Origin of the sequence: Mesorhizobium sp. M0217, assembly GCF_040321955.1 — a bacterium.
In the GTDB taxonomy this organism is placed as follows: Bacteria; Pseudomonadota; Alphaproteobacteria; order Rhizobiales; family Rhizobiaceae; genus Mesorhizobium.
The window spans coordinates 54,826-101,960 of record NZ_JAMYSN010000019.1; the positions used below are offsets into that span (position 1 = coordinate 54,826).

The window sequence follows — 47,135 nt, forward strand, 5'->3', positions numbered from 1 at the left end:
CACCCGCTCCCACAGCGCCTTCTGCGCGGCAATGATGGCGTCGTCGGTGACCAGGATGGAGCGCTCGACAAAAGCCTCGGCGATCGGGAACATCATCTCGCCGACGCGCTTGGGCGCCAGCGAATCGGCGGCGACGCCTTCGGCCGGCGCATCGACGGGGTGGCCGGCTTCGAAGGCGTGATGCAGCGTCGGCGCGCCTTCGGGCTCGATGGCGATGATCCTGATGCGGCCGGCAAACCAGGCGGCGATGCCGCCGATCAGGCCGCCGCCGCCGACAGCGACCAGCAGCGTGTCGATGTCGGGCAGATCGTTTTCGATTTCGAGGCCGAGCGTGCCTTGGCCGACCAATGTTTCCTCCTGGTTGAAGGCATGGATCTGCAGCGCGCCGGTCTTTTCAGCAAAAGCCTCGCTGGCGGCCAGCGCCTCGGCATAGCGGGCGCCGCCGACGATCAGTTCGGCGCCGTAGCCGCGGATGCGCTGCAGCTTGGCCGGTGGGCTGACTTCGGGAACGAAGATCGTCGCCTTGTGGCCAAGCCGCATGGCGGCATAGGCGACCGCGGCGCCATGATTGCCGCCCGATGCGGCGACGACGCCGGCCGCAGGCACCGGCCGTTCGAGCAGATTGGTGAAGGCGCCGCGCGCTTTGAACGAACCGGAATGCTGCAGGCATTCGAGCTTGAGGTCGACCGCCAGCGGCGGCCGGTCGAAATCGGCCATGTCGACGCGCAGCACCGGCGTGTGCCTGATATAGCGGCGGATGCGCGGTTCCATCGCGGCAATGCGTTCGCGCGTGACGGTGTTGCCGTTCGTCATGACCATCTCCTTGGGATTGACAGCAATTAGTAACTTGGCAAAATGGCTAAATGCAAGAGGTTGATGTCTTCAAGGCGATCGCCAACGAACGCAGGCTGCAGATCCTCGACTGGCTGAAGGATCCGCAGGCGCATTTCCCGGCCCAGGCAGACGGCGATCTGGTCGAGGACGGCGTTTGCGCGCTGCTGATCGCGGAGAAGCTCGGCATTACGCAGGCGACGCTCTCCGAACATATGCGCGTGCTTACCCAGGCCGGCCTGCTGCGCCCCAAGCGCATCAAGCAATGGACGTTCTACCGCCGCGACGAGGACAGGATCGCCGACACAAGGATGCTCATCCAGAACCGGCTGTAGCGCAGCCGGCGCTGCGGCTTCTATTTCAGCCAGTCGGGCACCGAATCCAGGCCGATCAGCTCGTCATAGGTCTGGCGCCGGCGCACGACGTGGAAACGGTCGCCGTCGACCAGAACCTCAGGCACAAGTAGGCGGGTGTTGTAGGTGCCGGATTGCACCGCGCCATAGGCGCCGGCGGTGGTGACGGCAATTAGGTCGCCAGACTTGAGCCGGGGCAGGTCACGGTCGAGGCCGAGATAGTCGCCTGTCTCGCAGACCGGGCCGACGACATCGACCGCCATGCGCGGCGTGTCGGCCGGCGGCTGCACCACCGGCTTGATGTCGTGGAAGGCATCGTAGAGCGTCGGCCGGATCAGATCGTTCATGGCGGCGTCGACGACGAGGAAGTTCTTGGCGTCGCCTTCCTTCACGAAGATCACTTCCGAGACCAGGATGCCGGCATTGCCGACGATCAGCCGGCCCGGCTCGAACATCACCTTCACTCCAAGCTTTGTCAGATGCTTCCTGACGATCTCGGCATAGGCATCGGGCAAAGGCGGCGGGCTGTTGTCGGTGCGGTAGGGGATGCCGAGGCCGCCGCCGAGATCGACATGCTCGACGGCATGGCCATCGGCGCGCAGCGCGCCGACCAGTTCCGCCAGAAGCGCGAAAGCATCGTCAAAGGGCTGCAACTCGGTGATCTGGCTGCCGATATGGGTATCGATGCCGATGGGCTTGGTGCCCGGCAGCCCGGCCGCGCGGGCATAGACCTGGCGCGCCCGTTGCCAGGGAATGCCGAACTTGTTCTCGGCCTTGCCGGTGGAGATCTTCCTGTGCGTCCTGGCGTCGACATCCGGGTTGATGCGCAGCGAGACCGGCGCCACCTTGCCGAGCGCGGTGGCGCGGGCCGACAGCAATTCAAGCTCCGGCTCGGATTCGACATTGAAGCAGAGAATGCCGGCCTCGAGCGCAAAATCCATCTCGCGCGCGGTCTTGCCGACGCCCGAGAATACGATCTTGCTGGCCGGGATGCCGGCGGCGAGCGCGCGGCGCATTTCGCCTTCCGAGACGGTGTCGGCGCCGGCGCCGAGCTTTGCCAGCGTTCGCAGCACCGCCTGGTTGGAATTCGCCTTCAAGGCGTAACAGACCAGCGTGTCGAGCCCGGCAAAGGCCCCGGCGAACACCCGGTAGTGCCTGGTCAAGGTTGCCGTCGAATAACAATAGAACGGCGTGCCGACGCTTGCGGCGATGTCTGGTATCGCCACGTCCTCGGCATGGAGCACGCCGTCGCGGTAATCGAAATGGTTCACGAGAGTGTTTCCGGAAGTTGGAGCACGAGACCTGGTTAGCACGAGACCTGGTCAGAAAGACCAAGCCGGTCTCATCGGCTCTAGATCAGCGGGTCGAGGATGAACTTCTTGTCCACGACCGGTTTTTCCGGCTCCGGCGGCACCGGCTGTTTGGCGCGCTCGGCGTCCTTGCGGGCCTGGACGGCCGCTTCATAGGGCGTGTCGAGACCGGCCTTACGGCCGCAAGCGGTCACGGCAGCCATCGCCGTCAGCAGCGTCAGCGTCACCAAAATCCTGCTTGCGGTCATCGATCCATCCGTCCGAAACTTTATGTGCTGCGCTTTTAACCGAGTTTTAGGCGCATTGCACCCCGGCATCATGCCTTGGCGATGCGCTTTTTCCAGCTGCGGATCTGCTTCCTGACTTCCGACGGCGCGGTGCCGCCGAAGCTGGTGCGGCTCTTGACCGAATTCTGCACGGCCAGAACCGAGAAGATGTCCTGGGTGATGCCGGGATTGATCGACTGCAGATCCTCCAGCGCCAGCTTTTCAAGGCTCACCTTCTTCTCTTCGGCCAACGCCACCGCGCGGCCTGTGACATGGTGTGCCTCACGGAAGGGCAGGCCCAGCGTGCGCACCAGCCAGTCGGCGAGGTCGGTCGCGGTCGCGTGGCCCGAGCCGGCGGCTTTTTTCATGGCGGCGGCATTGACCGTCATGTCGCGCACCATGCCGGTCATCGCCGCCAGCATCAGATCGAGCGTCTCGGCGGCGTCGAAGACCGATTCCTTGTCTTCCTGCATGTCCTTGCCGTAGGTCAGCGGCATGCCCTTCATCACCGTCAAAAGGCCGACCAGATGGCCGGTGACGCGGCCGGTCTTGCCGCGCACCAGTTCGGCGGCGTCCGGGTTCTTCTTCTGCGGCATGATCGAGGAGCCGGTGGAGAAGGAATCCGACAGCCTGACAAAGCCGAATTGCGGCGTCGACCAGATGATGATTTCTTCGGCGAGCCGTGACAGATGCGTGGCGCAGATCGCGGCCAGGCTCAAGAACTCCAGCGCGAAATCGCGGTCGGAGACGCTGTCGAGCGAATTGCGCATCGGCTCGCGAAAGCCGAGCGCCTTCGCGGTCTTGTGGCGGTCGATCGGAAAACTGGTGCCGGCAAGCGCTGCCGCGCCGAGCGGGCTTTCATCCATCCGCTCGATGGCATCGTGGGTCCGCGACAGGTCGCGCGAAAACATCTCGACATAGGCCATGCAATGATGGCCGAAGGTCACCGGCTGCGCCGCCTGCATGTGGGTGAAGCCGGGCATCACGGTCGCCGCATGCTCCTCGGCGCGGTCGAGCAAGGCTGAGATCAGCCCCTTCAGCGCCTCGGCGACGCGAAAGCACTCGTCCTTGACCCAGAGCCGGAGATCCACCGCCACCTGGTCGTTGCGTGACCGCGCCGTGTGCAGGCGGCCGGCGGCCGGGCCGATCAGATCGGCAAGGCGGGCCTCGATGTTCATGTGAATGTCTTCCAGCCGGGTCGAGAACTCGAACGTGCCGGCCTCGATCTCTTTCAGGATCGTGTTCAGGCCTTGAGCGATTTTGTCTTGATCGGCCGCCGAAATAATGCCCGTTTCAGCCAACATTTCGCTGTGGGCGACCGAACCTCTTATGTCTTGCGCATAAAGTTTGCGGTCGAACGAGATCGACGCGTTGATCGCTTCCATGATCGCGGCCGGACCCGAGGCAAAACGTCCGCCCCACATCTGGTTGCTGGCCTTCTTGTCGCTCATCGCTATAACCCGTGCTCCGGAGCAGTCTTAGAAAATGGCAGACGGTAACAGATACTTCCCGGCCCCGCGCCTGATCCTCGCCGCTTTGCTGGCGGGCGTGCTGGCCGGCGCGGTCGCGGTATATGTCAGCGAGAGCGGGTCTGGCAACAACGCAGCCACCGGCAGCGCACCTGCGGCCGGCGCGGGCAACAGCAAGGACGATGTCGCCTGCGCCGCCAAGAGCGACCGCGCCAAAAAGGTTGCCGCCGCGGCTACCGGCCAGGTTGCGGCATTGCTGCCCGCGGATCCGCCGCAATCGCTGAAAAGTCTCGCCTTCAACGGTCCCGACGGCAAGCCGATGACGATCGCCGATCATGCCGGCAAGACCGTGCTGCTCAATTTGTGGGCAACGTGGTGCGCGCCCTGCCGCGCCGAAATGCCGGCGCTGGACGCCTTGCAGAAGGAAAAGGGCAGCGATGCCTTCGAAGTGGTCGCGGTCAATGTCGATGCCGGCGACGATGTGAAGCCGAAGAAGTTCCTCGCCGATATCGGCATCGGGTCGCTCGGCTACTACCGCGATTCGACGCTGGCGCTGTTCAACGACGTCAAGACGCGTGGCTTGGCGCTAGGCCTCCCCGTCACCATGCTGATCGATGGCGAAGGCTGCCTGGTCGCGCATATGAACGGACCGGCCGAATGGTCGGGACCGGATGCCAAGCGCCTGGTCGAGGCCGCACTCGCCCCTTAGAGCGGTTCACCGTTTCGTCGAAACGGCTACCCGCGCTAACTTTTTTGTTTCGACGCAATTTCGGACGGAAAACCGTTTCACACTTTTCCTGAAATTGCTCTAGGCTGAGCGTAGGGCCGCCGCCGGCGGCAGCATCAAGATGCTGCCGCCGCATTGTTTGACGCTGGCGTCGTCTTGTGCCGCCGGCGCCGCGACGCCGGTCAGTTCGCTGAACGCCTCGATCGGGCTCGGCCGGCCTAGATAGTAGCCCTGGCCGATCTCGCAGGCCTCGGCGCCGAGGAATTTCAGCTCGCCCAGCGTCTCGACGCCCTCGGCCAGAACCGGCAGGCCGAGACCGCGGCCAAGCCCCAGAACGGCGCGCACGATGGCTGCCACCTGGCCGTTGCTGTCGACTGATTTGATGAATGAGCCGTCGATCTTGATCTTGTCGAAGGGGAAGGCGCGGAGATTGGACAGCGAGGAGTAGCCGGTGCCGAAATCGTCCATCGCCACACGCACGCCAAGCGCCTTCACCTGGCGCAAGGTCGCCAGCGCGCGCGGCATGTCCTTGACCAGCGCCGTTTCGGTGATCTCGAGTTCGAGCCTGCCGGGCGTCAGGCCGGAGCCGAGCAGGACTTCATGCACCTTGCGGCTGAAATTCGGATTGTGGAGCTGCACCGCCGAGACATTGACCGCGACGGTGAGAGGGTTCTTCCAGCGCGCTGCCTCGGCGCAGGCCGTCGCCAGCACCCATTCGCCGATCTGGATGATGACGCCGCTGTCTTCGGCCACCGGGATGAAGGTCGCCGGCGACACGTCGCCGCGCTGCGGATGGCGCCAGCGGATCAGCGCTTCGAACCCAACCATCCGCCCGCTGCTGATCTCCTTTTGTGGCTGGTAGACGAGGCGAAACTCATCGCGCGCCATGGCCTGGCGCAGTTCGTGCTCCATCACGCGCCGGTCTCGCGCCTCGGCGCCCATCGAGGCCTCGAAGTAACGGTAAGTGTCCTTGCCCTCGGCCTTGGCGCGGTAGAGCGCGGTGTCGGCGTGGCTGACCAGGAGTGTCGGCTCATCGGCGTCGAGCGGATAAAGTGCAATGCCGATGCTGGCCGACACCAGCCCGCCACCGACCGACAGCCGGTTTTCCTCGCGCATGGCCGCCAGCACCGCCTCGGCGATGCGGCCGGCCGCCTGCGGATCGGGAAGGTTTGGAGCGATGATGGCGAACTCGTCGCCGCCGAGACGCGCCAGCATCTGTCCGTGGCGGAGCACGGCGGAGGCGCATAGCGCCACCTTCTGCAGCATGGCATCGCCGGCGCCATGCCCGAACAGGTCGTTCACTTCCTTGAAGCGGTCGAGGTCGAGCAGCAGCAGCGCAAGATGCCCGCCCTTGCCGCCGCGGTCCATTGCGGCAATTTCGGCCTCGAGCCGGCCGGAGAAACTGCGGCGGTTGGGGAGCCCGGTCAGCGGGTCGAAATGGGCGAGGCGCAGTATCTCCTGCTCGGCCTTCCTGCGTTCGCGGATGTCGCGCACGGCGACCACGCTGTGCCGCTTGCCGCAATAGTCGATGCTCCTGGCGATAAGTTCGACGGGGATGGTGGCGCCGTCATGGGCTCTGAGCTCCGCTTCCTGTGCCTGTCCGCTGCAGTCGGACATGCCGGCCGCGGTGCGTTCGCCGAAGAGGTCGCCAAGCAGCATCGCGTTCAGCACTTCCGGCGCAATGCCGGTTAGCGCGGCGATGCTGTCATTGGCGCTGACGATGCGGGCGCCGTCGCATACGATCAGGCCCTCGACGGCGGCGTTGGCGAGGCCGTGCATGCGCTCGGCCTCGATCTTGTGACGACGGAAGCGCAGGTCGATCCACAATGCTGCGGCTGAAAGCACCAGGATAGCCAGGCTGACAGCAGCGGCGGCGAAGGCCTGCGACATCGGTTCGACCGTGAACTGCGATATCTCGATGGAGGAGTCCGGGAAGATCGACACCGCGCCCATCGCGATGAAGTGCAGGCTGCAGATCGCCAGCGTCAACAGGATGGCGGCGGCGATTGTGGCCTGCATGGACGGCCGTCGCAACACGACCAGCAGCGCCAGCGCGGCGAGGGTGACGCCTGTCAGCACCGAGACGCCGACCAGCAGCGGGTTCCAGACGATGCGCCCTTCGACCTCGAAGGCGGCCATGCCGATATAGTGCATGGCGGCGATACCGGCGCCGAGGACGGCGCCGCCGACCAGAGGGTAGTCGATGCCCCGGCGCAAGGTGGCGATCCACATGCCCGCGGCGGTCAGGGCGACGGAACCGGCGAGCGAAAGCGCCGACATTTCCGCATTGTAGGCGTTGGGGATTCCGGGAGAAAAGGCAAGCATTGCGATGAAATGCGTCGCCCAGATACCGAAGCCGGTGGAAGTGGCTGCTATCATCAGCCAGGTATAGCGGTTGCGCTCGCTCGAGCGGTCGACATGGCGAAGCAGGTTGACCGCCGAGAAGGAAGAAATACCGCAAATGAGCGCTGCCAGTGCGACCAGTCTCAGATCGTGCTCATGCACGATACAATTATAGACCGTCAGCATCTCGCCCCACCTGCTCTCCCACAGCAATCAAGCCGTCCACTTGATTAGTATGTCGCGCTTGACGAAGAATCGGTTATGCGAACTACAACTACAGCGGGTTTTTCGGGTTGTACCTTGCGGCGATCCTGTCTCATTCCTGACAGGGTCACAGCAGCGCTTGGCGCGATGCCGCTCTACCGATCTCGATCTGGCCGAGCGCCGGTATGGCGGCCGCATGGTACAGGTGCGTGGCGCTGTCACGGGGGCCCTTCATGCATCGCCGGCGGTCGGCGATCGTCGCAGGCCCACCGCGCCCATGTATCGCTGAGCCGGCTTGGCATTTCTCTCTGTCCTCGTTGCAGAGCGAGGGGGCGCGAAGTTAGCCGGGTATGAAATTCACGAAACAGCAACAAATCCGTTGTCCGATTGTCATCAGCGACACATATTGCCTTTGCGGGAGTGCCCCTTTCGCCAATGACAAACGGGAGATGAAACATGAAGTTGTTCGGCTTTGCGGCCGGTGTTGCCGCCACCTTGACCCTGCTTTCCACCACCTCCGCCTTCGCCGCCACCCAGATCAGTTGGTGGCATGCAATGACCGGCGCCAATGCCGAGGTGGTCGACAAGATCGCCAACGATTTCAATGCCAGCCAGAGCGACTATGAAATTCTCCCTGTTTTCAAGGGCACCTATCCCGAAACGCTGAATGCCGGCATCGCTGCCTTTCGTGCGGGGCAAGCGCCCGATATCATCCAGGTGTTCGACGTGGGTACCGGCGTCATGATGGCCGCCGAAGGTGCGATCAAGCCGGTGGCCGATGTGCTGACCAGCGCCGGCGTGACCTTCGACAAGAGCCAGTATTTGCCCGGCATCGTCGGCTACTATTCGAAGCCGGACGGGACCATGCTGTCCTTCCCCTATAATTCCTCGTCGCCCATCCTCTACTACAACAAGGATATCTTCCAGAAGGCCGGGCTTGATGTGAACAATCCGCCAAAGACCTGGAACGAGGTGTGGGAAGCCGCCAAGAAGATCAAGGCGAGCGGCGCCGCTTCCTGCGGCTATACCTCGACCTGGTTGACCTGGATCCACCTTGAGGCCTTCGCTGCCTGGAACGACGTTTCCTATGGCACCAACCAGAACGGACTTGCCGGAACCGACGTCGAGCTCAAGATCAATGCGCCGATCTTCGTCAATCATTTCCAGGCCCTCGCCGACCTGGCCAAGGACGGCACCTTCAAATATGGCGGCCGTACATCCGAAGCCAAGCAGATCTTCCTTGCCGGAGAATGCGGCATCTTCACCGAATCGTCGGGGGGTCTCGGTGACATCGTCAAGTCGGGCATGAACTACGGCATCGGCCAGCTTCCCTATGATAGTGACGCCAAGGGCGCGCCCCAGAACACCACGCCGGGCGGCGCCAGCCTGTGGGTGTTCGGCAACAAATCGGACGAGGAATACAAGGGCGTCGCGGCGTTCTTCTCCTACCTGTCCAAGACCGAAGTGCAGGAGTATCTGCACCAGAAGTCGGGTTATCTGCCGGTGACGCTCGCTGCCTATGAGGCGACCAAGAAGTCCGGCTTCTATGACAAGAATCCGGGCCGTGAGACGCCGATCCTGCAGATGCTGGGCAAGGCGCCGACCGAGAACTCGAAGGGCGTGCGCCTCGTCAACCTGCCGCAGGTGCGCGACATCGAGAACGAGGAGTTCGAGAAGATGCTGGCCGGCCAGCAGACTGCGCAGCAGGCGCTCGACAACGCGGTCGCACGCGGCAACAAGGCGATTCAGGAAGCGATCGGAAATTGAAGCGATTTGTCAGTTGAACCTCGTCCACGCGGACCCGCGTGGACGACTTCCTGAACAGCGAGGGAACCACACTGTCTCCACGCGTCGTCTTTCCCAACAAGACCCTGCCTTACCTGCTGGTGGCGCCGCAACTCGCCATTACGCTGATCTTTTTCTACTGGCCGACGGGGCAGGCGCTCTACCAGTCGATGCTTAGGGAAGACCCGTTCGGGCTGAAGAGCAAGTTCGTCGGGCTCGCCAATTTTCGCAAGGTGCTGGCCGACCCGGCCTACCTCAACTCGATCAAAGTTACGCTGGTGTTCTCTCTGGCGACCGCGATGGTCGCCATGGGTGTGGCCCTGTTGCTTGCCGTCATGGCCGAGAGGGTGGTGCGCGGCAAAGGCCTTTATCGCACGCTGCTGATCTGGCCGTATGCGGTGGCGCCGGCGATTGCCGGCATGTTGTGGCTGTTTCTGTTCAACCCCTCGATCGGTTCGCTGGCCTACGCCTTGAGAGGTCTCGGCATCGCCTGGGATCCCTTGCTTAACGGAAACCAAGCCATGATCCTGCTGGTGTCTGCGGCTGCCTGGAAGCAGATCAGCTACAATTTCCTGTTCTTCGTCGCCGGGCTGCAGGCGGTGCCGAAGACGTTGATAGAGGCGGCGGCCATGGACGGCGCCGGGGAGACGAAGCGCTTCTGGACCATCGTCTTCCCGCTGCTCGCACCGACGACCTTCTTCCTGCTGGTCGTCAACACTGTCTATGCGCTGTTCGACACTTTCGGTATCGTTCATGCCGTCACCGGCGGCGGGCCAGGCAAGGCCACCGAGACGCTGGTCTACAAGGTCTACAATGACGGTTTCGTCAATTTGATCCTCGGCGATTCGGCCGCGCAGTCGGTCATCCTGATGGTCATCGTCATCTCACTCACGGCCATCCAGTTCCGCTATGTGGAACGCAAAGTCCACTACGGTTGAGCGCGAGCGATGATTGGTCAGTCCCCGCTTCGCGCCCTCATCGCCCACGCCGTGCTCATCCTGGGCATCCTGATCGTCGCTTTCCCGATCTACTACACCTTCGTTGCCTCCACGCAGACGCTGCAGACCATCCTCAAGCCGCCATTGCCTCTTTTGCCCGGCGACCAGGTCTGGAACAATTACAGCGAGGCGCTGTTCGGCGGTGTCGGCCGCATCGGCGGCGTCAGTGTCGGCCGATTGCTGCTCAACACCACGATCATGGCGCTCGGCATCGCGGTGGGGAAGATTTTCATCTCGATCCTTTCGGCCTATGCGATCGTGTTCTTCCGTTTTCCGCTTCGGATGGTCTTCTTCTGGCTGATCTTCATCACGCTGATGCTTCCCGTCGAGGTGCGCATCCTGCCGACCTACAAGGTGATGGTCGATCTCGGCATGATCGACACCTATGCCGGCCTGATCATTCCGCTGATCGCCTCGGCCACCGCCACGCTTCTGTTTCGCCAGTTCTTCATGACCATCCCAGGTGAGTTGGTGGAAGCGGCGCGTGTCGACGGCGCCGGACCATGGCGCTTCTTTTTCGACATCCTGCTGCCGCTGTCGCGCACCAACATCGCGGCGCTGTTCGTCATCCTCTTCATTTATGGCTGGACGCAGTACCTGTGGCCGCTGCTCGTCACCAACAGCAATGACATGAACACCATCGTCATCGCACTTAGAAAGATGGTCTCCTTCGCCGATGCCGATACCCAATGGCATCTGGTCATGGTCACCGCGATGCTGGCCATCCTGCCGCCGATCCTGATCGTGGTGCTGATGCAACGCTGGTTCGTGCGCGGACTGGTCGATACCGAAAAGTGAGAAGCTGATGGCGACCGTCGATCTGAAGGATGTGAAGAAAGTCTATCCCGGCGGCGTCGAGGCGGTGAGGGGTGTCTCGATCGCCATTCCCGACAAGGAGCTTTGCGTTCTGGTTGGGCCGTCCGGCTGCGGCAAGTCCACGCTGCTGCGGATGATCGCCGGGCTTGAGACCATTTCTTCCGGCATCGTCGCCATCGACGGCAAGATCGTCAACACGATCGGTCCGACCGAGCGCGACATCGCCATGGTGTTCCAGAACTATGCGCTCTATCCACATATGAAGGTCTACGACAACATGGCCTACGGGTTGCGCAACCGGGGTACTCCCAAGGACGAGATCGACAGCAGGGTTCGCTCGACCGCCAAGGTGCTGGAGCTCACGGCGCTGCTCGACCGGCGCCCGCGCGAGCTTTCCGGCGGCCAGCGCCAGCGCGTGGCCATGGGTCGCGCAATCGTGCGCAATCCGAAAGTCTTCCTGTTCGACGAGCCGCTTTCCAACCTCGACGCCAAACTGCGCGGCCAGATGCGGGTCGAAATCAAGAATTTGCAGCGCTCGCTCGGTGTCACCTCGGTCTACGTCACCCACGATCAGCTTGAGGCGATGACGCTGGCAGATATTCTCGTCGTCATGAATGGCGGATTGGTCGAGCAGACGGGCGCGCCGCTCGACATCTACGAGAAGCCAGCCTCGACCTTCGTCGCCTCCTTCATCGGAGCGCCGCCGATGAACCTTCTGCCTCTTTCGCAAGGACCGGCTGGTCCGGCGCTGACCGACGGCAAGACGGTTGACTTCGCGCCTACGAACGCCGCCACGCTTGGCTTCCGCCCTGAGGATGCCGACGTCACCTTCAGTGCCGAGGCATCATCCGGTGCGCTTATTCTGCCTGCGGCGGTCGAGGCGGTCGAACCTGTGGGAGCCGAAAGCTTTCTTCACTGTGCCGCCGGCGGCAACCGCATCGTCGTGCGTGTGGCCGGCCGCGCCACGGCCAAACCCGGCGATCAACTGCGCGTCGTGGCCAGGGCCGAGAAGCTGCATTGGTTCGACAATGCTGGGAAACGAGTCGATTGACGCAGCCGCTCGCGCCAATCCGACGCATCGGCAGTTCAGGCGAAGACATGCGCCTTGCCGGAAACTGTCAGACGCACGATCTCGCCGACGGCAGGTGCGTCGATTCCCGGCTTGCGTAAGGTCAGCGGCGTGTTGCCGATGGCCGCGGCGTCGGGCGGGTCGGGGTTGTTCAACAGCCGCACCGCAATCGTGCACATCGATCCGGCGAACTCCGACTCAGTCACCTCGGCGAAGATCGTGCCCGGTGGGCCCGACATGCCTTCGCGCGACGTGCGCTTCACCTGCACCTGCTCCGGTCGCAGCATGATGCGGGCGATGTCGCGCCGCTCCTTCGAGTCGACGGCTATGCGACCAAGCGAGGAGGTGGCGAAGCCGCCTGAAATCTTTGCCGGCAAGATGATGGCGTCGCCAAGAAACTCGGCAACCATGCGGTCTTTCGGCTGCAGATAGAGTTCTCGCGGTGTGCCGATCTGAGAGAACTTTCCGTCGCGCATGACCGCCACCTGGCTGGCGAAGGACAGCGCCTCGGCCTGGTCGTGGGTGACCAGGATGGTGGTGATGCCGGCGGCTTCGAGTAGTTCGGCGACCGCCTTGCGCATCGAGGCGCGCAGACCGGTGTCGAGCGCCGAGAACGGTTCGTCGAGAAGCATCAGCCTGGGCTTCATCGCCATGGCGCGGGCCAGCGCCACGCGCTGCTGCTGGCCGCCGGAGAGCTGGTGCGGGCGGCGCTTGAGGATCGCCTTGTCCAGCCCGACGGTATAGGCGAGCTCGGCGATGCGCTCGGCGCGCTGGTCCTCGCCGCGGGCCATGCCAAAGCCGATATTGTCGCCGATGCTGAGATGCGGGAACAGGGCGCCGTCCTGCGCCACCAGGCCGATGCCGCGGCGGTGCGCCGGCACCGCATGGCCGCCATTGGCCAGCACCTCGCCGTCGAGCACGACGCGGCCCTGGTCGGGCGCCTCGAAGCCGGCGATCAGCCGCAGCAACGTCGTCTTGCCGCAGCCGGACGGGCCGACGATCGCGGTGCGACTGCCGCTTGCGGCGCTGAGCTCGATGCCGGCAAGGGCTGCGACCGGGCCGTAGTGCTTGGTGAGGCCACTGATTTCGAGAAAGCTCATCGCCCGGCCATCCGTTTCGACTGGACATAGAGCAGCCAGGTCAGCGGCAGCGACATCGCCACCATGATGAAGGCGTAAGGGGCGGCGGAGGCATAGTCGATCTCGCCGCTATAGGACCAGAACGCCATGGCCAGCGTGCGCGTGCCGTTGGGCGCCAGCATCTGGGTGGCGGTCAGCTCGTTCATGATGCCGAGCGCGACCAGCGCCATGCCGGCCGCAGCCCCCGGCGCCGACAGGCGAATCGTTGTCGACCAAAGCGCCTTCAGCGGCGGCCGGCCAAGGCTGGCGGCGGCGCGTTCGAGCTCGACCGGCGCCTGTGCGATCGAGGCTCTGAGGCTGATCAAGGCGCGCGGCAGGAACATCAGGGCATAGGCGACCAGGATTGTGAACAGCGTCTGATAGAGCGGCATGGCGATGCGCACGGTAATGGTGACCAACGCCAGCGCGATGACCACGCCGGGCAGCGAACCGACAATGTAGTTGCAGCCTTCGAGCAGCCGCTGCAGCGGTCCCGGCGCGCGGATCGAGATCCAGGCCATCGGCATGGCGGCGATGGTCGCAAGCAAGGCGCCGGCCAGCGCCAGGAACAGCGTCTGGCCAAGCGCCAGGCCGATCTCGTCCAAACGCCAGACATCGGCGCCGCCGGCGACCAGCCAGCGGCCGATGGTGACGAAGGGCACGCCGATGGCGAGAAGCGTGGCGATGGCAGGCAGAGCCAGGCAGGGCAGGGTGGCGCGACCGAGCCTGGTGCGCTGCTGGCGGCGCGCGGCACCCGAGCCTACGCGGGCATAGCGTTCCTCGCCGCGCACCAGCACCTCCAGCGCGAGCAGCATGAAGCAGCAAGTCACCAGGACGCCGGCCAGCATGTTGGCGGCGGGACCGTTGAAGGTCGACTGGAACTGGTCGACGATCGCCGTGGTGAAAGTGTCGAAGCGGATGAAGACGTAGAGGCCGTATTCGGCCAGCAGATGCAGGCCGACCAGCAGCGCGCCGCCGCAAATGGCCAGTCTCAGCTGCGGCAGCACGACACGCCAAAACACCCGCCATGATCCAAGGCCGAGTGCTGCGGCTGCGTCCTCCAAAGCAGGATCGAGCCGGCGCAGAGCCGCCGCCAGCGGCAGATAGAGGAACGGGAAATAGGCGAGAACCGAGACCAGCACGCCGGCCCACAGGCCGTGCAAGGTCGGCACCATGGTGATCCAGGCGTAGGAATGCACGAAGGCGGGGATGGCGAGCGGCGCCACCGACAGCCAAGCCCACAGGCGGGCGCCGGGCAGGTCGCTGCGCTCGGTCAGCCATGCTAGCGTCACCGACAGCACGGTGGCGATCGGCACGGTGAGCGCCACCAGAAGCACGGTGTTGACCAGAAGTTCGCCGACGCGCGGCCGGAAGACCAGGGCCGAAGCAGTGTCCCAGCCGATCTGCACACCGATCCAGATGATGAACGCCAGCGGCAGCAGCGACAGCAGCGAGACAATTATGGCGGCAAGCGCGATCCAGGACATGGGCTTCCGGCGGGACCGCCCGACTGTCTGGCCTGAACGTGCGAGATCGACCGCAGTTTGCATCAGCTCGACCGCGCCACTGCCGCCGGGGCGGGGGCGCCGCAGGCGCGGCCGGAAACGCAATGTGTTGTCATGGACAATGCCATCTCGAAAACAGAGCGCTCCTGCGGAAAGTCCGGCAGGAGCGCAATCGTTGCCCTTTTAGGACGAACCCAGCCTAAAGCAAGCCGGCTGCCGTCATCAGGTCCGTCACCTTTTTCGAGTTCAGTGTCGCCGGATCGACCTTCGGTGCCTGCAGGTCGGCCAGCGGCACCAGCTTGGGATTGGACTGCGCGTCCTTGCCGATAGCGTATTCGAAGGACGTGCCGGTCTTCAGCACGTCCTGGCCGCCTTTCCCGGTCACCCATTTGAGGAACGCCTGGGCTTCCTTCGGGTGTTTGCTCGAGGCGAGCACGCCGCCGCCGGAGATCGAGACGAAAGCGCCGGGATCCTGGTTCTTGAAATAATGCAGTTCGACGTTCTTGCTGTTTTCGCCGGTCTTTGCCTGATCGCCGAAATAGTAATAGTGGTAGATGATTCCGCCTTCGATCTCGCCGGCATTGACCGCCTTCATCACCGTGCCGTTGCCCTTGTAGGCGGTGAAATTCTCCTTCATGGCCTTCAGCCAGTCGGCGGTTGCGGCTTCGCCCTTGAGCTCGAGCAACGCGCTGACGATGGCCTGAAAATCGGCGCCGGAAGGCGAGGCTGCCCAGCGGCCTTTCCAGCTCGGATCGGCGAGATCGAGCATCGATTTGGGCAGCTTTTCGGCCGTGAGCTTGGTTTTGTTGTAGGCAAAGACGGTGCTGCGCGCCGCGACACCCACCCATCTGCCGCTGCTCGGCTGGAATTCGGCCGGGACTTGCGCCAGCGTGTCGGCGTCGACCGGCGCGAAAAGGCCCGCCGCTTCGACCAGGGTCATCGCCGGCGAGTTTTCGGTCAGGAACACGTCGGCCGGCGAAGAAGCGCCCTCGGCGACGATCTGGTTGGAGAAATCGCTGTCGCCGCCATTGCGCAGCGTGACCTTGATGCCGGTTTCCTTGGTGAAACCTTCGACCCATTCCTTGGCCAGGCTCTCATGCTGGGCGTTGTAGACGATGATGCCGGCATCCGCGGCCATCGCCGGCCCGGCGATCATGCTCACGGCCAGCGCTGTGGCCCCCGCTAGGGTGGAGAGCGTGTATCTCATGGCGTCATCCTCAATCTCGGTGGTTCTGGTTTCGCAGGCTGCACCTATCGATACCTGACAGCAGTAGTCAACATTGCTCGGCTGCTTCAATCGGTCGCCGCTCCCGCAAACTTTCGTGATTTTGCGGCACTTTGGCTTGGACATCATTTCGCCGGACACGTAACAAATCGGTGCCGAGGCGCGAAGATCGGGGAGTGAACTCTTGTGAGCGGCAAGGATGAGGCCGAGCTTTCCCGGCTGATGCGGGCCGCGATCGCGGGAGATGAAAGGGCCTACGCCGACTTTTTGCACCGGATCGCCGCGCTGGTTCGCGGCTTTGCGAGGCGCAAGATCGTACAGGGCGGGGTCGATCCCGAGGATGTCGTGCAGGAAACCTTGCTGGCCATTCATGTGAAACGGCATACCTGGCGCCAGGACGCGCCGGTGTTGCCATGGATCTATGCGATAGCCCGCTTCAAGCTGATCGATGCTTTCCGGCGGCGCGGACGGCGCATCGAAATCGAGATCGACGAGATCGCCGAGACCTTTGCCGAGCCGGAAACCGAGACCGTCAGCGAACGCGACATCAACCGGGCGCTGGACGGACTGCCGGCTGCCCAGCGTTCCGTCGTTTCTTCGATCTCGGTCGACGGCCGCTCCATCGGCGAGACGGCGGCCACGCTCGGCGTCAGCGAGACGGCGGTGCGGGTGTCGCTGCATCGCGGGCTTGCCGCGATCGCCAAGCGATTTGGGCAGGGGCGCTTCGGGCGGCAGTGACATGAGGACGGAGGATCTCATCAGGGCACTCGACGCCGACACAAGCAGCAAGGCGATGCCGCTGCGCTCGGCCTGGTTGATGGCGGCGGCAGCCGCGGCGGTGATCGCGGCTCTGGTCTTCTTTCTCACCATCGGCCCGCGTCCCGACATCATGACCGCCATGCACACGATGCGGTTCCTGGCGAAGTTCGTGTTCACCATCGTGCTCGCCGTCACCGCCTTTGGCCTGGTCCGGGCGTTGTCGACGCCGGGCGCTTCGACGGCAAGAGCCGCGGCCTGGATGCTGGCGGCGCCGCTGCTGGTGGCCGTGGCGGTGGCTCTCGAACTGTTCATGGTGCCGGAGCCGATGTGGAGCACGCGCATGGTCGGCTCCAACATGATGATCTGCATGGGCTTCATCCCGCTGATCGGAATCGGCCCGCTTGCCGTCTTCCTGTGGATGCTGCGCTATGGCGCGCCGACGCGGCCGGTGTTGGCCGGGGCGGTCGCGGGACTGCTCGCCGGCGGGCTGGCGGCGACCTTCTACGCCGCGCACTGCTTCGACGATTCGCCGCTTTTCGTCGCCACCTGGTACACGCTCGCCATCGCCGTCCTCGCCGGTCTGGGCGCGCTCGGGGGACGGTTCTTCGTGCGCTGGTGACCGGGCCGTTCAAGATCGCCCAATAATCACCGATCCTTAATCATGCCGGCAATTGTTTGCGGGTTCACCGTGTTGCCGGTGGCTCCGGCGCAACCTTTCCTTAAAATCGATCATCCAGTGTTTTTTGCAGAAATGTGTTGCGCATGGGGTGGCATGCACAGTGATGCGGCGAGAGCGAAAAAGCCTGCGGGCTGACAGTCACGTGGCTTTGGTGCTTGCGGCCGGAGGGCTTTGCGCTGCCGTGGTCGCGCTCCTGCTGTCGCGGCTCGATGTCAGCGCCGAAGTGCTGAAGCTATGCCTGCAGATATCGGTGCCGGTCGCCGCCGTGGCGCTGATTCTCGCCGCCCTGTTCATTTACCGGATACTGGACGATCGCCGGCAGATCGCCGAAAGCGAGCAGCGTTTCCGCCGTGCCATGGAGGATTCGGCGATCGGCATCGCCATTGTCGGCCTCGACGGCCGCATCCATGAAACCAACCCGGCCTTCGCCGCCATGCTCGGCTACAGCAAGCAGGAGATCGAGGCGCTGACCTTCTTTCAGATCACCCATCCCGACGATGTGCAGATCGGCCGTGAGACGATGGACGGCATGCGGGCGGGCACCGTCAACGCCTTCCACTTCGAAAAGCGCTACCTCAGGAAGGACGGCACGCCGGTATGGGCCCATCTTGCCGGTTCCGTCATTCGCGACGAGAAGAGCGGGAGCCCGCTCTACCTGGTCTCCCAGATCGAGGATATCGATGCGCGCAAGCAATCCGAGGCGCGCATAGCCGAAGCCGAAACGCGCTGGAATTTTGCCCTGGCCAGCGCCGGACAAGGCGTCTGGGATCTTGATATGCGGAAGGGCGGCACCACCTACTCCGCCACCTGGGTGAAGATGCTGGGCTATGCCGATGGCGAACTGGACGGCGACCCCGACCGCTGGCTGGCGATGATCCACCCCGACGATCGCGAAAACGTCGCCGAAGCCGATCGTGCCCATCTGGAGGGCAGGACACCGTTCTTCGAAGCCGAGTTCCGGATGCGCCACAAGGATGGCCACTGGGTCTGGATCCTCGACCGCGGCAAGACGCTCGAACGCGACAAGGACGGACGGCTGGTCAGGGCCATCGGCAGCCTGACCGATATCACCCAGCGCAAGCAAACCGAGGAAAGCCTCATCGTATCGGCGGCAATGCTGGCCGACGAGAAGGAGCGGCTGAGGGTGACGCTGCAGTCGATCGGCGACGCCGTCATCTGCACCGATGCCGCCAACCGCATCACCTTCATGAACCCGGTCGCCGAAAAGCTCACCGGCGTTGTTGGCGCGGAGGCGCTCGGCAAGACGCTTGGCCATGTCTACTGGGCGGTGGACGAAGAAACCGGGCAAAGGATCGGCATGACGCGGCCGGCGCTCGGCAGCGCCAGCCCTGCCGACCAGAACAGTCGCGCCGTCCTCATCCGTCGCGACGACACACGCTGCAGCATCCGCCAGGTGGTGTCGCCGATCATGAACGACCGCCAGGAGTTCTGCGGTCTTGTCATCGTCTTCCAGGACTTCACCGATGCGCGCGCCTTGCAGCGCCAGCTCGCCTATGCCGCCGCGCATGATGCGCTGACCGGCCTTGCCAACCGTTCGAGCTTTATCCGCACCATGGAGGAACTGGTCGACCGGAGCCGCAAGGCCGGCACAGCCAGGTCGGCGGGCGAACATCATTTCATGTTCATCGATCTGGACCATTTCAAGCTGGTCAACGACACTGGCGGGCACGCCGCCGGCGACGCCTTGCTGAAGCGGGTTGCCGAGGCCATTCGCGGTGCGCTTGGGCCGGAGGATATCGTGGCCCGCCTCGGCGGCGACGAATTCGCGGTCATCCTGAAAGCCGGGCCGAGCGCCGGCGCCAGGATTGCCGCACGCTCTGTCATCGACGCCATCCGCGGCCTGCAGTTCAGCTGGGACGGCCGGCCGCATGCGATCGATGCCAGCATCGGGCTGGCGCCAATCCACAGCAACAGCGGTGAAGTCGACGAGATCATCGCCCGGGCCGATGCTGCCTGCTATGCGGCCAAGGCCGCCGGCCGCGGCTGTGTTTCCGTGGCGCCTGACGATACCGGGTCAAGAGGCCAAGCAGAGCCGCCGCTTGCAGCGGCGTCCTGAGGGAGCACGGAACTTTCGTTCTGGTGGTTAGCGCGTCGGAACCGGATGCTCGCCGCGATAGTCGTAGAAGCCGCGCCCGGTCTTGCGGCCGAGCCAGCCGGCCTCGACATATTTCACCAGCAGCGGGCAGGGGCGATATTTCGAATCCGACAGGCCGTCATGCAGCACCTGCATAATCGACAGGCAGGTGTCGAGGCCGATGAAATCGGCGAGCTGCAGCGGTCCCATCGGATGGTTGGCGCCGAGCCGCATGGCGGTGTCGATGGCATCGACCGAGCCGACCCCCTCATAGAGCGTGTAGATCGCCTCGTTGATCATCGGCAACAGAATGCGGTTGACGATGAAGGCCGGAAAATCTTCAGAGACGGTGATGGTCTTGTCGAGCTGTTTCACATAGGCCTTGGCCGCCTCGAAGGTCTGATCCTCGGTAGCGATGCCGCGCACCAGTTCGACCAGCTTCATCAGCGGCACGGGGTTCATGAAATGTATGCCGATGAAACGCTCAGGACGGTCGGTCTGCGCGGCAAGCCGGGTGATCGAAATTGACGAGGTGTTGGTCGCCAGAATGGCTTCCGGGTTGAGCTGGGGACAGAGCTGCGCGTAAATCTTGCGCTTGACCGTCTCGTCCTCGGTCGCCGCCTCGATAACCAGATCGGCACCGGCGAGATCAGCCATGGTGGGGGCTGCGGAAATGCGCGCCATCGCTTCGTTACGCAGCTTTTCCTCAAGCTTGCCGGAGCCGACCTGGCGGGCCATGTTGCCGCTGACCGTGGCAATGCCCTTCTCGATACGGTCGGGCGAGACGTCGTAGATCAGCACCTTGAAACCCGAAAGTGCTGATACATGCGCGATGCCGCCGCCCATCTGGCCGGCGCCGATGATGCCGATCGTCTCGATCTTGGCCATTTGCAGCGATCCCGTCGAAAAGGCCTTTGCGGCCTGCTTTTTGTGCAGTGCAAACTAAAAGGGTGGGGCAGCTTCGTCTACCCCACCCTTTCACAATTTAATACGCTTTGGCAGAAAGCGTCAAAGCGCCTTTTGCAGTTCCGGCAGGATGACGAACAGGTCGCCGACCAGGCCGTAATCGGCAACCTGGAAGATCGGCGCCTCTTCGTCCTTGTTGATGGCGACGATGACCTTCGAATCCTTCATGCCGGCAAGGTGCTGGATGGCGCCGGAAATGCCGACGGCAATATAGAGGTCAGGCGCCACGACCTTGCCCGTCTGGCCGACCTGCCAGTCGTTCGGGGCGTAGCCGGCGTCGACGGCAGCGCGCGAGGCGCCGACGGCTGCACCGAGCTTGTCGGCGACCGGCAGAATGACCTCCCGGAACTTTTCCGAGGAACCGAGCGCGCGACCGCCCGAAATGATGATCTTGGCCGAGGTCAGCTCCGGACGGTCCGTCTCCGACAGCCTGTTCTCGACGAAGGTGGACAGGCCCGGATTGGACGCTGCCTGGATCGTCTCGACCGCGGCCGAACCGCCTTCGGGCGCGCCCTGGAAGGAAGCGGTCCGCACGGTGATCACCTTCTTGGCGTCGCTCGACTGCACCGTCTGGATGGCGTTGCCGGCATAGATCGGACGCTTGAAGGTATCGGGCGAAATCACTTCGATGATTTCCGACACCTGCGCGACATCGAGCAGGGCCGCCACGCGCGGCGCGACGTTCTTGCCCGACGAGGTCGCCGGCCCGATTATGGTGTCGTAGGCGCCGGCCAGCGAGACAACGAGTGCGGCGAGCGGTTCGGCGAGGCGCTCGGCCAGTTCGTCGGCCTCGGCCAGCAGCACCTTGCTCACGCCCTTGAGCTTGGCGGCGGCGTCGGCAGCGCCTTTGGCGCCTTTGCCGGCCACCAGCACATGCACGTCCGAACCGATCTGCAGCGCCGCCGAGAGCGCTTTGGCGGTCTGGTCGGAAAGAGTTGCGTTGTCGTGTTCTGCGATGAGGAGAATGGTCATTTTATCTGTTCCTTCCAGTCTCAGAGCACGCCGGCTTCGTTCTTGAGCTTGTCGACCAGTTCGGCGACACTGTTGACCTTCACGCCCGCCTTGCGGCCGCTGGGCTCCTCGGTCTTGAGCACCTTCAGGCGCGGCTTGACGTCGGCGCCGTAATCGGCCGGGCTCTTTTCGTCGAGCGGCTTCTTCTTGGCCTTCATGATGTTGGGCAGCGAGGCATAGCGCGGCTGGTTGAGGCGAAGATCGGCGGTGATGATCGCCGGCATCTTCAGTTCCACCGTCTGCAGGCCGCCGTCGACTTCGCGCGTCACCTTGGCCTTGTCGCCGTCGATCACGACCTTGGAGGCGAAAGTGCCCTGTGCCCAGCCGAGCAGGGCGGCCAGCATCTGGCCGGTCTGGTTCGAGTCATCATCGATCGCTTGCTTGCCGAGGATGACGAGCCCGGGCTGTTCGGCGTCAACGACGCCCTTCAGCACCTTGGCGACGCCGAGCGGCTCGGTCTGCTCGTCGGTCTTGACCAGGATGGCGCGGTCGGCGCCCATGGCGAGCGCGGTGCGGAGCGTTTCCTGCGCCTGCTGCGGGCCGATCGAAACGACGATGATCTCTTCGGCCTTGCCGGCTTCCTTCAGCCGGAGCGCCTCTTCCACCGCGATCTCGTCGAACGGGTTCATCGCCATCTTGACGTTGGCGAGTTCCACCGCCGAACCATCGGCCTTGACGCGAACCTTGACGTTCGCATCCACAACCCGCTTCACGGGCACAAGGATCTTCATTGTCTGTCACCTCTCCTGAGATATCCGGGCGCGCTATAGCAGCGTGCGCCTCCGCAGAGTTGTCGAAAGCCGACATTCCTGACTGAATTCCGGCCAAACGGAATTCTGGCCGGACGGAATTCTTGTCTTCTGCCGCCTAGCGGTGGCGCTCTCCGTAGTTGTGGCGACGCAACACGTCAATATGCCACGGCAGCGGCCAAACCGCTCAAATCGGTTCAGTTGTGACCGGAAGCGCCACCCCGGCCCCAACGCGTCTCAGGTTGCACGGGAGCGGGACCGGCTGGCGCCGGCCCAGTAGAAGCGGCTGGCTGATCGTCGGGTTCCGGCTCGCCGTCGCCACCGGCGAGCAGCGGCACGCCGCGGCTGCGCATAATGAGCACCAGCACGCCACCGGCAATGATGCCGCCAATATGGCAGGCCCAGGATATCTGGTTTTCGCCTCCGGCGGCAAACATCACCACCTGGAAGCCTATCCACAGGATCAGCGGGATGAAGGCCGGGATACGCAGCGGAATCCGGGCAAAGACCAGCACCCACACTTTCACCCGGGGGTAGAGGACCAGATAGGCGGCGACGACGCCGGCAATGGCGCCGGAGGCGCCGATCAGCGGAACCTCCGAACTCCAGGCGACGAGCCCCTGGAAGAAGGCGCCGGCGATGGCGCAAAGCAGGTAGAAGATGAGGTAGCGGATGTGGCCGAGTGCGTCCTCGACATTATCGCCGAACACCCACAGGAACAGCATGTTGCCGCCGAGATGAAAGATATCGGCATGCAGGAAGGCATAGGTAAGGTAACTCAGGCTCTCGGGAATGACGACGAATTGGGGCGAGAGTTCTGCCGTGTCGTGGACAACCGAAGGAATGAAGCCGAAGCCGAGCACGGCTGCGTTGTTGAAATTTTCGCCGCCGATCGTCGTGATGAGAAAGACCAACACGTTGGCCGCGATCAGGCCGATCGTCACATATTGCAGCCGGATGTGGCGCAACCTGTTGGAGTCGTAAAGCGGGATGAACATGCCCCAAGCCCTTTCCCGCCTTCGAAAATTCAGCGGTTCTTGCCGGGCACCCATAACACGTCGGCATTTCCGTTGTCATTGACCGCACGAGCGGCGACGAACAGAAAGTCCGAGACGCGGTTTATGTATTTCAGCCCCTCGCGATTGACATGTTCGGCCGGGTCCTGCGCCAGTGCCACCATGATCCGCTCGGCCCGTCGCGCCACGGTGCGGGCAAGATGAAGTGCTGCCGCCGCCGGCGTGCCGCCATTGAGCACGAAGGATTTGAGCGGCTGCAGATTCTTGTTGAGAAGGTCGATATCCTTTTCGACGCGGTCGGTCTGCGAGGCGATGATGCGCAGCGGCTCGTAGCCGAGCGGCTTGCCGTCGTCGGGCACGGCGAGATCGGCGCCGAGGTCGAACAAATCGTTCTGGATGCGGGACAGCATGGCGTCGATGGCGGGATAACTTGCCGCTGTGTGCAGGCGGGCGATGCCGATGCAGGCATTGGCTTCATCGACGGTGCCGTAGGCATCGACGCGCAGGTCGGATTTCAGCCTGCGTTCACCGGTGCCGAGGCCAGTGGTGCCGTCATCGCCCGTGCGGGTGTAGATCTTGTTGAGCTTGACCACGTCGCCTCCCGAACGGCCGTCACTTGCGGGTGAAATACACCACCAGCAGGATCAGTGCCAACGCCAGCGCCTGCAGCAGCACGCGTGCCTGCATCAGCTTGTTCGAGCTCACACCGGAGCCGCCGCGCATCATGTTGATGAGGCCGCGGACAAGCACGATCACCACGGCGACCATGACGAGGACGAGGAGGACTTTGATGACGGTTGCCATGATCTGTTCCCAGTTCTGTTGCGATCAGGCGCGTCCGGCCAGAACGCGGTAGAGCATCGATGCCGGCAGGATGCGCTTGAGCATCACGCCAATCCTGGCCGGCACTGTTACCACATAGTGCGGGCGCGGGCGCCGCGACAGAAGTGCATGGCGCAAGGCCGCATAGACCACCTCCGGCCCCTTTTTCAGCCGTGATGAGCTGCCGCCGGCCCGAAGCCGCGCCAGCTGCGCGGCATAGGCGACGTGGTGGACGGAATTCTCGTGGTCGATGTTTTTCAGGAACCAGAACAGCCCGTTGCTGGCGATTTTCGAGGTCACCGGCCCCGGTTCGATCAGCGAGACATGGATGCCGCTGCCCCTGAGTTCCTGCTGCATGCACAGCATCAGGCCTTCGAGCGCGTGCTTGGAGGCTGAGTAGGCGCCGCGAAAAGGGACCGGCGCTAGCCCAAGGATCGAGGAACAATGAACGAGGCGGCCATGTCCCTGGCGACGCATTACCGGTACGATGCGTCGGGTGAGGTCGTGCCAGCCGAAGAAATTGGCCTCGAACTGCTCGCGCAATGCCGCAACCGGCAGGTCTTCCACGGCGCCGGGCTGTGCATGGGCGCCGTTGTTGAACAGGGCGTCGAGGCGTCCGCCTGTCCGCTCCAGCACCGATGCCGCAAGTGCTGCGATGGAATCCGGCTCACGGTAGTCGAGATAAAAGGCCTCGATGCCGTCGGCTTCAAGTGCGGCTATGTCATCCGGCTTGCGCGCCGTTGCAAACACGCGCCAGCCATCCGCCTTCAGTGCACGGGCGCAGTGGGCGCCTATCCCGGACGAGGCGCCGGTGACGATGATGGTGCGCAACTCTTTGGCAGGCGGCATCGTGGTTTGAGCAAGGGTTGCCATTTGCCACAATCCCTTCCCATATTCGCGGCGTCGAGACAATCGAAGGGAACGCGGCTCTTGATGCGGAATATCGTCGTGCTGCGCCGCGTGCTCTATGACGCGCTTGGCCATTTCAACACCGATGACGGCTGGGCCATGGCCAGCCATCTGGCGATCACTTCGCTCATGGCGCTGTTCCCGTTCCTGATCTTCGCCACCACGCTGGCGAGCTTCCTCGGCGCGCAGGCGTTCGCCGATACTGCCGTGCACCTGGTCTTCGACACCTGGCCCGAACAGATCGCCAAGCCTATCGCGCGCGAGGTGCTCAACGTGCTGACCGTGCGGCGCACCGATCTTTTGACCTACGGCGTGCTTCTGGCGGCCTATTTCGCCTCCAACGGCATCGAGGCGCTGCGCACCTCGCTCAACCGCGCCTACCGCGTCGCCGAAACGCGCGGCATCATCTACCGCCGGGTGCAGAGCATTTTCTTCGTGGTGATCGCGACGGCCGGTTTCCTGGCGATCAGCGTGCTCCTGGTCTTTGCGCCTTTGCTGGCGCGGCTGGCGGAAGCTCATTTCGAGTGGATCAAACCCTATACGGGCACGATCACGCTATGGCGTTACGTCATCGCCTCAACCGTCATCATTGGTGGCTTGTTTGCCGTCCACTATTGGCTGCCGGCGGGCAAGCGCCGCTTTGTCTCGCTGGTGCCTGGCATCATCTTCACTCTGGCTGCGTGGCTTGTCGGCTCGACGATGTTCGCGACCTACCTCGACCATTTCTCGTCCTATGTGACGACCTATGCCGGCCTCGCGTCGATCATGATCGCCGTCGTTTTCCTCTATATGCTGTCGGCGATCTTCATCCTCGGCGGCGAACTCAATGCGGCGATCAGCCGCTTTCTCGAAGCGCGCGCGCGTGTCGGCAGCTAGGTTTTGGCTGGCCGAGCCGTGGCCAGCCCGACGCCGAGCGTCGCGATTGCCATGCCGACGATCTGCACGAGGCTGAGCCGTTCGCCGAACAGCGCCCAGGCGATGACAGCGGTGACGGCCGGCACCAGGTAGAACAGCGACGCGACCTTCGACATCTCGCCGTCGCGGATCATCACCATCAGCAAGAAGATGGCGCCGATCGACAGCACCAGGACCAGCCAGGCCATGGCGAAGATCAGTTCGCCGTTGATGATCACCGTGTGGGTCTCAAGGGCCAGCGAAGCCAGGATCATCAGCGAGCCGCCGCCGATATATTGCCACATCGTCGCCGCCACCAGGTCGCCACCCGAGGCATAGCGCTTCTGCCAGATGGTCCCGGCGCTCATGCCCAGCACCGAGACCAGCGACGCCGTCAGGGTTTCGGGCGTAACGCCGCCGCCGAGAGCGCCGAGCTTCGGCCACAGCACGATGATCACTCCCACAAGGCCGACGGCAAGGCCGGCCCAATGGCGCGGCAGGATGTCCTCGCCGAGGAACCGGCCGGCAAGCACGGCGGTGATCAGCGGTTGCAGGCCGACGATCAGCGCCGAAAGCCCGGCGGGCATGCCCCTGTGGATCGCCCAGAACACGGCGCCGAGATAGATGCCATGCATGAGGATGCCGGCGACCGTGGCGTGAAGCGCTTCTGCCCTTGTGGCTCGCTTCGAGCCAAGCACGAGCATCAGCCCGGCAAGCAGCAAGGCGGCGATGACAAAGCGGGCTGCCAGAAAGGTGAAGGGCTCCGCCCAGGGCATGGCGTAGCGCGCGCCGATGAAACCTGTCGCCCACAGGACGACAAACGAGGCGGGGATGAACCGCTTGAGACTGTGCATTTTCGGGGAAGCCGTTTCCGGTGGAGAGGTCCGATTCGGTGAAGAGACAAATACGGCAATTGCTCTAATGCGGTTCAATCCGGCAAGCAAAGCGAAACAATTGGTACATAAGCTCATCCTGATGTAGGAGGTGGCCGAATTCAAAGGGCGGCGTCAGGGCAATCGACTTCTGTCGATGGATCCGGCGACATGGCGTTTTGGCTTCGACAGGGAGCGCGCATGCTGTTGCATCTCGACACAAGCTGGCTTTTGATGACGGTGGCCAGTGTGGCCGTGTTTGGCTTCTTCTTCGGTTCAGCGCTCGACGCCATCATGCAGGAGGACGGTTTTGGGTCGACCGGCAACACATTGCTGTTCACGCTCGGCTTTTTCGTCGCGGTCATGGCCGCGAACGAACATGGCATCGTCCTGAGAGATCTGAAGCTCGCGGTTGCCTGGGGACTGGGCGGCGCCTTCGCGTTTATCGGCGCGTTGGCGCTGCTCAAGGCGGGGCTGGCCCGGCTTTAGTCATAGCCCGACCAGCCGCCTGACATCGTCCGGCGACATGCCTGCCTGCCTCAGCGCGGCAAGGCCGGTATCAGCAAAACTCTTCGACAGTTTGCGCCCATCCGGTCCGAGTATGAGACGGTGGTGGAAATACTGCGGCTGGCCGAGGCCGAGCAATTCCTGCAGCAGGCGCTGGATGCCAGTCGCGGAATAGAGGTCGCGGCCACGCACGACATGGCTCACACCTTGCAGGGCGTCGTCGACGACGACGGCCAGGTGATAGCTGGTCGGTATGTCGCGGCGCGCCAGAATGACGTCGCCCCAGTCCTGCGGACGCGCCTCGACGCGCTGCGTCGCCGAAAGCGTCTCGTTGGTGAATTCGCGCCAGGACAAATCCGTGCCGACGCGCGCCAGCGCCGCCTTAACGTCGAGGCGCCAGGCGAAGGGCGCATTTTCGGCGATGCGGCGGTTGCGTTCGCTGATCGGCAGCGCCTTGTCGGCGCCGGGATAAAGCGGCACGCCGTCCGGGTCGCGCGGCCAGTCGCGGCCGCGCTTTTCGCTGTCGGCGATGAAGGCCCTGATCTCGCCACGGCTCATGAAGGCAGGGTAGACGAGTTCTTCGCGGACCAGCCGGTCGAGCACGGCCTGATAGTCGGTGAAATGCTCGGCCTGGCGCCGCACCGGCTGTTCCCATTCGAGACCTAACCATTCGAGGTCGCGAAAGATGCCGGCCTCGAATTCAGGCGTGCAGCGGATCGTGTCGATGTCCTCGATGCGCAGCAGCAGGCGGCCGCCGGCCGCACGCGCCAGTTGCTGGTTGAGCAGTGCCGAATAGGCATGGCCGAGATGCAGTTCGCCATTCGGGCTCGGCGCGAAGCGGAATGTCAGGAGCATCATCTCACAAGCGGCAATCGGGTTGTGCAGCGGTTTTGCCAATTGCTACCGTGCGGTCGGTTCAGGAACAAGAAACATGCAACGCATCGCGACACTGGACGATATTGCGCGCGGGCTGGATGCGCTTTGCGCAATCGATCCGCGCCTGGAAAAGGTGCGCGGCATGGCCGGAGAGGTGCCGCTGCGGCTGTCGGAGCCCGGCTTTCGAAGCCTGGCCTCCATTATCGTTTCGCAACAAGTATCCCGTGCGAGCGCCGATGCGATTTTCGGCCGGCTGGTGAAACTGGTCGATCCGCTGACGCCGCAGGCGATCCTTGCCGCCGGCGAGGACATGTTTCGCGAGGCCGGGCTGTCGCGGCCGAAGCAGCGCGGTCTGATCGCGGTTGCGCAGGCCGTGGTTGACGGGCTCGACCTGCATCACCTCTGTTCGCTCGACGCCGAAGAGGCGATCGCGGCTATGATCGCGGTGCCGGGCATCGGCCCGTGGACGGCGGAAGTCTATCTCCTGTTTGCCGCCGGCCACCCCGATATTTTCCCCGCGCGCGACGTCGCGCTGCAGAGCGCGGTTGGCCACGCGCTCGGCATAGAGCCGCGTCCGCCGGAGAAAACACTGATCGCTCTGGCCGAATCATGGAGCCCGTGGCGAGGTGTCGCATCGCGGCTTTTCTGGTCCTATTATCGCGAAACCAGGGGCAGGGACGCAGCACCCCCGGCCTGAATCGGCAAAAAAGCGTTAAAATCCTGCATTTTTGCCGCTTTTGACGAGTGACAATCCGCTTCACATCCCTGTCATGTCGGGCTTACAGTATCCGCGCCGATCGGTTCTAGAACGAGGAGGTCAACAAGTGACGGTTGCCGTATCTCCGGATGGGCTTCCTGCGCTGGTGCTGAATGCGGATTACCGTCCGCTCAGCTATTACCCCTTGTCGCTCTGGTCCTGGCAGGACGCCATCAAGGCGGTGTTCCTCGACCGGGTCAACATCGTCGCCGAATACGAGCATGCGGTGTCTTCGCCGACCTTTTCGATGAAGCTGCCCAGCGTCGTCAGCCTGAAGGCCTATGTGAAGCCGTCGAGGCACCCGGCATTCACCCGCTTCAACGTGTTCCTGCGCGACCGCTTCCAGTGCCAGTATTGCGGCACGCCCGAGGATCTGACCTTCGACCACGTCATCCCGCGCCACCGCGGCGGGGCGACGACGTGGGAGAATGTCGTGGCCGCCTGTTCACCCTGCAATCTGAGGAAGGGCGGCATGATGCCGGCGCACGCCAAGATGTGGCCGCTGCAGAAGCCCTACCAGCCGACCGTGCACGACCTGCACAACAATGGCCGGCTGTTCCCGCCCAACCATCTGCATGAAAGCTGGATGGATTATCTCTACTGGGATGTGGAGTTGGAGCCGTAGGGATTGGCCCGATCGGCCTTGCCAGGGCAATCGCCGATGTCAGGTGCTGCCCCTCATCCGGCTGCCGCCACCTTCTCCCCGTATAGTGACGGGGAGAAGGGAATTGGCTGCAAATTTGGCGCCCTTCTTTCAGCGTTCGGGATTGGCGAAACCATTGATGACTGCGTCTTTCTCCCCGTCACTATACGGGGAGAAATGCCCGGCAGGGCAATGAGGGGCGGTGCCAACATTTAGAGACTGGCCGCATGGCGCGACCTCGCACTTGATTAATCGCGGGCCAGCGCGCCGCGAAAGGCGACGGCGGCGAGGATGAAGCTGGCGATGGCGTTCCAGCCGGCCAGCGACAGGCCGAGGATACGAAGGGCTGCCTTGTCGCAGGATGGCGGCACGAATTTGTCGAGCGCGTCGAGCACGCCTTTGCCGCCGGTATCGACCGGGCCGGCGCCGGCCGTGCAATCGGCCGGACCCTGCCACCAGGCCCATTCGACGCCCGAATGATAGACGCCGAGATAGAGCCCATAGAGCATCAGCAGGCCGCCGACGGCAAGCAGGCCGCGCGTCAGCCATGCGGGCGCGCTAAGCATCGAGGCGATCACCGCCAGCAGCATCAGCGGGGCGCCGATATAATAGGGCGTGCGCTGCTCCAGGCACAGATGGCAGGGGATGTAGCCGCCTATGTGCTGGAAGGCGAGCGCGGAGCCGACCGTGGCGGCCATGGCGACGGCGAGAAACAAAGCGGTGCGCGTCCGCTGGCGTCCGGTATCGGCTGTCATCGTGGCTGTCATGTTTCGTCCGTTGAATTCGCAGTCCGCCGGCATAGTCCTGACCCACCGCCCGCCTTGGGCGGTCAGAAGGCGTATTTGACGACGATATAGAGCAAAATCAGGGCAGCGGCGCCGGCGCCGACGATCAATCCCAAACGCTTCTCGATGAATTCCTTGATCTCTTCGCCATAGCGGCGCAGCAGCCAGGCAAGAAGCAGGAAACGAGCGCCACGCGCCAGGATGGCGGAGACGATGAAGACGAAAAGATTGACGTGGAGGGCGCCTGCCAGAATGGTGACCACCTTGATCGGCGGCAGGTGGGCGGCACCCGATGTGACGAGCAGCACCAGCATCAGCCCGGTGCCGGCCGACTGCCACCTCTCGAACGCGTCAAGGCCGCCAAAGTGCTCCAGCATCGGCCGTGCTATCGTGTCGTAGGCATAGTAACCGATCAGCCAGCCGGCAATGCCGCCCAGCACCGACGCGACAGTAGCGGTCAGCGCGTAGCGATAGGCGCGTTCGGGCCGCGCCAAAGCCATGGGCAGGTACAAGACGTCGGCAGGTATGAAAAACACCGAGCTTTCGACGAAAGCGATGAAGGCCAGCCACCATTCGGCGGATTTGCGGGCCGCCAGCGACAAGGTCCAGTCGTAAAGTCCGCGAAGCATCGGCTCTCCTGGATGCAGGTTGCCACACGCAACGCGCTTTGATGCGCGTCTGTCTAGAAAGATTTTCCGCGCCGCACAATGGCAGGAGCTTCACGAAACAGAAAGGCGGGCTTTTGCCGCAAGCAGGGCACGGCGGCGCATTTGGCCAGTTGACGAACAGGCCTCCAACCGTATAGTCCGCGCCCATCCAGGCCTTTGGGCCTGAGCCCCTATGGCGGAATTGGTAGACGCGCTCGACTCAAAATCGAGTTCCGCAAGGAGTGCTGGTTCGATTCCGGCTAGGGGCACCATTTTTGATCTCACGCCAGTTCGCTTCGCTCATGGGCTCCGATGGGGCGGCCTGACCGGCCGACGGGCGGTCGCCCTTGCGAACCCTCCGGGTTCGAACAGTGCCTCGAACACAGAGCCAACCGCGGCTGCTGAGGATGACAGCGATAGCGCCAATCAGCGGCGGCCGGTAGCCCCGCTCTACGTGCTCTCAGGCCGCCGCACGGTGTTCTTCACGGGCAGCTTCCCACACTTCGCGGGCCGCGTCGGCGTTCATGACCGCGATCCCCAATCCCACCGCCAAATCGGGCCACGCGGAATGCCAGAGCAAGGCCGTGACCAACCCTGCGGCAATAATGGCGATGTTGGCCAAGGCGTCGTTGCGGGCCGACAGGAAGGCCGCCTTTGTGAGGCTGCCGCCACGATGCCGGTGCGCGGCCAGCATGTAGGCACAGGACAGGTTGACGGCGAGAGCGCCAAGTCCCGCCAAGGTCAAGGCGATGGGCTGCGGCGGCACCGGCACGTTGAACTTCTCCCAAGCCGTCCAGAGCGTTGCCAGACCCGGCATGAGAAGGATGAGCGCCAATGCCATCCCCACCCGCGCACGGGAGCGCACAGACCAGCCAAGTGCGAGCAGGATAAGGAGGTTCACGGAAGCATCTTCAAGAAAGTCGATGCTGTCGGCGAACAGGGACACTGATCCAATGGCGAGCGCCACAGCGAACTCGATCCCGAAATAGGCAAGGTTGAGAAGCGCGACGATGAGGACGATGCGGCGAAGGTTCATCTTCTGGATGTATCCGAAACCAGTGTGTGGAGCTACAGCTTCGCGGTTTCCAAGGAAAGCCCCTGCTCGTTCCGGGTCCCGGCCGATGGGCGGTTGCCCTTGCGACCTTTTGCGTTCGAGCCGCGCCTCGAACACGGACTTAGCGCATATTCCCCGTATGCCCTTGCGAATACCGCCCCGGCTGTGGCCACACCGTCAGGCCGTGCGGCTCTGAGCCAACCCGAAACTTGGTCACCGCGCCTGATGTCGTGTCGATCATGTAGGCGGCACTGTCGAAGCGGCCGGACAGCCATAGTTGTTTGCCGTCGGCGCTGACGTTGCCCATGTCGGGGCTGCCGCCGCCGGGGATCGGCCATTGCGTGACGACCGCGCGGGTAGCGAAGTCGATCACCGTCACGCTGCCCGGTCCCTTTGCCTGGCCCTGCTCCATCTTGTGCGAGCCCCGGTTCGAGACATAGAGCCGCTTGCCGTCGCGGCTGACGACGAAACCATGGGCGCCGATGCCGGTCGGGATGAAGCCGATCTCCTTGAAACTGTCGCCATCGACGAGGAACACGCCGTCATTCATCATGTCGGCGACGTAAAAAACCTTGCCGTCGGGCGAGAGGCGGATGTCCTGCGGCATGCCCATTTTCGAGAAGTCGAGATGGCCAAGCACCTTCTGGTTCTTCAGGTCGATCTTTGCCAATCCGCCATTGCCGTATTCGCAGGTGAAGATCGCGTAGGCCCCGTCGACCGAGAATTCGGCGTGGTTGATGCCGGGGCAAGTGGGCGTCGGCAGGCTCGACATTAGCGCCATGGTGTGAGGATCGCGGAAATCGAGCCGCTCCAGGGCTTCGTCGACGACGATGGCCGCGCCCGGCATGAAATACAAATTGTAGGGATCGTCCACGGCGATCTGCGGGCCGGGCTTGCCGGTCATCGGGTCGATCGGCGTGAGGCTGCCGTTCTTGCCGGTGCCATTGTTGGCGACCCAGAGCGTCTTCAGGTCCCAGGACGGCACGACGTGCTGCGGTTTGCTGCCGACCGGGAACCTGTCGACTTCCTTGAGTGTCATGGTGTCGATCACCGTGACGCTGTTGGAGGAGCGGTTCGGCACATAGACGCGCGGCAGTGCACCCAGCGTGGCCGGGCTGAGATGGCTGGCGGCGGTGTGGCTGTAGATGTTGATGGACGGCGCGGGCTCGCTGCAATCCTCGGGACAGCTATCGGCCCAGGCGCGGACAGGCAGCAGCGCAAGCAGCAAAAAGGCCGCACGGGGACCGGCGTGACGCAAAAAGGTTCTGATCATCAGGATGGCTTGTCGTGAAGGCCGGCCGAAATTGCCGCCGGAGCCATAGCTGGTGTCTTGCCGTTGATCCAGTGGCTTTTCTCAGGCTCCCCGCGCGGTTGGCGCAGTCATTGGTGACCTGTATCGCGAGCACAAGCGGCTCGATAGCAACCAAGATCAAAATCCGTTTCGGTCAATATCAGCCTGCTTTGGCGCGTCGGATGCCTTGACCGCGCTACAGCGCCGCCATCGAAGCGGCCGGACAGTCAAAGCTGTCTGCCGTCTGCACTGAGATTGCCCACGTCCGGACTGCCGCCGAAGCGCTCAATTTCGCTCGCAATATTGCATGGCTTCCATCATTACCTCACGTTGCGAACGTCCTCGGATCTCCTCGTCCACCTTGCACACAGGTTGACACACTGCCTGCTAATGACCGCATAAGTTGTTGCTCAGGAGCAACATCGAGAACGCCATGTCGCCGAGCTGGGCCTGGATTCGGGAGGAAAACCGCTATTGACGATTGACTCAACCTTGGGCCGCCGATCACCTTTACGCAGGGAATGGTGGTGGAGGGCGTGATGGACTCAACTTGCAAAGCTTCTCACGAGAGCCGATTTGGCTGCGTAGTGGCCTCGCTGTCAGTGTTTTTTCTCATTCTCATGCTTTCTTCGGTAGCGCCAGCTTCGGCACAGGTCGTCTTCGGTGGTGACGCGGGAGATCCAGAGAACACGATCTGCAGCTTTGCCGGCGTGATCGGCACCACAATAAACGACGATTGTTCGGACTCCGACGATTATTTTGTGCCCGCACCGGGTATCACTATTGGCCCCAACGGCAGCCAAATTAATTTCGACGCGGCGACGGGTGCGGCGACCTTCGGTGGAGCGGTTGATATGGGTGGCAACATCGTAACGAACGTCGGCACCCCGACGGCAGGAACGGATGCGGCCAACAAGGATTATGTTGACGGCGTCGTCGGCGACGCTTCAGCAAAGAACATTGAGCAGGATGGCCGACTAGACGATGTCGAAGCCAAGAACACGCAGCAAGATACTCGGCTCACCGGCGTCGAGACCAAAAACGTCCAGCAGGACACCACCCTCGCCAATCACGAGACGCGGATCACGCAGACGGAAGCGAAGGATACGGAGCAAGACGGCCGGCTTGCCGGACACGACACCATGCTCGCGTCGCTCGATACGCGTGTGACGACAAACACCAGCGATATCGCATCGCTCGACGGACGAGTCGGCGCGCTGGAGAGCGGCTTCTCTGAACTAGGGACGGAGATTTCCGAGAATCGCACCGAGGCCCGTCAGGGCATCGCAGCGGCAATAGCAATGACAACTGCCCCAATGCCGTCCGTTCCGGGCCGCACGAGCTGGGCCGGCAATGTCGGTTATTTCAAGGGTGAAACGGCGTTCGGTGGCTCGCTCGCTCATCGCCTCGACTTCGATGAACCTTTCGCGTTCACCGCGGGTTATGCCTATGGCGGTGGAACCAGCCATGGTTTCCGCCTCGGTCTAGCCGGCGAGTTTTAGCGCCTGCCTGCAAGAGCCGAGGATGGAGCAAGAGCCGGCGGCCTTGGCCGGAGGGTGTGAAAAATGCGCCGATTGACGTGGCTGGCCTTGGTCATGGCCGTCTGCTGCCTGCAAGTGCTTCCCGCCCACGCACAGGCTAAGAAGGATGGTCGTTCGGCGTCCAAGGTGTCCGACGCCCCAAAACCGGCGGACATCGACCACAATGGCGTCCTGATCTTGGTCAGGTCCACATTGCTGGCACTCGACCATGCAAACAGGACCGGAAATTATTCCGTGCTGCGTGAGCTTGGCGCCCCGGACTTTCAAGCCAACAACCCTGCTCGGCTGGGTGAGATTTTCGCGAAGCAGCGCAACGAAGGGCTTGATCTCAGCGGTGTAGCCGTGCTCGAGCCGCAATTGACGTTGATGCCGCAAATCGAATCCAACGGCATGCTGCATATGGCAGGGTTTTTTCCCTCTGCCGCGATGCAGCTAAACTTCGAACTTGTTTTCGCTCCTATCGACCGGCAGTGGAAGATTTCTGCCATGTTGGTCAAAGTCGGCACCAGCGCTCCCAAGGCGCCCGATAGCCCCCCAATTCCAGCCCCCCTCCCGCCGGTCCAAAAACCGGAACCGCCAGCTGCCGCGATTACTACAAAGTCTCAGATCAAGAAGCCCGGTCGCGCTCCGCCACTATAACAACGCGCAGGCCATCGGCTCTATCGCCGTCCCAGCAAACTCTTCACGCGATTGCGCAGCAGGCGGGCCATGTTGCGGGTTTCGCGGTAGAGGTGCAGCTGCGAGGCGGCCTGGCGGGCGAGGCGGTCGGCATCCGGCGTCAGTCCGATCACCAGCGAGCCCATCGGCTTGCGCTCGCTCCACAGCCGGCTCATCACCGGGTGGTCGGGCACGGCGCAGGAATCCGTCATCATGATGTTGGGGTCGTCGAGATGCTGCCTGGTCACCTCGATCATCAGCAGCGTGCCCGGCGAATAGGTCGCCAGCGTCTCGTCATAGGCGGTCTTCCAGGTGTAGGCGACGCCGGCTTCGACGAAGACGACCAGGCAGGCGATCGTGCGGCCGTCCAGCGTCAGCGAATGGATGCGGCACATGTCGTGCTCGGCCAGCCGGTGCACGGCTTCGCGGGCAAAGGCGGCGCGGTAGCGGTCGATGGCCATGGCGGTGCGCTCGCGGCCCTTCCAGCCGGCCGCCTCCAGCGTCAGGAAACTTTCGATGGCGTGGCGGATTTCGTCCGGTCCCCGCGCCACGACATGTTCCAGCCTGCCGAGATCGCCCAGGCGCCGCTTCAGGCGGCGGAATTCGCGGTAGTGGTGCGCGCGCAGCGATGCTTTCAGATAGGCCTCGCCGTCGAGCGTGCTTTCGAGCACCGGCCGGTCCGCCTTGGCGGTGGTGACCATTGTCAGGCCGCGCGTCTCGGCAACGGTGGCAAGCACGCTGGCCAACGGGCCGTCGAGCCGCATGTCGGGCAGCACGAAGACCTTCGGCAACTTGAGATGCGCCCGCGATAGCATGCCGAAGAAATCCTCGACGACGCCGATCGGGTCGTCATGGTCGACCAGCGGTGTGCCGATCGGGCCGAACGGGCTCGACCAGGTGCGCATCACCGGAACGCCGAGCGGCACCGCCGGCCTTTCGACCGAGAACGGCACCAGCAGGCGCAGCCGGTTGCGGTATTCGTCGCCGTCGCGGATCACCGCCAGCTTGACCTCGCGATCTTCCAGCCTGGGCATGGCCGGCGCCAGAAAGCGCGGGTTGAAGAAAACGTTGGGCTCGATCGTGCGGGTGCACAGATAGTCGAGTTCCTCGACCAGTTCGAAGCCGGCCGAAGCCGGATAGATCGCCAGCTTGCGCAGCGGCCGGTTGTTGGCGAGGATCTCAAGGTGCGCCGGATCGGCGTCGCGCGCCAGGCCGGCAAGGCCGGACACCATGGCGCCGGCCGGACCGCCGCTGGTTTCCTCGATCAGCGGGATGGCGGCCATCAGGCGGCTTCCTCGGCAGCGGGCACGAAGATCAGCATGACGATGCCGAGCTTGCGCCAGACGGTGAAGGACAGGGCGCTGGCCTCGAAGACCATGGCGAGGCTGGTGGCGATCGCCGCCCCCCACAGGCCAAAGAGCGGGATCAGCACCACGTTGAGGCCGATGTTGAAGGCCAGCGTCATGGCATAGACGGCGGCGCAGATGTTCTGGTTGCCGCTCATCGTCAGAAGGCTTTCGCACGGGCCGACCGCGGCGCGCGCCACGACGCCGAACACCAGCAGGAACAGCAGCGGATAGCCGTCGGTGAATTCGGGCCCGAACAGCACCAGCATCGGTTCGCCGAGCGCCAGCACCAGCAGCGCCATCAGCAGCGACGGCCAGAACGTCCACGACACGGTCTCGCGGGCGAAGGCGGCGAGCTTTTCCGGTTCGCCATGGGTGAACTGCGCATAACGCTGGGCAACGCCGGCCTTGACGGAGAAATAGACGAAATGCACCAGCGCCAGCGTCTTGACGGTGGCGAAGTAGACGGCGACGTCATTGGGCTGGAGATAGGCGCCGACCATCAGCACGTCGGCGTTGGTGAGCAGGAAGAAGAAGCTCTCGACCAGGAAGATCGGCAGCGAGACGATGAACCACTCGGCGAAATGCACCTTCATCGGCCCGGCCGGGATATTCCTGCCCATGCGTGTGGTCACGCCGATGAGCTGGCCGAGCGTGGTGGCGTAGGTGGCGGCGATCGAAGCGAAGATCGCTGTCCTGGCGTCGGGCGCATAGCCCATTGCCAGCATCAGCGCCATCAGCGCCAGGATCAGCACCGGCCGCACCAGATATGTCGGCGACAACGCAAACAACGCCCAGGAATTGGCGCGTGACTGGCCTTGCAGCAGATCGCCCATGGCGATCATCGGCAGGCAGAACAGGCCGAGGATGAAGGGCATCACATAGTAGCTCTCGATCCAGTTCGCGCACAGCCAGACGCCCAGTGCGCCAAGTCCGGCGATCGCGGTCGAGGCAATCAGCACGAACAGGCGGCTGGCGACCACGATGCCGCGCAGCTCGGCCAGCATGTTGCGTTCGCGATATTCGGGGATGAAGCGGATGACCGAGGTGTGGAAGCCGAGGCAGGCGAGGTTGCCGACGATGACCATCGTCACCCAGACGAGGACGAAGATGCCGTATTCGAACGAGCCCATCCAGCGCGCCATCAGCACCTGGCTGATGAAGGCGATGACGGCGCTGACGATGCGGATGGCAAAGGCGATCAGCGACATGCGGCCGGCTTCGCCGCGTTCGTCGGCGGTGAACAGCACCGCATCGATGCGGCCAAGCAACGGCCTCATGCGCAGCGCCAAGCGCTGCGGCAAGAACCGCCCGGCCGTCGTCGCCGCGGAAAAGCGCACCCCGATGTCTCTCCATTTTCCGCCTCTTTTCAAGGTTTCGATGTAGCGGAGACACATTAAGAAAGGGTGGGCGGAGAGGCGGTCCGCCGGAGCGGACGAAAGGCCAACGATTTGGCTTTTCGAGCGACGAACGCCCGAAGCCATAGCGTAGGGCCGGCAGGAACGGGTGCGCGGCGCGCGCATTCATCATGCCGGTGGCATGACGAATGGCGAGCGAACCCCGGTCAGCTGGCCCTGCCAAGTGACTCCCTGAGCGAACCAGTAGGGCGAAGTGCAGACAAGTATCAGGTGGGAGCGAGGAATGCAGGTAGAACTTCGGGCCGAGCGATATTCTCTTTTTGGTGCCCTGTATTTCGAGAGTATCTGGTCGAAATTTGCTCGATATATCCGGCGTAAACCAAGTATTAATCATGTTTTGCTGTCGTGTCGTGTGGGGGCAGTCACATGGACGCAGAGATTTTCATCCAACGTTGGACAGCGCGCGAAGGCGGGGCAGAGCGTGCCAACTATCAGATGTTTCTTTCCGAGTTGTGTGAGGTAATTGGTGCCCCTCATCCTGATCCTGCTTCTGCTGAACGAGAGCACAACGACTATGTATTCGAGCGAGCGGTAAGGCGACGTGCAAGCGATGAAATCATCTCTTCAAAGCGTATCGATCTCTATAAGAAGGGTTGTTTTATTCTCGAGGCCAAGCAATCGCGCCTGCCGGGTGCGAAAAATGCGATCCCCGGCCAACTTTCGCTACTGAACGACGAACCCGAACATCTTGGTCGACGCAGCGCCGCGCGCGGTTGGGACGTGATGATGCAGAATGCTCGACGTCAGGCAGAGAACTACGTCTCCTTGCTTGATGCTAGCCATGTCGCCCCGCCATTCATTATCACCTGTGATGTTGGCCATGCATTTGAGATTTTTGCCGATTTTTCGGGCAGCGGTCGTGCTTATAGTCAGTTTCCCGACCGGAAGGGATTCCGAATTTATCTGGAGGATTTGCGACGTAAGGAAACACGCGAGTTGCTTATGCGCATCTGGACCGATCCGACTAGTCTAGATCCCGCAAAGGAGTCGGCGCGCGTAACCCGCGAGATCGCCAAACGACTTGCGGAAGTGAGCAAGGCACTGGAGGTTGATCACCCGGCCGAGGAGGTGGCGCACTTTCTGATGCGCTGCATATTCACGATGTTCGCTGAGGATGTCGATCTCATTCCAAACGGAAAGTTTGCAGAACTTCTGACCGATTGCATCGATTCTCCCGGCGCTTTCGTGCCGCTAGTTGAAGAACTATGGGCGAAGATGGACGAACCATCACACACCCTTCGTTTTTTCTCAGCATTCCGCACCCACCTCAGGCATTTCAACGGCAATCTGTTCAAAAATGCACGTGCCTTTCCACTCGACCGTGCGGAAATTGGTGAGCTTTTGCAGGCGGCGAAAGCGAAATGGACTGAGGTTGATCCTGCCATCTTTGGCACACTACTTGAGCAGGCGTTGGAACCATCGGAGCGCAGAAAGCTAGGTGCGCATTACACGCCAAGAGCCTATGTGCAGCGACTGGTGGAAGTGACTGTGATGGAGCCACTGCGTGGGGACTGGCAGAAGGCTTTGACCAAAGCGGAAGCTGCAAAGGAAGAGGGTAACGAGGCCAAGGCAGCAGAAATTGTGCGGGGCTTTCACCACCAACTTTGCGCTACGCGGGTGCTTGATCCCGCCTGCGGCACAGGCAATTTCCTCTACGTCAGTCTTGAGCTTATGAAGAAACTTGAGGGTGAGGTGTTGGAGACCTTGGCCCGCCTTGGTGTTTCCGAAAGTTTGGGGCTAGAGCGTGGCTCTGTCGATCCACACCAATTTCTTGGTCTAGAACTCAATCCGCGTGCCGCAGCCATCGCAGAACTCGTGGTCTGGATAGGTTATTTGCAGCAACACTACCGTACGCGCACAGGCCATCCGGCCGAGCCGATTCTCAAGGCATTCAAGAATATCAACTTCGGCCACCGCGAGGGTTACGACGCCGTGCTGACCTGGGACGGCTACCCGGTGCCAAAAGTCGAGGAGCGAGACGGCAAACCGGTTGAGATTTTTCCCAACGCTCGTAGGCCAGATTGGCCGGAAGCAGAATTCATCGTTGGAAATCCCCCGTTTTTGGGCAAGGGCGCAGCTATGCGCGGTCCGCTGGGCGACCCTTATGTAGATGCTCTCTGGGCGGCCCATCCTCACATGAATGAAAGCGCCGACTTTGTCATGTATTGGTGGGATCGGGCTGCAGAACTCCTAGGAAGGAAGATGAGCCGGTTGAGGCGATTCGGATTTGTAACGACGAACTCGATCAGCCAACTCTTCAATCGCCGAGCTGTCGAGCGACATCTGAAAGGTAAAAATCCAATCAGTATTGTTTTCGCGATCCCCAACCATCCTTGGACAAAGGCGACGAAGGATGCCGCCGCGGTTCGGATCGCTATGACGGTTGTGGAAGCCGGCTTGAAACCCGGGTTGCTTCAGATCACAGCAAGCGAAAGGAAGCTTGAAACTGATGAGCCGGAAATCGAGTTTGCGTCCGCTATCGGCGCGATCTTTGCGGACCTGAGAGTCGGCGCGAATCTCGCTGATGTTAGCCCATTGTTGGCAAATGAGGGCTTGGCGTCGATGGGACCAGCGCTAGGCTCACGCGGCTTTGTTCTGACGTCGGATCAAAGGAAATATCTTGTTCCACTCCTGAATGAATACGAAAAGTCGGTACTAGTTCCACTGCGGAATGGTGATGATCTTCTATACGGTGCAAGAGGGGTTTTTGTTCCAAATCTCATTCAGGTGGAAACCGAATTTGAGCTAAAAGGAGTCGCGCCGCATCTTTTTCAGTACCTTCGCGAAAGCGTTTTTCCAAAGCGTCAATTGGATCGAGACCCGCGCCTGCAGAAGTATTGGTGGCGTTTCAGGAGAAGTAATGAAGGATATTTCTCCCTAAAATCTAACTTGGATAGATGCATTGTTACAGTCGAAACTGCAAAGCATCGCATATTCTTTTTTATCGAGAGCAATATAATTGTGGAACACGGCAGCATTAGTTTCGGGTTCGCTGACGCAGCGATGCTTAGCCTGCTGTCGTCGAAGCCTCATGTGAGTTGGACGCTGGCGACCGGTGGTACACTGGAAGACAGACCTCGATATAACAAGATACGCTGCTTCGATCCGTTCCCCTTTCCCGACACTTCTGACGCTATACGCCGAGATCTTCGCGAATGTGGCGAGGAACTTGATGCGTTGCGAAAGAGAGTAATCGCTGAACATCCCAAGCTGACACTAACCGGGCTATACAATGTGCTGGAGAAACTGAAGAGCGGCGAGGCTCTCTCTGACAAAGACGAAGATATAAAGCAGCGCGGTTTGGTAGTGATCCTACGGGAATTGCATGAAAGAATCGACGAGCTGACATCAAGAGCCTACGGCTGGCCGGCGGACTTGGCAGAAGCGCAAATTCTCGAGCGGCTGGTTGCGCTGAATGCAGACCGCTCGAAGGAAGAGGCTGTAGGGAACGTGCATTGGCTGCGGCCTGATTACCAAATCCCGCTCTTCGCTAAAGAAGCAAATGTGAAAACAAGCGAGATCGACTTCGACGAGACCGTGGTGGCCTTCGACAAGGGACTGCCTGTTTGGCCCTCCGATCGATATGAACAACCATTGGCTGTGGAAGCGCTATTGGCCGGGGCGGGTCGAGCGATGGGAGTTGCTGACATTGCCCGGGGCTTCAAGAGAGGCGGCAAGAAAATCGAAAAGCGCGTAGAGCAGGTGCTGGTGACGCTAGCTCGCTATGGTCGGGTAACGGCACTCGCAGATGGCAAGTTCGCGGCACGCAGAGCGGCTTGACGTGTAATTCTAGCGAGGGGCGGGACAGCGCCCCCCTCTGGCCTGCCGGCCATCTCCCCCACGGGTGGGGAGATCGGCCAATCGTGAATGCCGGCGCTGCCCGGCGGCCCCAAACGGTCAACTGACGACAACGCCGGGAATGCGGGATGAGCCGGTAGCGCGTGCTCGCTTCAGAAAACGGGATGACGCATAGTCCGGGTCAGATCAAACCCTCGCATCCGTGGATATGGCAAGAAATCAACTCGATCTTTTTGGCGCCGATGAACAGTCCGGGCTGTTCGATGAAGATGCGCCGACTGTTTATCATGGCGATCCAGACCGGGTTCGCGCGCGGTTGCATAAGCTTATCGCCGAGGCGCGAAGCGCGGAAACACTGCCTTGGGATCAGGACAGTGTCCGGCTCTACCGCAAGATCGTGCCCCAGATGGTGCTCTGGCTGCCGGAAGAAGAAGCCGCGCAGCTGAAGTTCGAGTTCGAGGCCGAAATGGTGCGGCTGAAGGCGGCGTAGAAACGGATACGCCAGCCTTGGGCCGGGGTGGCGTCGTTAAGCAAACAGCGGTGAATCACCCAGGAAAACAAAAAATCCGCCTCGGCGCCGGGTCGTCGGCGCAAATCAGCACCATGGACAAAAATGTAGCATACCTGCCGTCACCGTGTCAAGAAAATATTCCTATCGTTCCGTCAGCCATCGGCTCGAGCGCCTAGGGCTTGGCAACATCGGTGGCAAAACGAAAGGCGAGCGCACGCCGGGGAAGACTGGGGAGCCGGTCGGCGTATCGCTCGCCCCTCCCCCCGCCAAGGGGGAAGGCCAGGCACCGGGTGTCCGGTGCCGGAGGTGTCGGAAGGTTACATCCCCTTCATCGCGTCGCAGGACACGTTCGGGTTCATGTCGGCGAAGGCGCCGGTCGGGTTCTGTTTCCAGGCCCAGACATGCAATTCGTAGAACGGGCCGAGGCCGTAGCGATTGGGGGCGCTGTTGAAGTTGAACAGCTGGCCTTCGAGCGAGGCCGGGCCTTTCGAGGTGATGTATTCGACCGCTATCAGCTTCAGGCTGCCGTCGGCCGTCGGCTCGTACATCACCGCTTCGGGCTTGGCGACATCGACGGCATCGTCCTTGAGATAGGCGCCGTTGACATAGTGGATGCCCATGGCGCCGCCGGTGATGCCGCTGGCGCAAGGGATGGGGGCATAGCCTTCGGCGGTGGCGGCTGCCACATTTTCGAAGCGGCTGTTGGCTGCGCGCACCTTTTCGACCAGCGGATTGGCGTCGTGCGCCTGGGCGGCCGCACCCGCCGCGATCGAGATGGCGGCGAAAGCCGCGAAGCGTGTCGTCCAAAGAGTTATGGTCATGGTCTTCCGTCCGTTTGTTGACGCTCGAGGCGACGGCGGCCGATCAGGCTGCCCGAAACGCTGCGGCGTTGGTTTAGGATTTGGTTTGTCCGTCCCGGTTCATGCGATGCGGCTTCCGTTGCCGGGCTTTGGCCGCAGCCCTTAAAAACCGTGCAAAATCAACGATCCCAAAAGTAATATTGCCAATATTCCTGCGGGACGTCCCGCTCCGATAGCCCGATGTCGCGCCTCAGATAGTCGCCTTCCGGGGGCAAGCGCCGCCTTTCAGACAGATACGCAGGCAGCCTCGTCGCGAACCGCCATAGACGGCCGAGCACGGAGGTTGGCCGGACGGTCTTTCCCAGGACAGGCCCGATTCCGCCGAGCGGCAGCCCATCAGGCAGTTCGCCACGGCCGCGAAGGACAGTTTGATGCTCATCATCGTGGCGACCGAACGCAGGATCAGAGGTAAAAGTAAGGGTCAAGAACCCGCACCTCCGTGATCTTGTCGACCGGCAGCGAGTTTTTCTGAGCCGTGCTGCGGATCGCTTCGGGCGTCGGCGCGTCGTAGATGCAGAAGCTGTGCTTCTTGTCGGGCGTGACGAAGGACTGGATCCAGGTGACGCCCTTTTCGGCATTGCGCATGACGACGCCGCCCACCGCGCTGGCGCCGATATCGGTCATCGGTATGTTGAGGCCGTCCGGAAATGTGCGTTCAATCAGGTAGCGAGGCATGGAAGGTTTCCTTTTCCATTGGTTCACGCTCGATCGGAGCGCGGCTGGACGTTGACCACGCCGGCCCGGCCCGCGCATCGGGACGATTCCCCATATTTGGCGGGACGATTCCCTATATTGGCGTCGTTCTTTGTGGAAAGACGCACGGCAATGTGTGCAAAGTCACATTGCGTCGCTTTCTTCACGGGCTAATCGTGAGCGGCCCGCCATGGTGGGAAAACTCCGATCGTATGAGACGATGATAATGATGCTTCTGGAACGGCAGACGCAGCTGCAGCAGTTGGAGAGCCTGCTTGGCGATGCAATAGGCGGCCATGGCCGCGTCGCCGTGCTGGCCGGGGAGGCCGGCGCCGGCAAGACGGCGCTTGTCGAGGCATTCGCGGCCCGTGTCGGAGAGAGCGCGGCGACGTTGCGCAGCGCTTGCGAGGATCTGTCGATCCCCGATCCGCTGGGGCCGCTTTACGATCTGGCCCGTGAGGCGCAATGGGCGCTGCCGCGCGCAATCGACGCCCGGCATGGGCAGAGACTGCCGCTGTTTTCCGATGCGCTCGACGCTTTTGCGGCCAAGGGGCCGTGCCTGCTGATCATCGAAGACCTGCACTGGGCCGATGATGCGACGCTCGATTTCGTGCGCTTCCTCGGCCGGCGTATCGTCAACACCCACATCCTGCTGTTGCTCACGGCGCGCACCGACCGCAGCGAAGGACAGATGCGCGTGCGCCGCGCCCTGGGCGAAATCCCGGCCGGCAGCGTGGCGCGCATCGACGTGCCGCTGCTCAGCGAGGCGGCCGTGCTGTCGCTCGCCGATGCGGCCGGCCGCGATGGCGACGCCATCTACCGAGCGACCGCAGGCAATGCCTTCTTTGTCACCGAATTGTTGTGCGCCGAAAACGAAATGGCGCTGCCGGCAAGCGTGCGCGACGCCGTGCTGGCAAGGGCCGAGCGGCTGTCGCCAGGCGCCCGCGCAATGCTCGACGCGGTGTCGGTGTTCCCGCGCCGGGCCGACGCCTGGGCCCTGCAGGGCCTGTGCGGCGTCGCCAGCGCCGGCCAGCTGGCCGAGTGTGTCGCCAACGGCCTGCTCGACGATCTGGGCGACGGCTACGCCTTCCGCCACGACATCGCGCGACGCGCCATCGAAATGATGCTGACGACGTCGCACAGGCGGCAGTTCAACCAGCGTGCGCTGGCGGCACTGCTCGAAAATGGCGACGTCTCCACAGGCCGCCTGGTCCATCATGCGGTCGAGGCGCACAATCTGGCGGCGGTGCGCGAACTTGCGCCGATCGCCGCGCGCGAGGCGTCGCGCGTCGGCGCCCATCGCGATGCCGCCGGCTATTACGAGATCGCCTTGCGGCAGGCCGACAGCCTGCCGGTGATCGAGCGCGCCGCGCTCTACGAAAGTCATGCCTTCGAGTGCCATCTCATCGGCAAGATCGACGACGCGCTTGCAGCGCAGGGCGAGGCGCGCCGGTTGCATCAGGCAGGCGGCAACAGGCTGAAGGAGGGCGACAGCCTGAGATGGCTCTCCCGGCTGAGCGAAATGGCCGATGACCGCGAGGCGGCCGCCGCCTTCGGCGCCGAGGCGGTGGCGATGCTGGAGGCGGCTCCCGCCGGGCCGGAACTCGCCATGGCCTATTCGAACCTTTCGCACCTGGCGATGCTATCGGAGAGGGTGGAAGACACGCTGTTCTATGGCGAGAAGGCAGCGGCGCTGGCTGCGCGCATGAACCGTCCCGACATCGCGTCGCATGCCCTCAACAATGTCGGCTGCGTCGAGCAGTGGCTCAATCCGGATGCGGGACGCCTGCGCCTCGACCAAAGCCTTGCAATTGCGCTCCAAGGCAATTTCCAGGAACATGCCGCGCGCGCCTTCACCAACCGCGCCTGTTTCGAGATCACCCAGATGAGCTACGACGCGGCGCGGCCGGTGCTCGAGAGCGGGATCCACTATTGCACCGAAAACGACCTCGGCACCTGGCGCGACTATCTCAGGGGCATGCTGGCCGATGTGCAGCTGCGCCAGGGCCAATGGGATGAGGCCGCCGCGACGGCAAGCGATGTCATCGACAATGAGCGGACAACCACCGTGGGCCGGTTTCCGGCGCTGCTGGCACTGGCGAAACTGCGCCTGAGGCGCGGCGATCCCTCGGCCGAGCCGCTGTTCGCCGAAATGGCGCGTCTGGTCGGAAGCGGCGGCGACCTGCAGATGCTGAGCTCTTACGCGGCGCTGATGGCGGAGCAGGCATGGCTGGGCCTGGCCGACAGGCAAGAGGCGCTGGCGCTGATCACCCGCGCCGAAACGCCGGTGCGCTCGCGTGCCCATGTCGGGGAGCTGGCGCTGTGGCGAACATTGCTCTCTCCCGATATGCCGGCCGGCGACACCGCCGACATGGCGACACCATACCGGCTGCTTCTAACCGGCGACTGGCGTTCGGCTTCGGCACTCTGGGCCGAATTGAATGCGCCATACGAGCGCGGACTGGCGCTCATCCTCGGCGACGACGAGGGGCAGCGGCTGGCATTGGATATTTTCGACGGCCTGGGGGCAAGGCCGGCAGCCCAGCGCCTGCGCGATATCATGCGCAAGAACGGCGTTGGCGGCATCGCCCGCGGCCCGCGCCGCTCGACGCGCGCCAACCTCGCCGGCCTCACCTTGCGCCAGATGCAGGTGCTGCAGCTGATCGAACGCGGCCTGTCAAACAAGCGGATCGCCGAGCAATTGACGATTTCGCCAAAGACGGTCGATCACCATGTCTCGGCGGTGCTGGGCAAGCTGGATGCGGTGTCGCGCGGCGAGGCGACAGCGACCGCGCGCGATTCGGGGTTGTTGTGAGGTTTTGACGAGGGTTGGACCGAGAGGTCGCGATCCTTCGCGCCCCCCTCTGGGTAGTGTGCTGAGAGTTCTGCAAATTCGCTGAGAGGGGGCGGTCATGGCAGGCTGGTGATTGTTCACGTCACCTGATTCCCGCGAAGGAACG

General features: G+C 62.9%; 43 protein-coding genes and 1 tRNA gene (1 of these 44 running past the window's edge). 19 read left to right on the plus strand and 25 right to left on the minus strand.

Going from position 1 to position 47,135, the window contains the following annotated elements; genetic code table 11:
• On the minus strand, nucleotides 1-813 hold the 5' portion of the coding sequence (locus NKJ18_RS24625; RefSeq protein ID WP_023751694.1) for a threonine/serine dehydratase. The gene continues 129 nt to the left of window position 1, outside the view; the window shows 813 of its 942 coding nt (coding positions 1-813); its start codon is at nucleotides 811-813; its stop codon lies beyond the left edge, outside the window.
• A gap of 50 nt (nucleotides 814-863) precedes the next feature.
• Between NKJ18_RS24625 and NKJ18_RS24630 the strand changes: the two genes are divergently transcribed.
• Nucleotides 864-1,166: an ArsR/SmtB family transcription factor gene (locus NKJ18_RS24630; RefSeq protein WP_023694025.1), complete on the plus strand. Its 303-nt coding sequence runs from the start codon at nucleotides 864-866 to the stop codon at nucleotides 1,164-1,166.
• 20 nt (nucleotides 1,167-1,186) lie between these two features.
• Here the strand turns inward: NKJ18_RS24630 and lysA are convergent, their stop codons facing one another.
• The 3 genes from lysA to argH form a co-directional block, all read right to left on the minus strand.
• On the minus strand, nucleotides 1,187-2,455 hold the full coding sequence (gene lysA / locus NKJ18_RS24635; protein ID WP_023751696.1) for a diaminopimelate decarboxylase: 1,269 nt from the start codon (nucleotides 2,453-2,455) through the stop codon (nucleotides 1,187-1,189).
• An 80-nt stretch (nucleotides 2,456-2,535) separates the two neighbouring features.
• A complete protein-coding gene (locus NKJ18_RS24640; protein WP_023673325.1) occupies nucleotides 2,536-2,742 on the minus strand; it encodes a hypothetical protein in 207 nt (68 codons plus the stop codon).
• A gap of 68 nt (nucleotides 2,743-2,810) precedes the next feature.
• On the minus strand, nucleotides 2,811-4,211 hold the full coding sequence (argH, locus tag NKJ18_RS24645) for an argininosuccinate lyase (protein ID WP_023735182.1): 1,401 nt from the start codon (nucleotides 4,209-4,211) through the stop codon (nucleotides 2,811-2,813).
• 34 nt (nucleotides 4,212-4,245) lie between these two features.
• Between argH and tlpA the strand changes: the two genes are divergently transcribed.
• Nucleotides 4,246-4,938, plus strand: coding sequence for a thiol:disulfide interchange protein TlpA (tlpA, locus tag NKJ18_RS24650; RefSeq protein WP_023701405.1), 693 nt, complete (start codon nucleotides 4,246-4,248; stop codon nucleotides 4,936-4,938).
• Between the two features lie 99 nt (nucleotides 4,939-5,037).
• Here the strand turns inward: tlpA and NKJ18_RS24655 are convergent, their stop codons facing one another.
• Entirely contained in the window at nucleotides 5,038-7,485 is a 2,448-nt protein-coding gene (locus NKJ18_RS24655) for a bifunctional diguanylate cyclase/phosphodiesterase (protein ID WP_352760071.1), read from the minus strand.
• A gap of 474 nt (nucleotides 7,486-7,959) precedes the next feature.
• On the opposite strand from NKJ18_RS24655, the gene ugpB reads away from it, so the two are divergent.
• The 4 genes from ugpB (at nucleotide 7,960) to NKJ18_RS24675 (ending at nucleotide 12,153) form a co-directional block, all read left to right on the plus strand.
• Nucleotides 7,960-9,270, plus strand: a complete 1,311-nt coding sequence (ugpB, locus tag NKJ18_RS24660; RefSeq protein WP_023711727.1) for a sn-glycerol-3-phosphate ABC transporter substrate-binding protein UgpB — start codon at nucleotides 7,960-7,962, stop codon at nucleotides 9,268-9,270.
• 71 nt (nucleotides 9,271-9,341) lie between these two features.
• The gene (gene ugpA / locus NKJ18_RS24665) at nucleotides 9,342-10,226 is read left to right on the plus strand and encodes a sn-glycerol-3-phosphate ABC transporter permease UgpA (protein WP_023694019.1); all 885 of its coding nucleotides are present in this window, start codon (nucleotides 9,342-9,344) and stop codon (nucleotides 10,224-10,226) included.
• 9 nt (nucleotides 10,227-10,235) lie between these two features.
• Complete coding sequence (ugpE, locus tag NKJ18_RS24670) at nucleotides 10,236-11,084, plus strand: sn-glycerol-3-phosphate ABC transporter permease UgpE (protein WP_023694018.1); 849 nt, start codon at nucleotides 10,236-10,238, stop codon at nucleotides 11,082-11,084.
• A 7-nt stretch (nucleotides 11,085-11,091) separates the two neighbouring features.
• Nucleotides 11,092-12,153 (plus strand): sn-glycerol-3-phosphate import ATP-binding protein UgpC, encoded by a 1,062-nt coding sequence (locus NKJ18_RS24675; protein WP_023744000.1) that lies wholly within the window; start codon nucleotides 11,092-11,094, stop codon nucleotides 12,151-12,153.
• A 35-nt stretch (nucleotides 12,154-12,188) separates the two neighbouring features.
• On the opposite strand, the gene NKJ18_RS24680 is transcribed toward NKJ18_RS24675, so the two are convergent.
• The 3 genes from NKJ18_RS24680 to NKJ18_RS24690 all read right to left on the minus strand — a co-directional run bounded on the left by NKJ18_RS24680 (nucleotide 12,189) and on the right by NKJ18_RS24690 (nucleotide 16,001).
• A complete protein-coding gene (locus NKJ18_RS24680; RefSeq protein ID WP_023822489.1) occupies nucleotides 12,189-13,271 on the minus strand; it encodes an ABC transporter ATP-binding protein in 1,083 nt (360 codons plus the stop codon).
• The gene (locus NKJ18_RS24685) at nucleotides 13,268-14,839 is read right to left on the minus strand and encodes an ABC transporter permease (RefSeq protein ID WP_352760076.1); all 1,572 of its coding nucleotides are present in this window, start codon (nucleotides 14,837-14,839) and stop codon (nucleotides 13,268-13,270) included. The genes NKJ18_RS24680 and NKJ18_RS24685 overlap by 4 nt, the downstream gene beginning before the upstream one ends.
• 154 nt (nucleotides 14,840-14,993) lie before the next feature.
• Nucleotides 14,994-16,001: an iron ABC transporter substrate-binding protein gene (locus NKJ18_RS24690; RefSeq protein ID WP_023685327.1), complete on the minus strand. Its 1,008-nt coding sequence runs from the start codon at nucleotides 15,999-16,001 to the stop codon at nucleotides 14,994-14,996.
• Nucleotides 16,002-16,205: 204 nt separating this feature from the next.
• On the opposite strand from NKJ18_RS24690, the gene NKJ18_RS24695 reads away from it, so the two are divergent.
• The 3 genes from NKJ18_RS24695 (at nucleotide 16,206) to NKJ18_RS24705 (ending at nucleotide 19,534) form a co-directional block, all read left to right on the plus strand.
• Entirely contained in the window at nucleotides 16,206-16,757 is a 552-nt protein-coding gene (locus NKJ18_RS24695) for a sigma-70 family RNA polymerase sigma factor (protein ID WP_023685326.1), read from the plus strand.
• Between the two features lies 1 nt (nucleotide 16,758).
• Nucleotides 16,759-17,397, plus strand: a complete 639-nt coding sequence (locus NKJ18_RS24700; RefSeq protein WP_352760079.1) for an NrsF family protein — start codon at nucleotides 16,759-16,761, stop codon at nucleotides 17,395-17,397.
• Between the two features lie 202 nt (nucleotides 17,398-17,599).
• Nucleotides 17,600-19,534 carry a PAS domain S-box protein gene (locus NKJ18_RS24705; RefSeq protein ID WP_050587141.1) on the plus strand — a complete coding sequence of 645 codons (1,935 nt, stop codon included), beginning with the start codon at nucleotides 17,600-17,602 and terminating at the stop codon, nucleotides 19,532-19,534.
• Between the two features lie 27 nt (nucleotides 19,535-19,561).
• Here NKJ18_RS24705 and NKJ18_RS24710 read toward each other — a convergent pair whose 3' ends face one another.
• The 7 genes from NKJ18_RS24710 to NKJ18_RS24740 all read right to left on the minus strand — a co-directional run bounded on the left by NKJ18_RS24710 (nucleotide 19,562) and on the right by NKJ18_RS24740 (nucleotide 24,989).
• Nucleotides 19,562-20,440 carry a 3-hydroxybutyryl-CoA dehydrogenase gene (locus NKJ18_RS24710; protein WP_023671668.1) on the minus strand — a complete coding sequence of 293 codons (879 nt, stop codon included), beginning with the start codon at nucleotides 20,438-20,440 and terminating at the stop codon, nucleotides 19,562-19,564.
• A 120-nt stretch (nucleotides 20,441-20,560) separates the two neighbouring features.
• Nucleotides 20,561-21,490 carry an electron transfer flavoprotein subunit alpha/FixB family protein gene (locus tag NKJ18_RS24715; protein WP_352760081.1) on the minus strand — a complete coding sequence of 310 codons (930 nt, stop codon included), beginning with the start codon at nucleotides 21,488-21,490 and terminating at the stop codon, nucleotides 20,561-20,563.
• A gap of 20 nt (nucleotides 21,491-21,510) precedes the next feature.
• The gene (locus tag NKJ18_RS24720; RefSeq protein WP_352760084.1) at nucleotides 21,511-22,260 is read right to left on the minus strand and encodes an electron transfer flavoprotein subunit beta/FixA family protein; all 750 of its coding nucleotides are present in this window, start codon (nucleotides 22,258-22,260) and stop codon (nucleotides 21,511-21,513) included.
• Between the two features lie 215 nt (nucleotides 22,261-22,475).
• The gene (locus tag NKJ18_RS24725; protein ID WP_352760086.1) at nucleotides 22,476-23,276 is read right to left on the minus strand and encodes a rhomboid family intramembrane serine protease; all 801 of its coding nucleotides are present in this window, start codon (nucleotides 23,274-23,276) and stop codon (nucleotides 22,476-22,478) included.
• A 29-nt stretch (nucleotides 23,277-23,305) separates the two neighbouring features.
• Nucleotides 23,306-23,887, minus strand: coding sequence for a cob(I)yrinic acid a,c-diamide adenosyltransferase (locus NKJ18_RS24730; protein WP_023828413.1), 582 nt, complete (start codon nucleotides 23,885-23,887; stop codon nucleotides 23,306-23,308).
• A gap of 19 nt (nucleotides 23,888-23,906) precedes the next feature.
• Nucleotides 23,907-24,098 carry a twin transmembrane helix small protein gene (locus tag NKJ18_RS24735; RefSeq protein ID WP_023671673.1) on the minus strand — a complete coding sequence of 64 codons (192 nt, stop codon included), beginning with the start codon at nucleotides 24,096-24,098 and terminating at the stop codon, nucleotides 23,907-23,909.
• 24 nt (nucleotides 24,099-24,122) lie between these two features.
• Nucleotides 24,123-24,989, minus strand: a complete 867-nt coding sequence (locus tag NKJ18_RS24740) for an SDR family oxidoreductase (RefSeq protein ID WP_081732471.1) — start codon at nucleotides 24,987-24,989, stop codon at nucleotides 24,123-24,125.
• Between the two features lie 60 nt (nucleotides 24,990-25,049).
• Between NKJ18_RS24740 and NKJ18_RS24745 the strand changes: the two genes are divergently transcribed.
• Nucleotides 25,050-25,901 (plus strand): YihY/virulence factor BrkB family protein, encoded by an 852-nt coding sequence (locus NKJ18_RS24745; RefSeq protein WP_352760089.1) that lies wholly within the window; start codon nucleotides 25,050-25,052, stop codon nucleotides 25,899-25,901.
• Here NKJ18_RS24745 and NKJ18_RS24750 read toward each other — a convergent pair.
• Nucleotides 25,898-26,773: a DMT family transporter gene (locus tag NKJ18_RS24750; RefSeq protein WP_031202754.1), complete on the minus strand. Its 876-nt coding sequence runs from the start codon at nucleotides 26,771-26,773 to the stop codon at nucleotides 25,898-25,900. The two genes, NKJ18_RS24745 and NKJ18_RS24750, sit on opposite strands and share 4 nt — an antisense overlap.
• Nucleotides 26,774-26,992: 219 nt before the next feature.
• Here NKJ18_RS24750 and NKJ18_RS24755 point away from each other — a divergent pair, with 219 nt between their 5' ends.
• Complete coding sequence (locus NKJ18_RS24755) at nucleotides 26,993-27,280, plus strand: hypothetical protein (RefSeq protein ID WP_023701414.1); 288 nt, start codon at nucleotides 26,993-26,995, stop codon at nucleotides 27,278-27,280.
• Here the strand turns inward: NKJ18_RS24755 and gluQRS are convergent, their stop codons facing one another.
• Nucleotides 27,281-28,156 carry a tRNA glutamyl-Q(34) synthetase GluQRS gene (gene gluQRS / locus NKJ18_RS24760; protein ID WP_352760092.1) on the minus strand — a complete coding sequence of 292 codons (876 nt, stop codon included), beginning with the start codon at nucleotides 28,154-28,156 and terminating at the stop codon, nucleotides 27,281-27,283.
• A 73-nt stretch (nucleotides 28,157-28,229) separates the two neighbouring features.
• Between gluQRS and NKJ18_RS24765 the strand changes: the two genes are divergently transcribed.
• Entirely contained in the window at nucleotides 28,230-28,871 is a 642-nt protein-coding gene (locus tag NKJ18_RS24765; RefSeq protein WP_352760095.1) for a DNA-3-methyladenine glycosylase family protein, read from the plus strand.
• A 127-nt stretch (nucleotides 28,872-28,998) separates the two neighbouring features.
• Nucleotides 28,999-29,556, plus strand: a complete 558-nt coding sequence (locus NKJ18_RS24770) for an HNH endonuclease (protein WP_008874122.1) — start codon at nucleotides 28,999-29,001, stop codon at nucleotides 29,554-29,556.
• Nucleotides 29,557-29,822: 266 nt separating this feature from the next.
• Here the strand turns inward: NKJ18_RS24770 and NKJ18_RS24775 are convergent, their stop codons facing one another.
• Entirely contained in the window at nucleotides 29,823-30,341 is a 519-nt protein-coding gene (locus NKJ18_RS24775) for a disulfide bond formation protein B (protein ID WP_023673755.1), read from the minus strand.
• A gap of 62 nt (nucleotides 30,342-30,403) precedes the next feature.
• Entirely contained in the window at nucleotides 30,404-30,988 is a 585-nt protein-coding gene (locus NKJ18_RS24780; protein WP_023673756.1) for a YqaA family protein, read from the minus strand.
• A gap of 205 nt (nucleotides 30,989-31,193) precedes the next feature.
• Here NKJ18_RS24780 and NKJ18_RS24785 point away from each other — a divergent pair.
• Nucleotides 31,194-31,278, plus strand: a tRNA-Leu gene (locus tag NKJ18_RS24785).
• A gap of 188 nt (nucleotides 31,279-31,466) precedes the next feature.
• Here NKJ18_RS24785 and NKJ18_RS24790 read toward each other — a convergent pair.
• Both NKJ18_RS24790 and NKJ18_RS24795 read right to left on the minus strand, forming a co-directional pair.
• Nucleotides 31,467-32,042: a cation efflux transmembrane domain-containing protein gene (locus tag NKJ18_RS24790; RefSeq protein ID WP_023673757.1), complete on the minus strand. Its 576-nt coding sequence runs from the start codon at nucleotides 32,040-32,042 to the stop codon at nucleotides 31,467-31,469.
• A 139-nt stretch (nucleotides 32,043-32,181) separates the two neighbouring features.
• Complete coding sequence (locus NKJ18_RS24795) at nucleotides 32,182-33,333, minus strand: YncE family protein (RefSeq protein ID WP_023694009.1); 1,152 nt, start codon at nucleotides 33,331-33,333, stop codon at nucleotides 32,182-32,184.
• 605 nt (nucleotides 33,334-33,938) lie between these two features.
• Here NKJ18_RS24795 and NKJ18_RS24800 point away from each other — a divergent pair.
• Nucleotides 33,939-34,853: a hypothetical protein gene (locus NKJ18_RS24800; RefSeq protein WP_023735178.1), complete on the plus strand. Its 915-nt coding sequence runs from the start codon at nucleotides 33,939-33,941 to the stop codon at nucleotides 34,851-34,853.
• A gap of 63 nt (nucleotides 34,854-34,916) precedes the next feature.
• Entirely contained in the window at nucleotides 34,917-35,531 is a 615-nt protein-coding gene (locus tag NKJ18_RS24805) for a hypothetical protein (RefSeq protein ID WP_050589749.1), read from the plus strand.
• A 20-nt stretch (nucleotides 35,532-35,551) separates the two neighbouring features.
• Here NKJ18_RS24805 and NKJ18_RS24810 read toward each other — a convergent pair whose 3' ends face one another.
• Both NKJ18_RS24810 and NKJ18_RS24815 read right to left on the minus strand, forming a co-directional pair.
• On the minus strand, nucleotides 35,552-36,832 hold the full coding sequence (locus NKJ18_RS24810) for a GNAT family N-acetyltransferase (RefSeq protein WP_352666227.1): 1,281 nt from the start codon (nucleotides 36,830-36,832) through the stop codon (nucleotides 35,552-35,554).
• Entirely contained in the window at nucleotides 36,832-38,235 is a 1,404-nt protein-coding gene (locus NKJ18_RS24815; protein WP_352666225.1) for a lipopolysaccharide biosynthesis protein, read from the minus strand. Before NKJ18_RS24815 ends, NKJ18_RS24810 begins: the two co-directional genes overlap by 1 nt.
• 444 nt (nucleotides 38,236-38,679) lie before the next feature.
• Here NKJ18_RS24815 and NKJ18_RS24820 point away from each other — a divergent pair, with 444 nt between their 5' ends.
• Both NKJ18_RS24820 and NKJ18_RS24825 read left to right on the plus strand, forming a co-directional pair.
• Nucleotides 38,680-42,093 (plus strand): class I SAM-dependent DNA methyltransferase, encoded by a 3,414-nt coding sequence (locus NKJ18_RS24820; protein ID WP_352760101.1) that lies wholly within the window; start codon nucleotides 38,680-38,682, stop codon nucleotides 42,091-42,093.
• Nucleotides 42,094-42,319: 226 nt separating this feature from the next.
• Entirely contained in the window at nucleotides 42,320-42,601 is a 282-nt protein-coding gene (locus tag NKJ18_RS24825) for a hypothetical protein (protein ID WP_352666219.1), read from the plus strand.
• A gap of 338 nt (nucleotides 42,602-42,939) precedes the next feature.
• On the opposite strand, the gene NKJ18_RS24830 is transcribed toward NKJ18_RS24825, so the two are convergent.
• A complete protein-coding gene (locus NKJ18_RS24830; protein WP_352666217.1) occupies nucleotides 42,940-43,443 on the minus strand; it encodes a hypothetical protein in 504 nt (167 codons plus the stop codon).
• 441 nt (nucleotides 43,444-43,884) lie between these two features.
• Nucleotides 43,885-44,157, minus strand: coding sequence for a DUF4242 domain-containing protein (locus NKJ18_RS24835; RefSeq protein ID WP_023673765.1), 273 nt, complete (start codon nucleotides 44,155-44,157; stop codon nucleotides 43,885-43,887).
• Nucleotides 44,158-44,401: 244 nt separating this feature from the next.
• Between NKJ18_RS24835 and NKJ18_RS24840 the strand changes: the two genes are divergently transcribed.
• Nucleotides 44,402-46,990, plus strand: coding sequence for a helix-turn-helix transcriptional regulator (locus tag NKJ18_RS24840; protein WP_352760104.1), 2,589 nt, complete (start codon nucleotides 44,402-44,404; stop codon nucleotides 46,988-46,990).
• The last annotated feature ends 145 nt before the right edge of the window (nucleotides 46,991-47,135 follow it).

Excerpts from the sequence above, each read along its gene's own strand:
- NKJ18_RS24630 (WP_023694025.1), top strand. The coding sequence starts at position 864 with ATGCAAGAGGTTGATGTCTTCAAGGCGATCGCCAACGAACGCAGGCTG.
- NKJ18_RS24640 (WP_023673325.1), bottom strand. The coding sequence starts at position 2,742 with ATGACCGCAAGCAGGATTTTGGTGACGCTGACGCTGCTGACGGCGATG.
- argH (WP_023735182.1), bottom strand. The coding sequence starts at position 4,211 with ATGAGCGACAAGAAGGCCAGCAACCAGATGTGGGGCGGACGTTTTGCC.
- tlpA (WP_023701405.1), top strand. The coding sequence starts at position 4,246 with ATGGCAGACGGTAACAGATACTTCCCGGCCCCGCGCCTGATCCTCGCC.
- NKJ18_RS24655 (WP_352760071.1), bottom strand. The coding sequence starts at position 7,485 with ATGCTGACGGTCTATAATTGTATCGTGCATGAGCACGATCTGAGACTG.
- ugpB (WP_023711727.1), top strand. The coding sequence starts at position 7,960 with ATGAAGTTGTTCGGCTTTGCGGCCGGTGTTGCCGCCACCTTGACCCTG.
- ugpE (WP_023694018.1), top strand. The coding sequence starts at position 10,236 with ATGATTGGTCAGTCCCCGCTTCGCGCCCTCATCGCCCACGCCGTGCTC.
- NKJ18_RS24675 (WP_023744000.1), top strand. The coding sequence starts at position 11,092 with ATGGCGACCGTCGATCTGAAGGATGTGAAGAAAGTCTATCCCGGCGGC.
- NKJ18_RS24680 (WP_023822489.1), bottom strand. The coding sequence starts at position 13,271 with ATGAGCTTTCTCGAAATCAGTGGCCTCACCAAGCACTACGGCCCGGTC.
- NKJ18_RS24685 (WP_352760076.1), bottom strand. The coding sequence starts at position 14,839 with ATGCAAACTGCGGTCGATCTCGCACGTTCAGGCCAGACAGTCGGGCGG.
- NKJ18_RS24690 (WP_023685327.1), bottom strand. The coding sequence starts at position 16,001 with ATGAGATACACGCTCTCCACCCTAGCGGGGGCCACAGCGCTGGCCGTG.
- NKJ18_RS24700 (WP_352760079.1), top strand. The coding sequence starts at position 16,759 with ATGAGGACGGAGGATCTCATCAGGGCACTCGACGCCGACACAAGCAGC.
- NKJ18_RS24710 (WP_023671668.1), bottom strand. The coding sequence starts at position 20,440 with ATGGCCAAGATCGAGACGATCGGCATCATCGGCGCCGGCCAGATGGGC.
- NKJ18_RS24715 (WP_352760081.1), bottom strand. The coding sequence starts at position 21,490 with ATGACCATTCTCCTCATCGCAGAACACGACAACGCAACTCTTTCCGAC.
- NKJ18_RS24720 (WP_352760084.1), bottom strand. The coding sequence starts at position 22,260 with ATGAAGATCCTTGTGCCCGTGAAGCGGGTTGTGGATGCGAACGTCAAG.
- NKJ18_RS24725 (WP_352760086.1), bottom strand. The coding sequence starts at position 23,276 with ATGTTCATCCCGCTTTACGACTCCAACAGGTTGCGCCACATCCGGCTG.
- NKJ18_RS24735 (WP_023671673.1), bottom strand. The coding sequence starts at position 24,098 with ATGGCAACCGTCATCAAAGTCCTCCTCGTCCTCGTCATGGTCGCCGTG.
- NKJ18_RS24740 (WP_081732471.1), bottom strand. The coding sequence starts at position 24,989 with ATGGCAACCCTTGCTCAAACCACGATGCCGCCTGCCAAAGAGTTGCGC.
- NKJ18_RS24745 (WP_352760089.1), top strand. The coding sequence starts at position 25,050 with ATGCGGAATATCGTCGTGCTGCGCCGCGTGCTCTATGACGCGCTTGGC.
- NKJ18_RS24750 (WP_031202754.1), bottom strand. The coding sequence starts at position 26,773 with ATGCACAGTCTCAAGCGGTTCATCCCCGCCTCGTTTGTCGTCCTGTGG.
- NKJ18_RS24755 (WP_023701414.1), top strand. The coding sequence starts at position 26,993 with ATGCTGTTGCATCTCGACACAAGCTGGCTTTTGATGACGGTGGCCAGT.
- gluQRS (WP_352760092.1), bottom strand. The coding sequence starts at position 28,156 with ATGATGCTCCTGACATTCCGCTTCGCGCCGAGCCCGAATGGCGAACTG.
- NKJ18_RS24765 (WP_352760095.1), top strand. The coding sequence starts at position 28,230 with ATGCAACGCATCGCGACACTGGACGATATTGCGCGCGGGCTGGATGCG.
- NKJ18_RS24775 (WP_023673755.1), bottom strand. The coding sequence starts at position 30,341 with ATGACAGCCACGATGACAGCCGATACCGGACGCCAGCGGACGCGCACC.
- NKJ18_RS24780 (WP_023673756.1), bottom strand. The coding sequence starts at position 30,988 with ATGCTTCGCGGACTTTACGACTGGACCTTGTCGCTGGCGGCCCGCAAA.
- NKJ18_RS24790 (WP_023673757.1), bottom strand. The coding sequence starts at position 32,042 with ATGAACCTTCGCCGCATCGTCCTCATCGTCGCGCTTCTCAACCTTGCC.
- NKJ18_RS24795 (WP_023694009.1), bottom strand. The coding sequence starts at position 33,333 with ATGATCAGAACCTTTTTGCGTCACGCCGGTCCCCGTGCGGCCTTTTTG.
- NKJ18_RS24805 (WP_050589749.1), top strand. The coding sequence starts at position 34,917 with ATGCGCCGATTGACGTGGCTGGCCTTGGTCATGGCCGTCTGCTGCCTG.
- NKJ18_RS24810 (WP_352666227.1), bottom strand. The coding sequence starts at position 36,832 with ATGGCCGCCATCCCGCTGATCGAGGAAACCAGCGGCGGTCCGGCCGGC.
- NKJ18_RS24820 (WP_352760101.1), top strand. The coding sequence starts at position 38,680 with ATGGACGCAGAGATTTTCATCCAACGTTGGACAGCGCGCGAAGGCGGG.
- NKJ18_RS24825 (WP_352666219.1), top strand. The coding sequence starts at position 42,320 with ATGGCAAGAAATCAACTCGATCTTTTTGGCGCCGATGAACAGTCCGGG.
- NKJ18_RS24830 (WP_352666217.1), bottom strand. The coding sequence starts at position 43,443 with ATGACCATAACTCTTTGGACGACACGCTTCGCGGCTTTCGCCGCCATC.
- NKJ18_RS24835 (WP_023673765.1), bottom strand. The coding sequence starts at position 44,157 with ATGCCTCGCTACCTGATTGAACGCACATTTCCGGACGGCCTCAACATA.
- NKJ18_RS24840 (WP_352760104.1), top strand. The coding sequence starts at position 44,402 with ATGATGCTTCTGGAACGGCAGACGCAGCTGCAGCAGTTGGAGAGCCTG.